At 47.7% G+C, this 57,671-nt stretch carries 45 protein-coding genes (2 of these 45 cut by a window edge); 32 read left to right on the top strand and 13 right to left on the bottom strand.

Features of this window, described 5'->3' with window-relative positions; translation table 11 throughout:
* From MKX68_RS08365 to MKX68_RS08345, 5 genes are all read left to right on the top strand, one after another.
* On the top strand, positions 1–704 hold the 3' portion of the coding sequence (locus MKX68_RS08365; protein ID WP_338590473.1) for a hypothetical protein. It extends 97 nt beyond the left edge of the window; the window shows 704 of its 801 coding nt (coding positions 98–801); its start codon lies beyond the left edge, outside the window; the stop codon is at positions 702–704.
* On the top strand, positions 701–2,167 hold the full coding sequence (locus tag MKX68_RS08360) for a tetratricopeptide repeat protein (RefSeq protein WP_338590475.1): 1,467 nt from the start codon (positions 701–703) through the stop codon (positions 2,165–2,167). Before MKX68_RS08365 ends, MKX68_RS08360 begins: the two co-directional genes overlap by 4 nt.
* The gene (locus MKX68_RS08355; RefSeq protein ID WP_340910749.1) at positions 2,149–3,903 is read left to right on the top strand and encodes an alpha/beta hydrolase family protein; all 1,755 of its coding nucleotides are present in this window, start codon (positions 2,149–2,151) and stop codon (positions 3,901–3,903) included. The genes MKX68_RS08360 and MKX68_RS08355 overlap by 19 nt, the downstream gene beginning before the upstream one ends.
* A 263-nt stretch (positions 3,904–4,166) precedes the next feature.
* Positions 4,167–4,799 carry an NAD(P)-dependent oxidoreductase gene (locus MKX68_RS08350; RefSeq protein ID WP_338590479.1) on the top strand — a complete coding sequence of 211 codons (633 nt, stop codon included), beginning with the start codon at positions 4,167–4,169 and terminating at the stop codon, positions 4,797–4,799.
* 203 nt (positions 4,800–5,002) lie between these two features.
* A complete protein-coding gene (locus tag MKX68_RS08345; protein WP_340910745.1) occupies positions 5,003–6,682 on the top strand; it encodes an NAD(P)H-hydrate dehydratase in 1,680 nt (559 codons plus the stop codon).
* A gap of 1,209 nt (positions 6,683–7,891) precedes the next feature.
* On the opposite strand, the gene MKX68_RS08340 is transcribed toward MKX68_RS08345, so the two are convergent.
* The 4 genes from MKX68_RS08340 to MKX68_RS08325 all read right to left on the bottom strand — a co-directional run bounded on the left by MKX68_RS08340 (position 7,892) and on the right by MKX68_RS08325 (position 13,587).
* Positions 7,892–9,544, bottom strand: a complete 1,653-nt coding sequence (locus tag MKX68_RS08340) for a methyl-accepting chemotaxis protein (RefSeq protein WP_340910742.1) — start codon at positions 9,542–9,544, stop codon at positions 7,892–7,894.
* A 26-nt stretch (positions 9,545–9,570) separates the two neighbouring features.
* Positions 9,571–10,584 carry a BMP family lipoprotein gene (locus MKX68_RS08335; protein ID WP_340910739.1) on the bottom strand — a complete coding sequence of 338 codons (1,014 nt, stop codon included), beginning with the start codon at positions 10,582–10,584 and terminating at the stop codon, positions 9,571–9,573.
* 368 nt (positions 10,585–10,952) lie between these two features.
* Positions 10,953–12,563: a gamma-glutamyltransferase family protein gene (locus MKX68_RS08330; protein ID WP_340915336.1), complete on the bottom strand. Its 1,611-nt coding sequence runs from the start codon at positions 12,561–12,563 to the stop codon at positions 10,953–10,955.
* 124 nt (positions 12,564–12,687) lie between these two features.
* Positions 12,688–13,587, bottom strand: coding sequence for a glucose 1-dehydrogenase (locus tag MKX68_RS08325; RefSeq protein WP_338590487.1), 900 nt, complete (start codon positions 13,585–13,587; stop codon positions 12,688–12,690).
* 155 nt (positions 13,588–13,742) lie between these two features.
* On the opposite strand from MKX68_RS08325, the gene fosB reads away from it, so the two are divergent.
* Positions 13,743–14,162, top strand: a complete 420-nt coding sequence (gene fosB, locus MKX68_RS08320) for a metallothiol transferase FosB (protein ID WP_307415181.1) — start codon at positions 13,743–13,745, stop codon at positions 14,160–14,162.
* 140 nt (positions 14,163–14,302) lie between these two features.
* Positions 14,303–16,114: a S9 family peptidase gene (locus MKX68_RS08315; RefSeq protein WP_340910736.1), complete on the top strand. Its 1,812-nt coding sequence runs from the start codon at positions 14,303–14,305 to the stop codon at positions 16,112–16,114.
* A 184-nt stretch (positions 16,115–16,298) separates the two neighbouring features.
* On the opposite strand, the gene MKX68_RS08310 is transcribed toward MKX68_RS08315, so the two are convergent.
* Positions 16,299–17,333: a phosphotransferase family protein gene (locus MKX68_RS08310; RefSeq protein ID WP_340910734.1), complete on the bottom strand. Its 1,035-nt coding sequence runs from the start codon at positions 17,331–17,333 to the stop codon at positions 16,299–16,301.
* A 21-nt stretch (positions 17,334–17,354) separates the two neighbouring features.
* A complete protein-coding gene (locus MKX68_RS08305) occupies positions 17,355–18,329 on the bottom strand; it encodes an SMI1/KNR4 family protein (protein ID WP_340910732.1) in 975 nt (324 codons plus the stop codon).
* 60 nt (positions 18,330–18,389) lie between these two features.
* Here MKX68_RS08305 and MKX68_RS08300 point away from each other — a divergent pair, with 60 nt between their 5' ends.
* Entirely contained in the window at positions 18,390–19,034 is a 645-nt protein-coding gene (locus MKX68_RS08300) for a hypothetical protein (RefSeq protein ID WP_340910730.1), read from the top strand.
* Positions 19,035–19,354: 320 nt separating this feature from the next.
* Here the strand turns inward: MKX68_RS08300 and MKX68_RS08295 are convergent, their stop codons facing one another.
* Together MKX68_RS08295 and MKX68_RS08290 are read right to left on the bottom strand one after the other, a co-directional pair.
* Complete coding sequence (locus tag MKX68_RS08295; RefSeq protein WP_036607380.1) at positions 19,355–20,386, bottom strand: ribonucleotide-diphosphate reductase subunit beta; 1,032 nt, start codon at positions 20,384–20,386, stop codon at positions 19,355–19,357.
* Positions 20,387–20,595: 209 nt separating this feature from the next.
* Entirely contained in the window at positions 20,596–22,914 is a 2,319-nt protein-coding gene (locus tag MKX68_RS08290; RefSeq protein WP_047840293.1) for a ribonucleoside-diphosphate reductase subunit alpha, read from the bottom strand.
* A gap of 773 nt (positions 22,915–23,687) precedes the next feature.
* Here MKX68_RS08290 and MKX68_RS08285 point away from each other — a divergent pair.
* Positions 23,688–24,014 (top strand): MTH1187 family thiamine-binding protein, encoded by a 327-nt coding sequence (locus MKX68_RS08285; protein WP_339786675.1) that lies wholly within the window; start codon positions 23,688–23,690, stop codon positions 24,012–24,014.
* A gap of 175 nt (positions 24,015–24,189) precedes the next feature.
* Here the strand turns inward: MKX68_RS08285 and MKX68_RS08280 are convergent, their stop codons facing one another.
* Positions 24,190–25,314, bottom strand: a complete 1,125-nt coding sequence (locus tag MKX68_RS08280) for a PsbP-related protein (protein ID WP_338590505.1) — start codon at positions 25,312–25,314, stop codon at positions 24,190–24,192.
* A gap of 343 nt (positions 25,315–25,657) precedes the next feature.
* Here MKX68_RS08280 and MKX68_RS08275 point away from each other — a divergent pair, with 343 nt between their 5' ends.
* The 6 genes from MKX68_RS08275 (at position 25,658) to MKX68_RS08250 (ending at position 30,870) form a co-directional block, all read left to right on the top strand.
* Positions 25,658–25,762, top strand: a complete 105-nt coding sequence (locus MKX68_RS08275) for a hypothetical protein (protein ID WP_017690880.1) — start codon at positions 25,658–25,660, stop codon at positions 25,760–25,762.
* Between the two features lie 43 nt (positions 25,763–25,805).
* Complete coding sequence (locus MKX68_RS08270; protein ID WP_017690879.1) at positions 25,806–25,913, top strand: hypothetical protein; 108 nt, start codon at positions 25,806–25,808, stop codon at positions 25,911–25,913.
* 265 nt (positions 25,914–26,178) lie between these two features.
* The gene (locus MKX68_RS08265; protein ID WP_017690878.1) at positions 26,179–26,490 is read left to right on the top strand and encodes a hypothetical protein; all 312 of its coding nucleotides are present in this window, start codon (positions 26,179–26,181) and stop codon (positions 26,488–26,490) included.
* A gap of 1,100 nt (positions 26,491–27,590) precedes the next feature.
* Complete coding sequence (locus tag MKX68_RS08260; RefSeq protein WP_076215584.1) at positions 27,591–28,187, top strand: RNA polymerase sigma factor; 597 nt, start codon at positions 27,591–27,593, stop codon at positions 28,185–28,187.
* A complete protein-coding gene (locus tag MKX68_RS08255) occupies positions 28,184–29,167 on the top strand; it encodes an anti-sigma factor (protein WP_340910722.1) in 984 nt (327 codons plus the stop codon). Before MKX68_RS08260 ends, MKX68_RS08255 begins: the two co-directional genes overlap by 4 nt.
* Before the next feature lie 191 nt (positions 29,168–29,358).
* Positions 29,359–30,870 (top strand): HD domain-containing phosphohydrolase, encoded by a 1,512-nt coding sequence (locus tag MKX68_RS08250; RefSeq protein WP_340910721.1) that lies wholly within the window; start codon positions 29,359–29,361, stop codon positions 30,868–30,870.
* Between the two features lie 4 nt (positions 30,871–30,874).
* On the opposite strand, the gene MKX68_RS08245 is transcribed toward MKX68_RS08250, so the two are convergent.
* Positions 30,875–31,528 (bottom strand): phosphatase PAP2 family protein, encoded by a 654-nt coding sequence (locus MKX68_RS08245; RefSeq protein ID WP_083657323.1) that lies wholly within the window; start codon positions 31,526–31,528, stop codon positions 30,875–30,877.
* Positions 31,529–32,006: 478 nt separating this feature from the next.
* Between MKX68_RS08245 and MKX68_RS08240 the strand changes: the two genes are divergently transcribed.
* The 4 genes from MKX68_RS08240 (at position 32,007) to MKX68_RS08225 (ending at position 36,105) form a co-directional block, all read left to right on the top strand.
* Positions 32,007–33,422, top strand: coding sequence for a sensor histidine kinase (locus MKX68_RS08240; protein ID WP_338590518.1), 1,416 nt, complete (start codon positions 32,007–32,009; stop codon positions 33,420–33,422).
* A gap of 154 nt (positions 33,423–33,576) precedes the next feature.
* Entirely contained in the window at positions 33,577–34,788 is a 1,212-nt protein-coding gene (locus MKX68_RS08235; protein ID WP_338590519.1) for an MFS transporter, read from the top strand.
* Positions 34,789–34,925: 137 nt separating this feature from the next.
* A complete protein-coding gene (locus MKX68_RS08230; protein WP_445671113.1) occupies positions 34,926–35,582 on the top strand; it encodes an oxidoreductase in 657 nt (218 codons plus the stop codon).
* A gap of 148 nt (positions 35,583–35,730) precedes the next feature.
* Positions 35,731–36,105: a RidA family protein gene (locus MKX68_RS08225; protein ID WP_017690870.1), complete on the top strand. Its 375-nt coding sequence runs from the start codon at positions 35,731–35,733 to the stop codon at positions 36,103–36,105.
* 112 nt (positions 36,106–36,217) lie between these two features.
* On the opposite strand, the gene MKX68_RS08220 is transcribed toward MKX68_RS08225, so the two are convergent.
* Entirely contained in the window at positions 36,218–36,976 is a 759-nt protein-coding gene (locus MKX68_RS08220) for a tryptophan-rich sensory protein (protein WP_340910714.1), read from the bottom strand.
* 227 nt (positions 36,977–37,203) lie between these two features.
* On the opposite strand from MKX68_RS08220, the gene MKX68_RS08215 reads away from it, so the two are divergent.
* Positions 37,204–38,169, top strand: coding sequence for an arsenic resistance protein (locus MKX68_RS08215; RefSeq protein ID WP_340910711.1), 966 nt, complete (start codon positions 37,204–37,206; stop codon positions 38,167–38,169).
* Positions 38,170–38,527: 358 nt separating this feature from the next.
* On the opposite strand, the gene MKX68_RS08210 is transcribed toward MKX68_RS08215, so the two are convergent.
* Together MKX68_RS08210 and MKX68_RS08205 are read right to left on the bottom strand one after the other, a co-directional pair.
* Positions 38,528–40,156 (bottom strand): response regulator transcription factor, encoded by a 1,629-nt coding sequence (locus MKX68_RS08210; RefSeq protein WP_340910709.1) that lies wholly within the window; start codon positions 40,154–40,156, stop codon positions 38,528–38,530.
* Positions 40,157–40,161: 5 nt separating this feature from the next.
* Positions 40,162–41,991: a cache domain-containing sensor histidine kinase gene (locus MKX68_RS08205; protein WP_340910706.1), complete on the bottom strand. Its 1,830-nt coding sequence runs from the start codon at positions 41,989–41,991 to the stop codon at positions 40,162–40,164.
* 143 nt (positions 41,992–42,134) lie between these two features.
* Between MKX68_RS08205 and MKX68_RS08200 the strand changes: the two genes are divergently transcribed.
* The 12 genes from MKX68_RS08200 to MKX68_RS08145 form a co-directional block, all read left to right on the top strand.
* Positions 42,135–43,016 carry a carbohydrate ABC transporter permease gene (locus MKX68_RS08200; protein WP_036607341.1) on the top strand — a complete coding sequence of 294 codons (882 nt, stop codon included), beginning with the start codon at positions 42,135–42,137 and terminating at the stop codon, positions 43,014–43,016.
* Positions 43,016–43,852, top strand: a complete 837-nt coding sequence (locus MKX68_RS08195; protein ID WP_340910704.1) for a carbohydrate ABC transporter permease — start codon at positions 43,016–43,018, stop codon at positions 43,850–43,852. Before MKX68_RS08200 ends, MKX68_RS08195 begins: the two co-directional genes overlap by 1 nt.
* A 967-nt stretch (positions 43,853–44,819) precedes the next feature.
* Positions 44,820–46,118 carry an ABC transporter substrate-binding protein gene (locus MKX68_RS08190; RefSeq protein ID WP_036672088.1) on the top strand — a complete coding sequence of 433 codons (1,299 nt, stop codon included), beginning with the start codon at positions 44,820–44,822 and terminating at the stop codon, positions 46,116–46,118.
* A gap of 314 nt (positions 46,119–46,432) precedes the next feature.
* Positions 46,433–47,656 (top strand): ATP-grasp domain-containing protein, encoded by a 1,224-nt coding sequence (locus tag MKX68_RS08185; protein ID WP_091038299.1) that lies wholly within the window; start codon positions 46,433–46,435, stop codon positions 47,654–47,656.
* A gap of 22 nt (positions 47,657–47,678) precedes the next feature.
* Positions 47,679–48,731: a YqcI/YcgG family protein gene (locus MKX68_RS08180; protein WP_338590538.1), complete on the top strand. Its 1,053-nt coding sequence runs from the start codon at positions 47,679–47,681 to the stop codon at positions 48,729–48,731.
* Positions 48,728–49,996, top strand: coding sequence for an ATP-grasp domain-containing protein (locus MKX68_RS08175; RefSeq protein WP_340910700.1), 1,269 nt, complete (start codon positions 48,728–48,730; stop codon positions 49,994–49,996). The genes MKX68_RS08180 and MKX68_RS08175 overlap by 4 nt, the downstream gene beginning before the upstream one ends.
* Entirely contained in the window at positions 49,993–51,225 is a 1,233-nt protein-coding gene (locus MKX68_RS08170; RefSeq protein WP_339786629.1) for an MFS transporter, read from the top strand. The genes MKX68_RS08175 and MKX68_RS08170 overlap by 4 nt, the downstream gene beginning before the upstream one ends.
* Positions 51,226–51,563: 338 nt before the next feature.
* Complete coding sequence (locus tag MKX68_RS08165) at positions 51,564–52,130, top strand: TetR/AcrR family transcriptional regulator (protein ID WP_340915334.1); 567 nt, start codon at positions 51,564–51,566, stop codon at positions 52,128–52,130.
* Between the two features lie 60 nt (positions 52,131–52,190).
* On the top strand, positions 52,191–54,182 hold the full coding sequence (locus tag MKX68_RS08160; RefSeq protein WP_340910698.1) for an alpha/beta fold hydrolase: 1,992 nt from the start codon (positions 52,191–52,193) through the stop codon (positions 54,180–54,182).
* A gap of 93 nt (positions 54,183–54,275) precedes the next feature.
* A complete protein-coding gene (locus MKX68_RS08155) occupies positions 54,276–55,223 on the top strand; it encodes an aminopeptidase (RefSeq protein WP_340910695.1) in 948 nt (315 codons plus the stop codon).
* A 625-nt stretch (positions 55,224–55,848) separates the two neighbouring features.
* Positions 55,849–56,268 carry a chemotaxis protein CheW gene (locus MKX68_RS08150; RefSeq protein WP_249913036.1) on the top strand — a complete coding sequence of 140 codons (420 nt, stop codon included), beginning with the start codon at positions 55,849–55,851 and terminating at the stop codon, positions 56,266–56,268.
* A gap of 367 nt (positions 56,269–56,635) precedes the next feature.
* Positions 56,636–57,671, top strand: partial view of a DEAD/DEAH box helicase gene (locus MKX68_RS08145; protein ID WP_076215546.1) — the start only. 2,168 nt of this gene lie beyond the right edge of the window; only the first 1,036 of its 3,204 coding nucleotides appear in the window; the start codon lies at positions 56,636–56,638; its stop codon lies off the right edge, out of view.

Genomic DNA, 57,671 nt, shown 5'->3' with positions numbered 1-57,671 from the left:
ATACCCTATCTTCGTTCATGATGATTGATCAGGGTGAGGGGCAGTACACATTGGATTTATGGAGTGAAGCACATTCCAATCCTTATTGGGGAGATCGGATGTCATCCGTTTTGGATAAAATCACATGGTCCTCTCTATATGCAACTGCTCCTGCCTCATTTCCGTGGGAGAAGCTTGGATACCGGGCGGATGTTCTTGCCCATCGGTATCGATTTTTCGGCAAGTTGAAAGACGTTCCCGTGCCGGTTATGCCTAATGAAGACGCGGTTTGGATGTCTGCGGAGGGGCAGGCGGATTCCCTTGCACACTTGCTCCAGGCCAGTGATCCTACCTGTCCAGGTTGGGAAGCTGCTCGTCAAGCTATCGGAGATATTTATCAGGGTGTATATGGCAAGCTGCTGAAAGGTTCCGGGCTTGTGGAACTGGAGGGAAGTAAGATTGGGGGCTGCCTGTTAAGCGATGAGTTTGGGAGTGTACTCCTTGCTCATATATTCACAATACCAGAAGCGAAACGTCAAGGTTGGGCCCGTTGGCTTGCTGCATATGGTCTCCATCGGTACAGTTCAGATCCGGATCAGCGGATTAAAGCTTCACTTGATGCAAACAACCGGGGCAGTTATCAATTGATGACGGCGTTGAATTTACAACAGGTACCTGAACTTATACACGTATGCCGAATCACGAAAGAGAGTGAACTTTCATGATGCCTGTCTCACTGGAAAGTACGGATTATCATGATCTGAGAAGTAAATGGTTTCGTGTGAGTCATGAACCTGGATTGTTTGTTGTTGAAGGGACATCAGATGCGGTGAAGCATGAAGTTCACAAACTGAAAACGCATTGGCAGGATAAGGTTATACAAATTGCGGTTGGTGATCCGTATGCTACTCTCCCGCTGATCTATCAACTAAATCCATTTCAGCCAATAGATGATCTTGTGGCATGTAAAAATGCGTTATTGAGATTCCAAAGATCAGGGTGGACGCCTGGTAATCGGAAATGGGTTCTGGTTGAAGTATCTTCCTACCTTCACCCTGCGGATCTGGGAGCCATCCACTATATCTTGTATCGACAGAAGCTAAGGGGAGTAAGCGTAGTGCTTTTTTTTCATCGCTATCCAACCATGGCGAGTCATCCTGAGGACATACCCAAACTTCCGGTATCCCTTGTCAGGGATACGCCCGATCAGACCCGACGTTTGTTGGAAGAACAGCTACAAATGGTAAGCAAGGATAAAGGGAAGGAAAAAGAGGCAGCATTGGCGCTTTACAATAGGCTGGCCTGGGTTTTGTTATCCAAATCGGCTGATCCGGCCCGCTACAGGTCCTGTTTTCATTTTTTTGACCATAATTCGTTATTTCAACGGTTGTCGGCGACACAACAGGCAGTACTCTGGTTTGAGTTGGGTCAGCTGTTGACCAAAAACGGGAAGCATTATACCGAAGCGCGACACTGTTATTCCAAAGCTCGGGAAACCATTGCCCATGAAGAGTTAACTGAAACGTATCGTACTGGGAAATGGGCTGCACTTGATAATGGTGAAGCATTAATTGAGATGCAGGAGGGCAATGTAGAACGCGCAATTACGTTGGAGCAACAGGCGGGTCAGCGTATACGCCAGCTTCCTGATGGACCCGATCAGCAGGTTTTTCAGATTCAAACGCTACTAAACATTGCGGGCTTGCAGCTCCGAGCGGGTCTTTATGCAGAGGCAGGTAAGACGTTGCTGGCTGCGGAGAAGTTTTGTGTTGATGCGTATGTAGATTGGTTGGGGCATGTACTGCAATTAAAAATGGTATTACATCAACAGCTTGGTGAGCAGGAGCAGGAATATGAACTGTTGATTCAGTTGTTACGCATGAAGACAAACACTATCCATTCCAAACTGCTTGGCCGTGCCGTGGAAATCGCTGGCGCGCTGATTACTCAAGGATCAGAGGAACGGGCATCCCGGGTGTACCGTCTATTGATGATGGGGCTGCCGGTTGCCAGTCTGCCACAGATCAGATTGATTCGGGAAACATTAGGCAGACTGGGGACCGTTACGCCCCTAGATGCATACACGCAGGACCAGTATATTGATAAACTGGAATCGCAATTGGAGGGATGGGAGCAGTTAAAGAGCTGGAATGAGAGGAGGAAATCCGGTTGGGTTATCCATTCTTGACACGAATGAGCGTGAATAAGGAACGAACGAGTATGCTCTTGGGCTATGATGACAATACATGTGAATGGTGCAGTCTTGATGATACAGGCCGCATGGATAGCCGGCAGATCCTTTCTGAACATGGGACAGAGTCAGAGCAGCACACGCAGCATATTCAGTTTATGGGCAGGAACCGTGTTCTGGTGATTACACAGGACAAGACGGGGAAATGGCTTCATATATACGAGGATGAGGAGCAAGCAAGGCTGGTTCAGAGTCTTTTTGTGAAGTTTCCATTTCCTGTGATGCAGGCCGCTTGGCAAGAGGGGCAATTAATTCTGCTATTTTCCATTAGACATCGTTCAGGAGCTGTTCGTATAGGTCTTTACGATCCCGAGAAGGATGAGGCGCGATGGGTTACTCCTGATCTGGACAACCCGCAATTTGTATTCTGGTCTGCATCAACACGAGAGGTTGGTGTAAACGTTGGTGGATTTGGAAGAGTGTACTCGTATTCCGAAGATATCCTTCCATCATCCAAAATACCCTATAAGGAGTATGCCTACCCTGTGATGGATAAGCAGGGGGATCTGATAGCCGTTTCTATTCCTGTGGAAGATGGCTTCCAGCCGGGATGGATCAGGCAGGGAGAGGATCGGGTGCATGAATGTTCAACGGATAGCCAACCCTTCTCTGAACTGATCAGAATGCAACTCGATCTACATCAACAGCTAGTCCTCTGCGAAGGGATAACCTGCGGCAGGTGGCAATATGTTCAATATACATTGGACAGAGAGAAGAGGTATGAGCTGTATGATTATCCGGGAATCTTGACACAGGCTGTGCTCAGCAGGGACAGGCAGGGCTTGATCGGAAAATATGAATCTATTGTAAGTCCTCCGGTGCCGGGGATATACCGGTTTTTGGAACAAACGCGTACGATTACCCGTTTCCCGGTTGAGCGAGATGAGAGAATTGGCAAGCATCCTGACGAGGAACCCGATGTAATCTATGGATGGGTTCGTTATGGACATGAGATGATTCCGTACATGGACATACACCCGGAGGGCGCAGAACAGGTGGTTATCTATCTTCATGGCGGACCTCATAATTGCCTGTTTGACAGCTTTAGTCCGGTCATCAGCGGATTATATCAGGCAGGAGTGCGGGTTATCGGGCTGAACTATCCCGGTAGTTCAGGGTTCGGCACGGATTACAGGATGCGCATTCAGAACGATTGGGGCGGCGTGGATGCAGATGTCATCCAATTCATGCGGGAGCAGATGTTATCTTCCTATTCACACGTATCTCTCTATGGGGTGAGCTATGGGGCTTATCTGGCATTGCTGGTAGCAGGTAAAAGTCCGGCGTTATGGAGTACTGTGGTTGCCTGTGCACCGTTTACGGATCTGGAAGGACTGTACGCAGGCGGAGGAGCGAAGCTGAGATCATTCTTGGAAACTGAAATCGGTGAGCTTTTGCATGATCCATCTGCCCTGCGGGATAGAAGCCCAACAGCTTATGTATCCGGACTCAGTGAGGTGGATATTCAGCTCATTCATGGTCAGGCTGATCAACTGTGTCCCGTAGAACAGACGGAGAGGTTATATCTGGACATCATGGAAAACAAGCAAATGTCTGGTGCTACAGGCAGGATTGAGCTTCATATCGAGGATATGGCGCATGAAGCTTATTCGGAGCGAATCTGGGCGCAGAAGGCTGTTGATTTTCTAACCTGCAGTAGAGTATCCACGTAAGATAAATACGTGATGTTGAAGCCGCAAATGCGGCTTTTTTGGCTATATTTAAGGTAACGATATGGAAAGGAAATGTTGTTGGGGAAGTGTTGTTCGTGGTCTGATGCGTAGCTTGAGAGGTTAAGCGAATGAACATTAACGTTTACAAGATGTCACATCCGGTTTAAGATGGCGTGAGCCGTTTAAGGTATATAACAATAGGATTAAGTATTAAAATAACGGTAAGTTGACAAGATGATATCTACAGAAAAGAGGGAATTCATATGAAAGTAGCCATTTTTGGAGCAACCGGAGCAATTGGCAAGACGATACTGTGGGAGCTGATGGATCGTGGGCATGAAGTGACAGCGGTAGTGCGTGACCCTTCGAAGGTTGAGATGGTGCATGAGCGTTTGCGTGTAGAACAGGGAGATCTGCTTAACCCGGATCAGGTGGCTGACTTTGCAGCGGGTCAGGAAGCGGTTGTGAGTGCATATGGACCGAAGTTTGGTGGAGAAGAAGAGATGCTGGAAGTGACACGTTCGTTGATCGAGGGTGTGCGCCGGGCAAAAGCAGGACGTCTGGTTGTAGTTGGTGGAGCGGGAAGTTTGCTAACCGATTCAGGTGATATGCTGATGGATACGCCGGGATTCCCGGAAGAAGTCAAACCACTGGCAAAAGCACATGCAGAAGCATATGACCTGATTGAAGCATCAGGTATTCACTGGACCTATATGAGCCCTGCTGCAACAATCACAACAGGACGTCGGACTGGCCAGTTCCGAGTTGGTATGACCCGTGTGATTACAGATGATATCGGGGAAAGCTCAATTTCTGTTGGTGATTTTGCAGCGGCTTTGGTGGATGAACTGGACGATCCGCAGTTTATCCAGGCACGGTTTACGGTAGGTTATTAAGCGAAGACGGGCTTTGGAATGGATAATTTAATCTGAAGGTCTCGTACACGGAATCGATAGAGTTTTCGATGATGTATCGATTGGATTGTGGTAACTGGATGAGGTAAGGGGAAATATAGTGATACACATATAAGATGCAGCGTTTAGGTGCAAAGTTGCTACTTTTAAGTATGAGATGAGCTTGTCACGGGGAGGGATGAACGTTGTTTATCGTAACCGCTGAACAAATGAGAGCTGTGGACGAGTATACCATTCATAAGCTGGGTATTCCTGCTGCCAGTCTAATGGAAAATGCAGGCCGCGCCATAGCCGAGGAAGTCATCAAGCTGTGCCGGGAAGGGCAGGCAGCAGGCCGGCTTGTGGATTCAGGGCAGCTTGGCTATAGCAGCAAGACCGATGCGAGGCGGGCACACACCGGGCCCGGTGATTGGCAAGGTTATGGTGGCGACATCATCGCCGATCCGGCGCTGGTGATGGAGCGCCCGGGAGATCAGCAGTGGTACATGCTGATCGGCAAGGGCAATAATGGCGGCGATGGGCTGGTGGCCGCGCGCCATTTGGTTGAAGCAGGGCTTGGCGTAACATTGGTCTACGCCGATGCCCCTGAGGCATTGCGTGGCGAAGCCGCAGTGCAACGGGATGCCGCTGCGAAGCTTGGCATCCCCGCTCTTGTCCACGGGCGCGAAGCCGTGGACTTCAGCCGGTGCACAGGCATCGTGGATGCGCTGCTGGGCACCGGCTCACGGGGGGCGCCGCGCGGAGCTTACGCGGCGCTGATTGAGGCGGCGAACGACAGCGGCAAGCCGGTCGTGTCCGCCGATGTGCCAAGCGGGCTGGACGCCAACACCGGAGAGGTGTACGAGCCCTGCATTCAAGCCCGGGTGACTGTATGCCTCGCGCTGCTCAAGCGCGGGCTGGTGCAGTACCCGGGCGCTTCTGCCGCGGGGCGCATAGTGGTGCGCGCCATCGGCATTCCCGCGCGGCTTGCGCCAGAGCATGGCCCCTCGGTCCGTCTGCTGACGGACGAGGTGCTGCGCGTTGCGCTGCGCGTGGACACAGGCCGTCTCCGGGCACCGGACGGCCACAAGGGCACCTACGGCCACGTGTTGCTGGCCGCAGGAAGTCTGCCGATGAGCGGCGCTGGCCTGCTCTCGGCCAAGGCCGCGCTGCGCGCAGGCTGCGGGCTCGCCACATGGGCGCTGCCCGCGGCACTGCTGCCGCATGTCATCGGCACCGTGCCCGAGCTCATGCTTGCTGCCGCCGCCGATGGAGACAGCGGCGAATGGAACGCGGCTTCCGCCGACGCAGTGCTGCGTCTCGCGGAGAGCCGCGACGTGCTCGCGACCGGCCCCGGCCTCGGCCGCTTCAAGGGCGACACAGACTGGCTTCGCCGTCTGTGGCAACATACGGATCGTCCGCTCGTCATCGACGCGGACGCCCTCAACATGCTGGCAGACGCTGGCCCACATGGGCCTCGCGACTGGGGCCAGCGAAGTGCGGCGACAATCCTGACGCCGCACCCTGGCGAGATGGGTCGACTGCTGGGCATGTCGACCCAAGAGGTGCAGCGTGACCGCATTGGACACGCTGCAAAATACGCCCGCGAGCAGGGCGTGACCCTTGTGCTCAAAGGAGCACGAACGGTCATCGCAACGCCAACCGGCGAGGCGTACATCAACACCACCGGGAACGCCGGCATGGCGACTGGCGGTGCCGGGGACGTATTGACCGGCATCATCGCCGGTCTGCTTGCCCAAGGGCTCAGCGCGGAGCAAGCCGCCACGTTCGGCGTATATCTCCACGGACAGGCCGCCGAACGAGCAGCACTGCTGCGCGTTGACCCATCGTCCCTGCTGGCCGGAGACATCATCGACGCACTGTGAGGATGGGGCAGGTGTGAGACAAGCTCGCGGTTTTGGGTTACTGTCTATGACTAATTATTTCTAAACTGCAAGTGACCCATCGTCCCTGCTGGCCGGAGATATCATCGATGCACTGTGAGGATGGGACAGGTGTGGGACAAACTCGCGGTTTTGGGTTACTGCCTATGATGATTCGTTTTCAAACTGCAAGTGATCCAACGAACCAGCGCACCAAAAGTAGATGAGTGCACGTTGTCCATTGCTCAATGCTAAATGCCCATTGCTCAGTACTCAATGCTCAATACCAATGCCCAGTGCTCGATGCCCTAACGAACCTGATACACCTTATACCGCGGTTTACATCGAGGGTCAAAAGCTAACGAATCTCATCCACGTTATTTCTGTGTATTTCAGAGAAAACACCTGAAAAACCAGGCTAAATTAGGGAATAGAGTGCCTGAGATTCGTTAGATTTTATAATCTGCAATTAATGGCCCAATAAGGTTTGCAGGGTTCGTTAAACGTTTGGATATGAAACGCTGCTGCCCTGTTATCTAATCTATATAAGTTGATCTAAAGAATATTTACACTGGACATTCCGGTGACAGAACAACCTTCCGATCGCTGTTATCCCCAGTTTTTTTTATAAACTAGGAAATCCGGGATAGCGTATGCTTCCGAAGCAGCTTTCTTTCAAAAAGCTCTTAGGCGAAGTGTATGCTTCCGAAGCAGCTTTCTTTCAAAAAGCTCTTAGGCGAAGTGTATGCTTCCGAAGCGGCTTTCTTTCAAAAAGCTCTTAGGCGAAGTGTATGCTTCCGATGCGGCTTTCTTTCAAAAAGCTCTTAGGCGAAGCGTATGCTACCGAAGCAGCTTTGTTTCAAAAAGCTTTTAGGCGAAGCATATGTTTCCGATGCAGCTTCTTTCAGATAGCTTTTAGCTTCGCTTCTTCAGGTTCTTTCTGTCCTCTCTGTTTTGTGTAAATGTTTAGTTCAATTTATATACTTTCATATCTTGAAACGATTAATTTTCAGATGGAACAACGATTAGTTACTGAAAAGGGGAGCCTTGTCATGATTCATGACGGAGGCTCCCCTTTATTTGTTTGTATGTTCACGCTACCTGATCCTGGCTCGGATCTAACCTGCCCATAACTTGCCTAAAATCTGCATCTAAAATGGTATCTAAACTAAATCCGACCTACGTTCGGTCTGAATTCTCCCGGCATCCTGCTTATAGCCGGAATCGCAGCAGTTCCTGATGCATCTCCGCACTGATATCACGCAATGACTTCACCTTGATACTTGCATCAGCGAAGGAGCGTTGTTGTTCCGACGTGGAGGCGGTAATCTCTTCACTGCTGGCAGCTGACTGCTCGGTAATGGCACTGATATTTTCGATGGCCTGTTGCACCTGTGTACTGAGTTCATTGGAGTGTTGCATGTCCTCCGCAAGCTGGTGGATCCCCGTACTAATGCGCTCCACACTTTCACGAATGGCGGAGAAGGATTCACGAGTCTGGCCAGTGGCTTGTTCCTGTTCGCCAAATAGCTGCATGCTCTGTGCTACAGAGTTCTTCACCTTGTCCATGGAGGATGTGATCTCGCCCACAGCCGCATAGATATGCTTGACCGATTGCGCAGATTGTTCGGCGAGTTTGTTCACCTCGCCCGCAACAACAGCGAAGCCACGTCCGGCTTCTCCAGCGCGAGCAGCCTCTATGGAGGCATTTAACGAGAGCATGGTCGTTTGTTTGGCAATCTCCGATACATATGCCGTCATCGTAGTGATTCGAACCGCGCTTTCTTCCAGTTCCCGTACCGTTTGTTCCACCTCTGACATCGCCATGCGATTCACTTCGGCCAGGCGGAGTTGCTCTGCTACAGCCTTATTGCCTTCCTCAACGGTAGTTAATACTTCACGACCATCGATCACCGATTGGGAAGTGGCCTCCAGATTGCTATTGAAGGTAGACTGCATTTTGTCCACAACCATCACCGTTTCACTCAGATCCTCCGCAATCTTTTGACTGCCAATCGACAGTTCCTCCGTGGTGCGGGATACTTGCTGCACAATCGCTTGGGCTGTATCATTGCCACGGTCAATATCTTGCGCCATCAGATCGACACGATGCCCCGCTTCACCAATCGACTGAATAATGCCGCGGATATTATGGGTCATGATCCCGAAGGAGCGACTCAGGTCATCGAGTTCATCTTTGCCCCGAGCTTCCGGTAATTGTCCGGTCAGGTCACCGTCCGCAATTTGTCCCGCGGCGTCTTTGAGTGTTCGAATACGTTTGGCGATCTGACGTGAAGTATACATATTAAACAGCATTACGGCGACGAGCAATACGATGGCTCCTACCAGAGCGGCTTGCCACGTTTGCTGAATGTCATGTTCCAAATCGACGGTATATTGATCATAACGATCCCGAGTCATCTCATCTAACGAATAGATATCATTCTGTATGCCCCGAACCCGAGTGCTGTACCGTTTCGCTTCCGCACTGTTCATTGCGCTCATCGCTTCGGTGGCTCCCTGGTTGAGAGCTTGTAATTTTGTCTCGATGGACTGAATAAGCTGTAACTGCTGATCTGTTTCGAGCAATCCGTCCGTAAGCTCCTGAATCATCGTTTGACCTTCATCCAGCAAGCGAAGTACGGCGTCCTGGTTTCCTGCTGTCATGGAGAACGAATAGACATCCAGCGCTTGCTGGGTTTGAATCTGATTGGCGTTCAGTTCACTCACCTTGAGCATGGCAGGTACCAGATTTTGATTTTTGGCATTCATACCGAGCAATTGCATGATGATATAAGCGACTAGCACAAGGCATAGAAGTAGTGAAATTAGAGCATTAAGTATCAGTTTTCCCTGTAGTTTCATGTGCGTACCTCCTCGTATCCGATGGGTTATTGATCAAGCGTAATTTTGATTTGACCGGAAGAGATCTTTGCCTTCAGATCTTCGAAGGTTTGCTGTTGTTCATCACTGAGCGTGATATTATGTAGAGCAGTCAGACCCACGGCGTTCTCCGCCAGCCCCTCCACGATTTCCTTTTGAGGGAAGGTATGATTGTTTTTAATAAACGTGTTAACGGCATTATAGATAGAGACATCCACATTTTTCAGCATGGACGTAAGGATGGCTTTTTCCGCCAAAAAGAATTGATCGGTATCTACACCGATGGCGTATTTCCCTAATTTCTGAATCTCCGTCAGTGCGCCCACGCCTGTGAGACCGGCAGCTACGTAGATCACGTCAGCGCCCTTTTCCTGAATCATCTGTGCAGCCAGTTGTTCACCGAGCTCGGCATTACCGAAGTCCCCTGCGTAGACCGCATCAACGGTTGCATCCGGCTTGACAGCCAGAACACCTTGCTTAAAACCCTGCTCGAAATTACGAAGGACCGGTATCTCCATCCCACCAAGGAAACCGACATGATCTTCCGTTGTCGCCATGGCGGCAATAACACCTGCCAGATAACTTCCTTCTTCCGCCCGGAATGAAATGGAGGCAATGTTAGGTAGTTCAGACTTACTGTCAATCATGAGGAACTGCTGATCAGGATATTTGGCTGCAACTTTCTCCATATCTGCTTGGACCGTATCACTCAGGCCGATAATCAGATCGAATTTGGCTTCTGCAAACTCCTCAAATGCAGCTTCGGCAGTTAAATTATCGCCCGGTTCACGATAGTCGAAGATAATGCTTTTCTCATTTCTGGCCTGAACCAGTCCATCAAAAGCAGCATCATTAAAAGAACGGTCACCCAGACCCACTTCCGTAAGCACGATCCCGACCTTTGTTCTTGTGTCTGTTGCCGTTGTTGTATTATTGGCTGAACATGCCCCCAGGATCAGTACCGTCAGGATCATCATTATGGTGAGACCTAGACCTGCGCGTCTGTTCTTGTTTGTTTTCATGTGTGGTACCCTCATTTCTGTAGTCGCATTTTTCTTTTTTTGCATGGTTCCTTAGCTCCAGGGAATGACGTGTACATGATGACACGTATGGCGAGGATTTCCCTTTATCTATATCGGTCAGAAAGGCACTGTGATTTATGTTATGTAGTGAAAATTTACGAAAAAATAAATATTTTTCATGAATTATACAGTATTTTTACATTTCTCTGGTTAAAAGGGTACATAAATATCTACAGTATGTTGTTTGCTGATGTTATAAGTCCAAAAAAGGCACAAGAGAGATGAAATGAATCATCTCTCTTGTGCCATAGAATAGCGCCCTATACGGATGATAAGGTGATCATCCTATTATAAAAATGACACGGGTTTTACCAAGCCGCAATTGAGCCATCCGCTCGGGTTTCCGTACCCCCGCATAATACGCCATTGTCCGGGTTGCGCCAGATGATCTGACCGCGTCCAAACTGGGATGGATCAAGCGCCACTTGAATATCATGTCCTTTGCGGGCGAGTGCCTGTGCAATGTGCTGCGGGAAATCCGGTTCCACGAGAATTGTTTTGCCCTTCGTCCACTGCCAGCGTGGAGAATCTAAGGCGGCCTGTGGGTTCAGGTGATAATCAATCGTATTCATGACCACCTGTACATGACCTTGCGGCTGCATGAAACCACCCATGACACCGAATGGCCCGACCGCTTCGCTCCCGCGGGTGAGGAACCCCGGAATGATCGTGTGATACGTCCGTTTACCCGGCTCCAGGGCGTTGGCATGATTCGGGTCCAGTGAGAAATTATGTCCGCGGTTTTGCAGAGCAATGCCTGTCCCCGGAACAACAAGTCCGGACCCAAAGCCCATGTAGTTACTTTGGATAAAGGAGACCATGTTGCCTTCACCATCCGCTGTAGCCAGATAAACCGTTCCACTTGCTCGTGGATCACCTGCCTCAGGTGCACGTGCGGTATCACCAATGAGTTTGCGCCGTTCTTCCGCGTAGGCCTCGGATAGCAATTCCTCCACCGTCACGCCCATTTTGCGTTCTTCGGTAATATATTTCTCCCCATCGGCAAATGCCAGCTTCATGGCTTCGAGCTGCTGATGATACGCCTGAACCGATTCTTTCTCTTCAAATTCATATCCTTTCAGCAGATTAAGCGCCGCCAGAGCAATCAATCCTTGTCCATTCGGCGGAATCTCCCACACATCGTATCCGCGATAGGAGACGGAGATGGGATCAACCCACTCCGGCTGGAAAGCCTTCAAATCTTCGCGAGTCAGATAACCACCGTGCTCTGCCATAAAGGAATGAATGCGTCCTGCCAGTTCTCCTTCGTAAAAGTCTCGCGCTTCGCTCTCGCCAATCTGGCGCAAAGTCGCCGCATGATCCGGCGAGCGCCACATCTCTCCAGCTGCGGGAACACGCCCGCCTGGAGCAAATGTCTCAAACCACGCACGCCCTGCCGTCGCATCACCCTGGCGTGCATAGATCTCGGCTGCCCTTGCCCAGTGGCGGGCCAGCCCAGGCGCAAGCGGGTAACCTTCCTCCGCGTAGCGGATGGCCGGTTCCAGCGCTTCCGCCAGCGTGAGCCGCCCAAAACGGCGGCTCAGCTCAGCCCAGCCCGCCGGTGCGCCAGGCACCGTCACCGGAACAACCCCAAGCTTCGGCATCTCCGTATAGCCTGCCGCTTGAAGCGCCTCAATGGATATGCCCTGAGGCGCAGGGCCGCTGGCATTCAGGCCATGCAGTTTGCCCTCGGTCCAGACGAGGGCAAAAGCATCGCCGCCAATGCCATTGGACGTAGGCTCCAGCACCGTGAGTGCTGCCGCAGTTGCAATGGCGGCATCGATGGCATTGCCGCCTTTTTTCAATACATCCAGGCCGGCTTGTGCAGCCAGTGGCTGTGACGTGGCGACCATGCCTTGCTTGGCATACACAGGCACGCGGTAAGAGGGGTACGGTTGGTAGAGTGGATCGAAGTTCATCAGGTTGTTCAGCTCCTTGTCGCTAGATGTCAGGCTCCGGCATAACCGGATCATACTCCTAACCCTCTTCGCAACCGGACAACCGATATCCTGCCACACCTGCCAAATCCAACCTGACATCAGCCTATGTCGTCACCATATCGCCGCCATTGACATGAATGCATTCACCTGTGACGTAGGATGAATCGCGGGAAGCGAGATAAACGTAGGCTGCCGCCAGTTCGTAAGGCTGACCAGCCCGACCCATAGGCGTCTCCGTTCCAAATACTTGCACATCCTCCGCTGAGAAGCTGGAAGGAATGAGCGGTGTCCAGATCGGGCCGGGGGCGACGGAGTTCACGCGAATTCCCTGTGCAGCAAGCGATTGGGCGAGTACCCGAGTCAGCGATACGACGGCTCCTTTGGTAGAAGAGTAGTCGATCAGTTGGGTATTTCCTTTGTATGCCGTAATGGAAGCCGTATTAATGATAGAGGCACCTTTACACAGATGTGGGAGAGCGGCCTGGATCAGAAAGAAATAGGCGAACACATTTGTTTGAAAGGTGTGGTACAGCTGTTCTTCTGTAATATCAACGATGCTTGGCTGCACATACTGTACGCCATGATTGTTGACCAGAATGTCGATCTTCCCATAGGTTTCCATCGTCGAGCGGATGACGGCTTCGCAGTTTTTCTTTAAGCGGAGGTCAATCTCGATTAAGAGACAGCGCTGTCCCAATTCTTCGATCCGTTCACGAGTCCTTTCGGCATCTGTCCGTTCATATAGATAAGCGATGACGATATCTGCACCTTCCTTGGCAAAAGCGATGGCGGCCGCCCGTCCGATTCCACTATCACCACCCGTAATAATGGCAACTTTGCCTTGGAGTTTGCAGCTGCCGATGTAAGCAGGATCTTCACTAATCGGTTCAGGCACCATCAGGGTTTCCAGACCGGGTTGCTGGTCCTGATGCTGGGGTGGAAATGCCAGCTTTTGCTCCTTGCACACCGTTTTCTCACCATAAAAAGGATAGACAGGATTCATTCGCTTTACATCCTCCTCGAACGTTCATTGATACGGATAACCTATGCATTCGCCCAGAAGAAGGTGCGGGAGGAAGCAGCAGAGCGGTTGTTTTTTGCGCAGAATATACCATAATAAGGATAGATCCTTAAATCGATGGAGGTGTCAGGAGCCACATGAATATTCAAGGAATTAATCATTTGTGCTTTTCCGTATCCAATCTGGAGCGGGCTATTACCTTTTATGAGCAGGCTCTCGGTGCCCGAATTCAGGTGAAAGGACGCAAACTGGCTTATTTTGAGCTTGCCGGTCTGTGGATTGCCCTGAATCAGGAGGATGTTATTCGCAACTATACGGAACGAACCTATACCCATATTGCATTTACCGTTACAGAAGAGGAATTCGACGCGTCTGTACAGCAGCTGCGAGCAGCCGGGGCGGACATTCTTCCTGGAAGGCCCAGAGATCCCCGGGACGCATTATCTGTTTATTTTACTGATCCGGATGGTCATTTGTTTGAACTGCATACAGGTACGATGAAGCAAAGGCTGGATTATTATCGCGAAGACAAAGCGCATATGACCTTTTATCCGTGAGTTCATGTGCAAATCGAGAAAATCTGGAATTATAACTCACATATCTATTGTCTAAACATTGGCATTACCTATAATATGGACAAATGGTACCTTAATTTACCAATGTTAAATTCGTTGGTTCAATTCCAAGGAGGTTTGTCATGATTCAGTTCCCTAAACCGGATGTCGAGCAATATTTTCAGACGTACCGTATTTCGCATTTTGCCGTATCGGCAGACGAGAAACGTCTGTTCATGGACAGTAATCTGAACGGTCAGCCGAATATTTGGGCGATGGATTTGCCAGGAGGATATCCGTATCCTTTAACGTACTTGAATCAGAGCAGTCAATTTATCAAAGCAGACCCGCAAGGACGTCATCTGCTTACCGCGTTTGATCGGGATGGAGATGAGAACTATCATCTGTATGCACTTCCACCCGAGGGTGGTGTTCCACTGCCTGTGGTTCCGGCAGAACCAAATGATCGCTGTTATTTCTCTGAGTTGTCCGAGGATGGACAACGTCTCTATTATGTCACCAGCGCGGGTAATCCGAATTATCTGAATTCACGTCGCATCGATCTGGAGACAGGGGAAGATGAACTGTTATACAGTGGAGAAGAGGTTACGAGCAGTCTGTTTGCAGTAAGTCCTGACGAGAAGAGTTATGTTATTTTAAAAATGTACTCCAATACGTATCAGACGGCGCATCTGTATCGTAATAATGAAGAAATGGTGATTCTGCCAGCTTCAGAACGTCATAGTCAGGTATCCGATCTGATTTTTGCAGATGACAATCGTCTTCTGTTCATTACCAATGATGACTCCGCATACGCCTATGTGGCTGAGTACCGTATCGATACCCGCGAATTCCGTTTATTGTGCAAAATCGAAGGGGAAGATGTGGAGTTTATCCGCTGGCATCAGGCTTCCGAGACCTTATATTTCTGGACACTTACAGGTCCGGAGAATCGTATGTACGTATTGGGCAAAAATGCCGATGAGCCTCGGCGCATAGATATGCCGCTGGATACGATAGAGCAGGTGAACGTTACGAAGGCTGGCAATGTGTATATCCTCGGACGTGGAGCGATCCAACCGCATAACATCTATCGCAAAATGGCAGGTGCTGAGTCCTGGGAGCCGCTGACTGCCAATCGGGTAACCGGACTGGACCCAAGTGATCTCGTGTACCCTGACGTTATTCGGTATAACTCCTACGACGGACTGGAGATCGAAGCTCTTTTGTTCAAAGCAAAGCCAGAGCAAGCCAATGGTTACACCGTATTTTGGCCTCATGGTGGGCCGCAAGCATCCGAAGCAAAGTTTTTTCGGCCGATGTTCCAGATGATGCTCGCTCAGGGCTATCATGTCTTTGCACCGAATTTCCGGGGCAGTACCGGATATGGTGCGGAATTTGTCAAGATGGTTGAGCGTGATTGGGGTGAGGGTCCAAGGCTGGACTGTGTTGCCGGGATCAACTGGTTGTTTGATCAGGGAATCACCTCGCCAGAGCGGTTGTTTGTGGTAGGGGGTAGTTATGGGGGATATATGACCCTGTTACTGGCAGGTCGCCATCCGGAGCTGTTCCGGGCTGCGGTCGATATTTTTGGGCCAAGTAACCTGTTCACATTCCTGGAATCCGTACCGGAAGACTGGAAGCCGATGATGGATAACTGGTTGGGTGATCCGGTCCGTGACCGCGAACGTTTAACGAAGGATTCACCGATTACGTATCTCGATCAGATGGTTAACCCCATGCTGGTCATTCAGGGTGCCAATGATCCAAGGGTCGTGAAGGCCGAATCCGATCAGATCGTGGCTGCGCTCCAGTCGAAGGGACTTGATGTGGAGTACATCGTTCTGAATGATGAGGGTCATGGCTTCTCCAGAAAGACTAACGAGATTCTCGTATACCGCCGGATGCTGGAGTTTTTGCAGAAACATCAGGAGTCACCCGTCGCACAAGCTTAAGTTGAGAGATTCCATCGTTGACTTAAATATAGTGAGATGAGGAAAACCGCCAAAGATCAAGGATGATCTCTGGCGGTTGTATGCGTGCGCCCGCATGTTGGGCGACATATATGGAACGATACATACATTAGTTTGGAAGGCCGCTATCCATTGAGCGACCTGCCCAAATCTAATAACTAATCTACTAATCTAGCAATGTGACAATCGAATGGATGGACTGCTGCGCCCACTGTGCAAAAGGCAGGTCGGCTGCCCACGTCACTTGTCCTGTCGCTTTGGCTTCGCCCCACCACAAGATACGTTGATAGAGCAGATGCATGCTGAGACGTGTGCGGAAGTGCTGGCATTTCTCCTCATCTGCTGCACAGACCAGATCCCGGTAGCAGCGAAGGAACTGTGCGGCAAGCTCTGGTTGACCCTCACGAACATACCTGGTGGATATTTTGGTTAGGTCGGCTGTACCATCTCCGAAATAGGCAGTTGTAAAATCGAACAGACCACTAATCTGCCATCCTGAAGAACGGCCGTCCAGATTTTGAATCAAAATATTTTCGACCTTGAAGTCTCCCATGACAAAAACCGGAACAGCTTTGGAACGAAATGCTGGTTCAGCATTCTTGAATTGCTCGTCCACCCACTGAACATCTTCATCCGTAATCACCGAGTACTGTTCAGCATCATGTAACCAGTGACGACTGGTTCCGTACAACCAGTCCAGATAATCGCCTGCAAAGGAAACAATCTGCTGCGCTACAGGATCATATTCCCCGGCATCAGGCACCTTCCAGCGGTGCAGTTCAGCCAAAGTATGGGCAAACATACAGGCGATCTCTTCCTGATCTTGCTGTGACAGTAAAGCCTGGAATGCTGGATCATACAGGTGATTCCCGGGCAGGCGCGGCATTATGGCATAACTCCAGCCTAGCAGATGGGTATCTTCATGTAATAAATATGGATCAGGGACAGGGATGGACGTATGTTTTGCCAGTTGTTCTACAAAGAACTTTTCTTCCTGTAACTGTCCTGCATATAAAGGATTGCCTTTCAGAATATACTCTCCACGGGAAGAGCGAATGAGCAGTGTCTGACCCATAACACCTTTATCCGTTCGTCGATAATCTTCAAGGGTTCCCAGGTCAAGCTCATTCAGCGCATCCTGCAATGAAACTGCGGCCACTTCGCCAAGTTGATTGGAACCAAAATATATACGGGTTGTCATATGGCCGGACCCTCCTGGGTGTTAGTCCTCATTAACTTCGTCAGACAGGTCATACGTATCCTCATCGACCAATCCACGGATGAAAGCTTCAAAATTCGGCGCAAGATATGTAATCTCATAATCATTTTCCTGATCCACATGAACTACACAGGGTTCACCTTCAGGGCCACAGAAGCGATAATCCAGCATAACAACATCATGACCAGCGGATGGACAATCACAGATTACAATCCCCAGATCGGGGTATCCCCAATCTTCGATCATGAACCGACTTCCCAGCTCACCAGCGAGTGCGTATATTTTATCGTGTCCGATTCCCATAATGCTTGAAATGGCAATGTGATCCTCAGCCCAGGAAGTCGCTTCTTTGGTGGGAAATACAGTGAGCGCAGGGATACCGCCGTTTTGCGTATTCATCAGTTGGATATAGGAAGCGGGCAGCTTGTAACCCAATTCTTTCTCAATAGTCAAAATCTCTTCTTCATCAAAAGGTTCTGATACATGGTTGTCCTGCGCATAATCACTCTGTACCCAGAACGTTGCGGGATCATAAGTCCCTGAAGCGGCTCTTAGATGGTTCTGTGTACCGCTCTGTTCCAATGCTGCGATATTCTCTTCATGACGTTGACGATCCATCCGCATCTTCTCCGCTTGGGGACGAATCTGGCGAAGGAATTCAAGGGTAGATTCATCATGGGGCAGAAGTTCGTCAGCTCTCTCAAAAGCGAGTAGTGCCTGCTCATAGCTCGCGATGTAACAGTATGCGTAACCCAAGCGATATTGCCAGAGCGGGTCGTTTACCCCTTGCTCCTCGACAGACAACAAATGTTGAATAGCTTCGCGGTAACGTGCGTCATTATTATAGGCTCTGGCGAGTTGACCAATCAGATCATAATCCCGTTCTGAGACGGGGATACGTTCAATACGTTCAATAATAAGTCTGAATTGGTCCTGCTCATGCCACAAGTTGATTTGTTCCAGCAGTTCTCTTTCCATGAATAGGCCTCACTTCCGTAGGAGGGGTATGAATCTCTTTCATTATATAATAAGTGTAGGTTGGTTGGAGAATGTATAAATCAACCTCTTCGTAGCCTGGATGAATCTATCTTTGAAAATGCTGATATTTTTAGAGAAAAGTATGTTACGCTTCTCAAACATGCGTTAAGTCAAGCAGTGGATGTACCGACAGGAATTACAGACAGTGGTGTTCCTTCTATTGAAGCTGTACGTTCTTATACTCCTAAAGAATTATCTGTATTTTTTGGAGTAAGTATTACGATTTTCAACTGGATTGATCAAGGCCGTTTTATGGGAGTTCAAAGAGCCGGGGCCAACAAACATAATCTCATTCCAGACGATACTACATATGTGTATGGAGCAGGTAAGAGAACGACGATTAAAGAGATTGTGACTATGTGGAAAAAGGAAGAGGCAGAACGCCAATCAACAATAGGAGTCAGTGACCTGGATTACCACACAGGGCAAATTGCCTTATATGGAGATAAATACAAAGGGGAATTCGAACGGACACTCGGAACTAAATTGAACTTAACACCTGAAGAAGAAACCGATGCACAAGTTTGGAACACCATTTGGGGAGGCAGCGTCTTGGCTTTAAAGATACCGAAAAGTAATTTTCGTTTTATTGAGAATGATTTTTCAGATATTATCTTGAAAAGAAATATCTCTATTAAATTATAATAGTTCAATACTGATATGAGATTGTACATACGAATTAAACAACACTCCCTGAACTTAGGCGTAGTAGCCACAGTTCAGGGAGTGTTGTTTTTATTTATAGTGTATGTGATTAAAACGATATGAATTGAACTAATCATTTACACAACAACGGAGAGGACAGAAAGAACTTGAAAAAGCGAAGCGTTCGCCTTTATCACCGGATTTTCCCTTGAGAAAGGGAATTAAAAAAAATCTGGGGATAACAGCTATTGGAAAGTTGTTCTGTCATCGTAGTGTCAGTGTAAATAATTTTCAGTTTAATTCGATATGAGGAATCTTTATTACAAATCGTCAAATCCGTTATCGTCGCCAACTTTACCGTAGTTACGGGATTTAGCTTCGAAGAAGTCGGTTTTGGTTGCATTCAGTGCTTCATCGGAGAATGGTTTAATCCAAGGCATGCAGTTTACATCCACACCTTCATATGCTTTTTCCATACCCATCAGACGCAGACGTTTGTTGGCGATGTACTTGATGTAATCTTCCAACTCGTTCAGGTCAATACCGCGCACGTTGCTGAGTGTGTAATGTGCCCAGTTGGTTTCAAGCTCAACAGCACGATGGATGGTTGTGTATACGTAGTCCATGTTCTCAGGTGTGTTCAGTTCAGGGAAGTCCACCAGCAACTGTTTGTACACTTCAGCGAAGAAGTAACAGTGTTGGTTTTCATCCCGCTGGATATAGGAGATCATCTGGCTGGTTGCCATCATTTTCTGGTCACGGGCCAGATTGTAGAAGAAGGCAAACGTACTATAGAAGAAGATTCCTTCGAGTACCAGATCGGCTACCATAGCCTGGAAGAACGTCTGTGGAGACGGCTCGTCCCGGAATGTTTGGTAGATGTCTGCGATGAAACGGTTACGGTCAAGCAGGACTGGATCATGTTTCCAGTATTCAAAAATTTCCTTTTGCTCCCGATCCGATACGATCGAAGACAGAACGTAGGAGTACGATTGGTTATGAACGACTTCCTGTTGTCCGATAATGGCCGAGATCGCCTCGAGTGAAGAATCGGTAAAGTAACGTTTTACGTCACCAACAAACATCGTCTGCATGGAATCGAGTACCGCGAGCAGGGAGATGTTGATTTTGAACGTACGTTGCTCTTCCTCATCCAGTTGAGCAAACTGGGAAGCATCTTTGGACATTGGAATCTCGTCTGCGATCCAGTGGTTGAGCAACAGTACTTTGTACAATTTGTACATATGAGGCATGCGAATGTCGTTCCAGTTCAGGATACCGGAGCATTCACCTTCAATTATACGGGTTGATTGGTTAGGGGCTTCGGTGTTGAAAATTTTCTGTACTTGCATGGTTCCGTTCACTCCTTGAAATTTCATAATGTTCTGCCGACAGAACTTTGGGAAATCATCTATATCAACATCTTGCGATGCTGTGATCATGTTTTAGGCAAAAAAGAACCAGGGCAGCGCCATTTTGCAATCAAAACAGGATGCCCTGGTGGTCACCTTGAATCTAGTAAATCTTCTCTATCATGGATGAAACGCAACTTGCGCAAAAATCAAGATTCTTCAATCGTTAATGCCCGGCTACGAACATAATAAGTTGATTTCATGCCGGCTCTCCAGGCGTGCAGATGCAATTCCAGGAATTCTGTTGCTTTAATATCTGGTCGAACGTAGAAGTTGAAACTTTGTCCCTGATCGACGTGGCGCTGACGGGCAGCCGCCATATTAATGGAAGCATGTTGGTCCACCTGGAACGCCGTTTGGTAATAAGGGCTTGTTTTTTCGGACAGATCCGGAGCCGGGTTGGCAATTTTGTATGTTGTTTTCTCTTCATAAGATAACAGCTCATAGAGCGGATCAATACTAGCCGTTGAGCCGGCAATGATGGACGTGGAACCATTGGGTGCAATGGCGAACAACCAAGCATTACGTACACCGTTTTGTCGTACTTCGGCTTGCAGTTCTTTCCACTGTTCGGTTGTCACGAACTCGCCTACGCGCTCACCTGATGTGTACTCGCGTTGGTCGAAGTAGTGACCACTTTCCCAATCGGAACCTTTGAATTTCGGATAATGTCCTTTTTCCTTGGACAGCTCCATACTGGATTTCACGAGCAGATAGTTAATTTTTTCATACAGATTATCGTTATACGTTACCGCTTCTTCAGACTCCCAATGAATGCCTTCGAGAGCAAGCAGGTGGTGAAGTCCAAACGTTCCCAGACCGACTGCGCGATATTGGCTGTTGGTATATTGGGCTTGCAACACTTCAATGTTGTTAATGTCGATAACGTTGTCCAGCATGCGCACTTGAATCGGAACGAGACGCTCCAATACATTATGAGGTATAGCACGTGCCAGATGGATGGAGTTCAGGTTGCAGACAACAAAGTCGCCAGGCACTTTGGAAATCACGATGCGAGTTTGTCCATCCTTGGTTACGAGTTCTTCCTTTTCAATCACAGTGGCAGACTGGTTCTGCATAATTTCGGTACACAGGTTGGAGGAGTATACCATACCGTGTGCACGGTTAGGATTCGAGCGGTTAACCGTATCCCGGTAGAACATGTATGGCGTACCTGTCTCCAGTTGGGATTTCAGTACACGCTTCATGATGTCAATCGCCTGTACTGTAATCCGGGACAGCAGTGGGTGATTTACTGCTTCTTCGTATTTATCACGGAACGCACCTTCGCCAAAGGACTCATCATAGAAATCTTCCAGTCCGAGTGCACGACCATTCTCGTCCTTCCAGCCCATTACTTTCTTTGTTTCGTGCGGACAGAACAGGCTCCATTCGCCGCGAGTGGATACCCGCTCCATGAACAAGTCAGGCAGACAGATGCCGTGGAATACGTCATGCGCACGCATACGCTCGTCACCGTTGTTCAGCTTCAGATCGAGGAAGGCCAGAATGTCTTTGTGGAAAACATCCAGGTAGACGGCAATGGCCCCTTTACGCGTACCGAGCTGGTCTACGCTGACCGCTGTATTATTCAGTTGGCGAATCCAAGGGATTACACCGGAACTTGTATTTTGGTGACCACGGATATCCGAACCACGAGCTCTGACTTTGCCGAGGTAAACGCCGATGCCGCCACCCATTTTGCTCAGACGAGCTACATCCGTGTTGGAATCGAAGATACCTTCGAGTGAGTCGTCCACCGTATCAATGAAGCAGCTGGAGAGCTGACCGGCTACTTTTTTACCTGCATTGGACATCGTAGGAGTAGCTGCGGTCATGTACATGTTGCTCATTGCCCAGTATGCTTCCTTGACGAGATCCATACGTTTCTCGGCAGGCTCTTGGTGCATTAGGAACATGGCGATAACCATATAACGCTCTTGCGGCAATTCCATTACTTTTCCATCAAAATCGTGAGCGAGGTAACGTTCTGCCAATGTGAGCAAGCCGATGTAATCGAAGAGCAGATCGTTGCGGTAGTCAATGCACTCAGCAAGTTCGTCGATCTGTTCTTTGGTGTAACATTCCAGCAATTCTTCGCGGTAGATACCTTTTTTCACGAGATCTACAAGAAGAGGATGGAATGCGCCATAAGGCTCGTCCGGGTAAGACTTGTATCTGCGGTTGGTAGCCGCTTTTTTGTACAGGGAAGTGAGCAGGGAGCGTGCCGCTGCAAATTTCCAATTAGGCTCCTCTTTGGTTACCAGTTCCAGTGCGCTCATGATAAAAGCGTTGCTGATTTCGTCTCCGGTAACTTCATCACGGCGGAGCTTGCTGTTTACCCCACGTACCAGACGTTCCTTGTCCAGCATTTCCAGTCCTTCCAGAGTACGGTCGGCATATACCGAGATGCGCATATCATCAAAGGCAAGCTGGCGGTTGTTCGGCTTGGTCACAACTTGTGGCATGAATATTCCTCGCTTTCGCATGTTTAAGAGATAAATTGGAGAAATTCTTTATATAAAGAATTGAGTGTTGTCTTACGGTGAGAAAAAGGTAAAGGTTGCTTTTGGCAGACTGAAACGGCGGTGACAAGTTCATGTCTTAAATCGCTCAACTTGAGGAGCACAAAACAGCACAATGCAGAACATGCTCATATAAAAAGCATTCTCCCGCCTCGCGGCTGAAAATGCCCATGGATGCTCTGGCTTCCTTACTGTCTTAGAGGTTCAGGATATCGACAGAAAAGGGTGCTTATGTAAGCTTTGGTCTATTGCAGATGTGCCTGTAGTTTGAGGATACCGGATGCAGTCCAAACAGCCCCGTTAACCTCCATGTCAACTCTGTTTCGAGAAAGCGATTTACACCTACAGGGACGTGCCTTTGGAGGTGATTTCATCCTGTTTTTCGCGAGAATGCAGAAGGTGACTAATAGAAGCGGAGAAATCTAGTGTTACTACATTTTGTAGCTGTCAACATACTGTAACCCAACATATTGTGTTTGTAAAGTGGGCCGATACAGTAAAACGTAATTCCGAGTATACCATTTAAGCCAGGAATCCGCAAAGGAAAAGGACTGGAAGATTTGAAGATTTATCAAAAAAAATTTTTGGCCAATTTGAATGACGTCTTCACGTCAGTTTGAATTGTAACGTATTCAACTGGTAGAATAAAAATAGTCAAAAATCGACTAAAATTAGCGGCAGCGGTTGTTCACGGGGCCCAGAGGAGGCGGAGCAAAATGGCAATAGCAGAAGTGACTGTAATTCCGATCGGAACGGGTACAACCAGTCTAAGCAGTTATGTGGCGGACATGCAAAAGGTATTGGAACATCAACGGGGCATTACATATCAGTTAACATCCATGAGCACCATTATTGAGGGACCGCTTAACGAGATCTTTACAGCAATTGCGGCTCTGCATGAAGCACCGTTTTTGTCAGGAGCTCAGCGCGTTTCCACATCCGTCAAAATTGACGACCGTCGTGATAAACCGGATGCCTCAAGTATACAGAAGTTACAATCGGTTCAGGATAAACTTTCGTCACTTCAGGCAAGACCTAATTAATGGTTTAGTATAAACATCCGTAAATACGGTTATTCGCTATGTTATTTAATTAAAGGTTAGATTGTGTCTGTCTGTGTAGTTAACGTGAATTTCTGACATCTATAAACAGAAAAACAAAAAGACCAGCTTAACGTTCATTAAGCTGGTCTTTTTGTATACTCATTTAACATTTTCATTAATCTGCAACTACCAATGAGGCTCCAATCAAAGTGGCGTTGGTGTAACCACCGCCAACATTTTCAAAAGAGAAGTTGGTAATTGGCGCACCGATAACAGTGGCATAATCACCATCAAGCAAATCTCCGGTCGTTGCAGGATATAACGCTATAATATCGTTTCCGTTCTCATCCATGACATGAACGATAGAGAAAGTTGCTCCGAGAGAGCTATCTTCTTCAACGGAAATGACTTCCCCGTTAACTTGTACGAAAGTATTGTAATAGTTGGCTACATTTTTATTCAGATGACGGGTCGTTACATTGGAGTCAACGAGCCCTTGTACCTTTTTGCTTAGTTCTGCCGTAATGGCTGGGAATACATCGTTATGTTTACCAAAGAAATCATAAGATGCCTGCTCCATAAAGGCTGTGTCTTCTGTAATGTACGGAGTTAACTCATTAAAGAAATCGGCAGCTGATGCCGTAACAGATGAATTTCCAGTCGTTGCAGTTGGTGCTGTTTGCTCCAGAGAAGCAGTAATGCTTAGGGAATCAAGGATATCTTTGATCTCATCCTGATTATAAGTATCCTTGGCGTAGGTTAACGTCATGGTATAGAGTTCTGTATTGGTCGGAATCAGATACTGCACAAGGATAACATCTGTACCCGAGGAATGCTTATAGGCTCCTTCCAAGACACCAGCGCTATATTCTTTATAAGGCTTGTTTGTATAGCTGGTTTTTTTATAATCGGAAATGCCGATGCTGGAACCGCTTTGTGTGTAATAATCCACTATATTATTGGCGTATTCTTCAGGATTAATTGAACCGGTTGAACTGGCCTCAATCGTCAGATTCATATTATCTGCAAATGTGACTGATGAAGATTGGTCTGAAAAAGCAGCTTTAATGGATGGAGCATTCATTTGACTTGTATCTACGCTTTTCCAGGATTCAGGATATGCAAAAGAAAATCCTTCTCCACTATATGTAGTGTATTTCGTAGCTTTTGCTTCTGTTGAGACAGTTTCAGTTGCCTTGGATGCTTCGGTCGTGGGGCTATTGGTTGTTGTGTTTGTTTCTGAATTACTACAAGCACTAAGCAATGTGGCTAATGCCAAAATCGTAATAAGTTTCTTCATTATGTCTAATTTCTCCTAATGTGCTTCCCATCGGTTGGGATTTTTTCTAAGGTCATCATTTCGTTTGTAATCTAGTTTAGGTGGTGGGGATAGAAACTCCTTTCTGCTTTTATTAGTAAAATAATAACATAAATAAAAATTTCAGTATTCATAATTACTAAAAAGGTAATTTATCTGTATTTAACAAGTTAAAAGCTAATAATGGACCGTATGGGTATCCATTTTGAACGATAGTACATACATTTGGTTGATATAACCGTGAGCCCATTTTCGACCTGAGCCCGGTCCCATGTGTGATTGGTGCATATAGTGAACTGTACCTCAAATCAAAGGAGGGGTTTACATGAGTGGAGTAGTAGGTGGATACGGCGGCGCATGGACATCGACTGGCGCGATCTTGGTTCTCTTTATCTTGTTGGTCATCATCTCTAAAGCATTCTTGATCTAATAAACCGCTTGGACCCTAATATATTTGTAAAGGAGGGTTCTGCATGAGCAACGTAGTTGAAGGCGTAGGATACGGCGGCTGGACATCGACTGGAGCAATCCTGGTTCTGTTCATTCTTCTCGTAATCATCACTAAATCTTTCTGGGTATAATATGGCGAGCTCTGCCGGGCAACCGGTGGGGTTTTTTTTCTAGAGGACAAGCATGGTGGAGAGCCAGGAAGATAAGATAGCTTCTGGTTGAACGGAAGAATTGGTGGAATTCAAGTAATGGAAGGACGGCGTATGTTTCTCGAAAATGGGAAAGGTACCTAATGGCTAAACGCCCATTTTGTCAAAATGAGGGCGATAGCCCGGTCCAGAAGTAGGCTGAATACATAGCTTAGGGGTGTAGGCAAATGTTAAGGAGGAATGAACAATGAGCGAAGTAAAACCGAATTCACCGAACGGACAGGGACACGTATACGGACATATGGGAGGTTATGAGCATATGCAAGGATACCAATACACAGGTCATGAAATGCATGGGTATGGATATGGTTGTGGAACAATGCCAATGGGATATGGCTATGGATACGGACACCATGCCAATCAGGCTCCAATGATGCACGGTTATCAACAGGGTTGTGGAGTATCCTATGGTCATGGCGGCGGAAGCTGGGGTTCCATGGGTACGATCCTCGTACTGTTCATCTTGCTGGTCATCATCTCCAAAACGATGTTTATCTAAGTATTTGTGAGTGCAAGGAGACTGTACTGATCGTGGATCGTTGCGATAGGTGCTCTAAATAAACTCCGAGTTTGAGTTCCATGTTGGGGCATAACGTACCTATGATTCAGAAAGGGGCAGCGTAGGATTTCATCCTGCGGTGTCCCTTTTTTATTAGAAGTGAAGGAGCGTTGGGATTACTTTCTTTAACGAACTCCACAGATGCTATTTCATGCATTTTTGCCATTTCACAAGTTTAACGAATCGTAGATGTCTTATTTCCTCAATCTGGGCATGTTTGGAGCCTATATTCATGAAGTGACATGGATTAACGTGGCTGAGATTCGTTAGATTTTACATAGCATAGAAATCCTCAATATAAGGTGTGCAGGATTCGTTAGCGTCTGGTGAGCGTATACATTTGCTTTATAAGCCGGAGTTATTTGCACAATTGGAGAAGTAAGGAAGTTAGGAGTGTAGTCAGTGGGAGAATGGAAAAGTTTTAAAAGCAGAGCCGAATTTATCTGGTTAGTCTGATAAGTGAAGGAGGACTTTACTCAATGGTGGGGGCGGCGCTTGTCTGTAGATGTTGCTAAATTGGATATGTAGACATGGATAAACACCCGGAACCCAATTCCGGGTGCTTTGTGTATGTTTTCAATCTTCTCAAGAATAAGTGATATCCAAAACAACAAAAGCCCTACCTCTCTTTTGTCCTTGCGGCTCCGATGACCGCGCCAGTGTGAATGGGAACATCTTGTGAAACTCTGTACTACCGGGTTATTGTGATTCAGGTTCTTCAATCTTCATAGGTTAATTGTGCTTAAAAATTCGCTGCGGTCGCAGCATGAAGAAAATATTCCGGGGTTTAAAGAAGACAGAAATCATATGAGGTTGTTTAATACAACTTTTATAGTATACCACAGGTTGTAATTTTCTGCAATAAAAAGGAAAGCGCGACCAGAGCAACATGTTTTCGGACTGTTTTTATGTTAGAAAGTGAAAGATTGTTTTGAAAAGATACAGAAAATTTTTCAAACTATTTCTTCATAGGGGTAATCCTCTTCAAAAGATTCTGCGTAGGTTATAATAAGAGGGAAGAAACAGAAAGGGGCCCTCGCATGACTGAATCGATGGAGGACAGCAGGTTAATGCGGCAGATCGCGGAACGTGATGCCTCCGCACTGGAGCTTTTATATGACCGTTATGAGCGAGCGGTGTATTCTTTTGCCTATCGGATCGTTGGTGATCCTATGACGGCAGAAGAGACCGTTCAGGAACTTTTTATGCGGGTCTGGAATAATGCTGAACGTTACGATGCCTCACAGGGGAAGCTGACCACATGGATGTTTGCGATTACGCGTAACATTGCAGTGGACATGCTGAGGCGGAAATCAAAAGGGGCAGCGGCTACTTCAGTTGAACACGAGACACTGGCAGCCTATGCCGATGAGCATACGAACACGGAAGAAGAAGTGCAGCGTAAATGGGAAGGTACCCGGATTAAAGAAGCGTTGTCCCAATTGAACGGTGATCAGCAACAAGTTATCGAATCGATATATTATGCGGGATTAACCCAGCAGGAAGTATCCAGCCGATTCGGGATTCCGCTGGGTACAGTAAAGAGCCGTGTCAGGCTTGCCATGCGACAGCTCCAAAAGTTGCTGGCCGATGCTGAATTGCATCCGGACGCGGGAAGGGAGGGCATACATCCATGATAGAACGACATGAGGAGTGGTCTGATCTGGCACCGATGTATGTGCTGGGCGGACTGGAAGCAGAGGAAGTGGCGGCGTTTGAAGCGCATATGGCAACTTGCGAACCTTGCCGCCAGGAGGTGAGGGAATTGCAGGAAGTGACTGGCTTCCTGCCACTTGCGGCGGAACCTGTAGCACCGCCGCCAGGCATGCGAGCACGTGTGCTGGGCAACGTGCTCGGACATGTGCAGGAGAGCGCCGAGGCGAAGCCAGCGGCTGCTCCTGCAGAGCCTGAAGCACCGGTGGTGCTTCAGGAGGATCTTGCGCCGCAGCACAAACGTGCGGCGCAGCCCGGACCAGGCTTGCCGCCGGTAACGGCGGTGCCTGCGGCCCGGGTGGAAGAGGCTGCCCAGGCACAGCCATGGCAGCCACAAGCGCGCGCGCGTGCGCGCAGCAGCAGCGCCTGGCGCATAGCCAGTGCCGGCCTTGCGGCCGCGGCACTGTTGCTGGTCGTGTACACGGCGCAGCTGCGGAGCCAGATCGACTCGCTGACGCAGCAAGCGGCGGGCTCGTCGGCTACGCAAGAGCAACTGGTGCAGGCACAGGCGCAGAATGCGCAGCTGCAAGAGCAGCTGGCATCAGCTCTGGAACCTGCACAGGGCATGCAGACTGGCGAGGCAGTGAAGCTGAATCCTGCAACGCAGGACATTGTAGCTCAGGGTCTCGCAACCATCGTTATTGACAGCAAAGGCACTCACCTGGTTGTACAGGCTGAGAACCTGCCGAACCTGGAAGGCAACGAGGCTTTTCAGGTCTGGTTGATCAAAGGAGATACCCCTCAGAATGCCGGTACGTTCCTTAGTCGTGACGGAACGGGAGCAGTATATTACACATTGGATTCGGCCAACGACTATGATACGGTTGCCATCACGCTTGAACCGGATGCAATGGGAGATGAGCCGCGTGGCACAATGATTCTGGCTGCCAAGATTAAAGGATAAATATAGGATATATCACTAAAGGCTGCTCCGTCGTGGAGCAGCCTTTTTGTGTTTTCCAGTTCTGATGCCCACCCATTGGATTTTATTAATTTTTTTAGTCGAATCAACCGATAAACAAATAGAAGGCAATACCCTTAATCTCCCTGTGTCTCAAGGGAGAACTGGTTGCACATAGAGAGTGAGGGGTTCAGTTGGAAGCATACCGTTCATTTATCTTTCGCCTGATACGCAATTATCTGATCGGTTCACTGGTAGCTGTTTTTGTTGTCGGTACAGTAGTTATGGTATCTACTCTGCAAATACCCAATATTCAATTTGTTCGACTCATCTTCATTGTACTGATTTCACTCTTGTTCATGATGGTTGCAGAATTAATTACGCTGTGGGTGCAGCTTGGCCCCATAAGACAATTTTTCACTTCCGAGCATCATGAGAGAGACGAACTGAACCGCATGTATGAGAAAATTCATCGTTTTCCGGGACAGACCATATATCGGATCATGGGTCCGCACATGCTTGGTTTTTCACTTCCGGCAGCCGGATTAACAATATGGATGATATCCACAGGGTGGCTTGAATTCCCTTACTTGTATATTGTCGTGGCCGCTGCATGTGCCTTTCTGATTGCCATCATGCATGCGCTGATAGAGTATTACCTGACGGTGCGGGCGATTAGACCCCTGTTACTTGAGATTCGTCATCGAGGCAAAGTCCAATACGGGATGGAACCTTCACTGGGAGGACGCATTCTCGTATCGATCCAGCGTAAATTTCAGCTAAGTACGGCACTGATTGGCTTATTTCCTCTATTTCTATTTTTCCTGGCTACATATATCAGACTTCAGTATATGGACAGTGAATTTGCGAAAGAGTACATTCTGTGGGGAATTCTCATCGTTGTTCTGGGCGCGGGGTTTGCGCTGGTAGGAAGCTGGCTGTTGATTCGTGATGTTCGTGATCCAGTTGCTGAACTGACACATGAGATGAACCGAATTCAGGGGGGAGATCTTGGCAGACGAGCTCCGGATCTATATGCGGATGAGTTTTCGGCACTGATCTCCGGCTTCAATATGATGATTAATCGGCTGGAGATGAGACAGGAACGCAATCGACAGCTGTTGCAAAGTTATTTTTCTACACTGGCTGCTGCTTTAGACGCCCGAGATAAGTACACGGCAGGGCATTCCATGCGTGTGGCAGAGTATTCGCTGATGATTGGCAAGCTGAGCGGAATGAATGAGGAACAGGCGGATTTATTGTACAAATCAGCCCTGCTTCATGATATCGGGAAAATCGGCATACCTGATGAGGTACTGTTGAAGGATGGAAAACTAAGCGATGAGGAATTCGCCATTATTCGCACACATCCCGTGCAGGGAGAGAGTATTTTGTTACAGATAGAGCCTATTGATGCCATGGCCGACTTTCTGCCAGGTGTACGATCTCACCATGAGAGATATGATGGCAAAGGATACCCGGATGGGATGGCTGGTGATGATATTCCCCTTTTTGGCCGCATCATTGCAGTAGCCGATGCCTTTGATGCCATGACGTCTGATCGACCATATCGGAATGGGATGAGTCACGAGAAAGCGCTAACGATTTTGGAAGAAGGAAAAGGGACCCAATGGGACCCCTATTTTGCAGGTTTGTTTATTGATGAATGGAGACGACAACATCATCTTCAGAAACCATCGAAGTGAGGGATCAGTTGATCCCCTCTGTCCACTTCGATTCTTTTCTGCGTCTCCGGTGTAGAGCGAGGCCTGTTATGATGGTGAGAACACATTCACCGAGTATGACTGCACCCAAGGCATCATAGATCACATGTTGTTTGATCATTAGCGTGGATACGATAATGGTTGCTGCCCCGGCGGCCACCAAAATCTTGATGGGTTTGCGGATGCTTGGAACCGAGAGAACGGCACGCATAACCAGATAAGAGTGAAGAGAATGAATACTTGGAAAACAATTATAAGGACGATCCTGGCTATAGAGCCATCCGAGAACAGATGCTCCCAGGCCTGTACCCGTCAGTTCCGGGCGCGGTACCATGGTCTGAAAGTTGAAGTAGATCAGATAACATATCCAGACACAGATATTCATGGATAACAAGACACGGTAATACGTCAGGCGATCCTTGGCACATAGGTAAGCGAGCACACCGAATACAAACGGGTACCAGCCCAAATATGGAATGGACATGCCAGGCACGTAGGGAATGATCCGGTCGAGCGGTGAATCAAGAACTACGAACCCGCGTTCCGGACTATTAAGAATATCATAGAAGAGCCCCATGACGGCCAAAGACAGCATTAAACTCAATGACAGCCAATAGGATTTGCTTTTTAACAATTGCACAACACCTTACTCCTTTCATTCATGCTCCCTAGGAGCATGACCCCAGCAAATAACTATATAAGTTGCACTATACATTCATTTACACGAGAACGCAGAGGACAGAAATACCCTGAAGAAGCGGAGCTAAAAGCTTTCTGAAAGAAAGCTGCATCGAAAGCATACGCTTCGCCTTTATCCACGAATTTTCCCTTTCAGAAAAGGGAATCGAAAAAATCTGGGGATAACAGCGATCAGAAGGTTGTTCTGTCAACGGAGTGGCCAGTGTAATTATTCTTTAGTTCAATCTATATAGTAGTTTAAATTTAAACAACAATATATTCTACTACGACCAGCGCACAAATTGAATCCTGATTTGTGTATTTTTGTGTATTTTTTTGACGAAGAAGGAATGCCGAAGTTTCAATGGGCATGATATGATAGAGACACATACGGACGAAGGCGCTTTGGCCAGTAAAGTCGGTACAACAGGAGTGAGTGAATGCAATTTTCAAAAATGTTCGTATTGAATATGGGGATGCTTATTACCATTGCATATCTTGCTAGTGTGTTCTATAAATATGTCGTAATACGTACCTCTTCCCGAGTGAAGCAGATCAGTTCAGTACTTGTCCTTATATTTGCAGGTTGGATCAGTACGGTTTTTGGGTTTCAACTCACCGATGAAGTGGTCTTTGATCTTCGTTATGTTCCTTTAATTGTTGCCGTTCTAACGTATAGACAACCCTATAGCGTAATTATCGTGGGTATTGGGATTGGGCTGTCGAGGCTGACTTTTGGCATCACGGATGCTACATTGGCGGCAGTACTTAACATGTCTGTTTTGGGCGTGATATGTGCAGGTCTGAATATATGGATGAGACGCAGCAACTACAGGCTGATTATTAAAGGAATCCTTGTTACAGTTATCGTCAATGTGGTCAATAGTGTAAACATTGCTATCGTTGGTGTGATCCCGGCTACATACTTCTTTTCACATATTATGCCTTATACACTCCCTACAGGCATTTTGCTAAGCCTTATTTTTGCATTTATTTTACGTGATTTTCAGAATGAACAGAATCGTATTTTGCTGATCCAGAGTACGAACCGGCTATTGTCTGTGCAAAAGGAAGAGTTACAGAAAGCCCAGATTGTACTGGAGGATCGAGCGAAACAATTGATGATTGCCTCACAGTACAAATCGGAATTTCTCGCCAATATGTCCCATGAACTGCGTACACCGCTCAATAGTGTCATTAACTTTGCCCAGATGATCAGCGAGAATGCCGACACGATGGATCAGGAGGATATTGTACGTTTTGCCAATATGATCGACCACTCCGGGCAGGAACTGCTTACGCTCATTAACGATATTCTGGATCTTTCCAAAGTAGAAGCTGGGCGGCTGGATATTGTACTGGAGGATATCAGTGTCGCACAACTTACAGAAGATGCCATGAGCCACTTTCAGCTCGTTGCCGAGAAAAAAGGTATTCAGTTGGTTCTGGATAAGAAACCGGGACTGCCTGATACGCTTTGGTCTGATCCCCAGCGGGTTCAACAGATTTTACGGAATCTGATGTCCAATGCCATCAAGTTCACTCACCGGGGGAAGGTCACGCTGACCGTAAGCACCAAACAGATTAAGAATGCAGGTATTCAGAATCGATGGCTTATTTTCTCCGTTCAGGACACAGGTATTGGCATTTCTGAGGACAAGCATCATTCCATATTTGAAGCATTTCAGCAGGCTGACGGGTCGATTAGTCGAAAATTTGGCGGTACCGGACTAGGCCTGTCGATCAGTCGGGATTTAGCGAGATTACTGGGGGGATCGATTGAACTGGAGAGCACTGAAGGTAAAGGAAGCACCTTCCATCTCCATCTTCCGTTGGACCGTGAAAAAATGAGTTGACAACCTTCGCGCTGTGAGTAGAATTTGGGATGACAACTAGCATCGACCGGCTTTTGAGACCCGGTCTAAGGAGTGTATCCCCATACAGAAGACGGTCAACGTTAACCCTCCCCCGTCAGCAAGCAAACCACGGCGCAAGGGTTCGACACAACGCATGAATTTATCGATTGCAACATGGGAGGGTGTACCGGCAATTATTTTACAGACCTTGCTGGGAGGCCCGTTTTTAACCGGATTTCTGCTGTACCTTGGGGCCGGGTCGAGACATATCGGCTTTGTGCTCGCGATTACAACGTTCGTAAACATTGCCCAGATCGGAGCAGCTTACTGGATGCAGCGTATTCGCAGCCGAAAACGCATGTTGCTACTATTTGTGGGCACACATCGTATCTTGTGGAGTGCGACGGGACTGATCCCGTTTATATTTCCCAAAGAGTGGTGGGTAAGCGTATATATTGGCGTGTATACGGTTGCTTTTATATCAAATACCATCGGCGGCATGATCTGGACTTCACTGATTGGCGATATCGTACCTGCCAAGGTGAGAGGGCGTTATTTTGGAATTCGAAATACGATTCTGAATGCTCTTGGAAGCGTATGCTTATTCGCTGGTGGTATTGTTTTGGACCGTTACCCCGGAGAAATGGGCTTTCTGATCCTGTTTATTCCGGTTTGGATCTGTGCCATTGCCAACACAGTCATTTATTTCTTCTATCCGGACGTTCCATTTGAACGTTCTACCGAAAAGGTTTTCTGGCGCATGTTCATCAAGCCGTTCCAGGACCGTTCTTTTCTGAAAGCAACGCTGTTCCTGGCTGTCTGGTTATTGATCCAGACCTTGATTGTTCCGCTCTATTCCTATGTTATGCTCGATTTATTGAATATTAATTATCAAACTGTATCCCTGATCACGGTAGTCCAGACGCTGGTTATGATGGCCGGTTTCTATGTCTGGGGCAATCTGAATGCCAGATTCAGCAACAAAACGCTCCTATTTTGGACATTGCCAGTCATTGCGCTCTCCTGTCTGTCGTGGGGGTTAATGTCGTTCATGCCTGTATTGATCGCACTATTTTTATCACATATCTTCCTTGGGATTGGTGTAGGTGGATTCAATCAGCTGGCGTTTAACTTTACCATCGGAGACACACCCAAAAGTGAAAGACCGATGTTTGTCGCGGTGTATTCGGCTCTGACCGGAGTAACTTCATTTATTGGGCCGCTGTTGGGCGGCTGGTTGTATGAAAAGATGGGGACTTGGTCCGATGCGCTGGCCTGGATCTCAGCCTATGGATTTCAGGTGGGGGTCGGTGTCGTGATGTTGATTCTTACATTTACCCTTGGACGTCGTGTACTGTTAAAATAGATATTGAATATTTACACTGGCACTTCGATGACAGAACAACCTTGTAAATGTTTAGATTGATCCTATATATCTGGTATGACTTCAAAAAAAGATGGCGAAGTGGAGGGATGTAATTGAATCGTCTCGAACGGAAAGCCATGGTGATTGGAGCCACGGGGCTTGTAGGCGAATTACTGGTTCATAATCTGCTGGAGCACTCGGTATACAGCTTGGTTCGGGTTCTGGTTAGACGTCCGCTTGAGCTGCAACATCCCAAACTGGAACAGCATGTGGTGGACTGGGAACAGCTGGAGAGCCAAGGCCACTTGTTTGATGGAATCGATGACCTTTACTGTTGTTTGGGTACAACGATCAAAAAAGCGGGCAGTCAGGACAATTTCCGTCAGGTGGATTATCATTACCCGGTTCGTGCAGCTACTATGGCGAAGCAACATGGTGTATCACAGATGCTGGTAATCTCCTCCATGGGAGCGAGTGCTGGTTCCAGGGTCTTTTACAGTCGGACCAAAGGGGAAATGGAGGATGCATTGTCCGATATCGGTTTTCCGTCATTGCATATCTTCCGCCCTTCCTTAATTCTGGGAGATCGAAATGAGAAGCGGTTTGGTGAGCAGATGGCTGCCCATGCCATGAAGTTTCTGGATCGCTGGATGAAAGGCAGAGCAGACAAATACCGGGCGGTACACGCCGCAACCATCGCACAGGCCATGACAAATATTGCGTTGGTGCAAGCCAAGGGAAACCATGTGTATTCGAATGAAGTCATTCATGTCCTTGGTGTGGACGGGGGCTAAGAAACCTTTGAACGAGCTGTTTGCTTCATGTGGCTAGTGAGGAGCGTTTCTCGCTTGAGGTAGATCGTGGTATAATAGGCAACAAAAATGAGTTCGAACCCTGACTCCATGCGGCAGCAGGATAACGAACATGAAGGAGAACTCGTCCATGAAAAAACCAATCTCTACCGATCAGGCGCCAGGCGCCATCGGTCCATACAGTCAAGCCGTTGATGCAGGCGATTTCATCTACACTTCCGGACAGCTTGGCCTGAATCCTCAAACGGGTGAATTCGGTGCAGATGTACAGGAGCAGACACGTCTGTCCTTGAGCAATGTGAAGGCTATCCTTGAAGCAGCAGGCACAAGTATGGATAAAATCGTGAAAACGACGGTGTTCCTGAAAGACATGAACGATTTTGTTCCTGTGAATGAAGTGTATAGCACGTTCTTCGAACAGCCGTATCCTGCACGCAGTGCAGTGGAAGTTGCTCGTTTGCCAAAAGATGCACTGGTGGAGATTGAAGTTATTGCCCTGAAATAGGACAACCTTCATCCGCTGCGGTATACATAAAAAGCCGATTTCAGGTCTTAATGACCCGAATCGGCTTTTTGCTATTGGTGTTATATTTAAGCGCTATATCGAAGGAGAGATTTTAATCGCGATCCTGATTACGGGCGAAGAACAGCCATACCGCGTAGATGGCCAGTACGATCGCAATGATGATTGCCGTATAATATACGGAAGTGACATCCTTTTGTTTAAGTGCAATGGCGATATACGCCCATGTGAACACAAGTGGGTATATGCTATCGCGATAACGGAAGCTAACGAGTACAGCCAGAACCATACCCACAATCAGCATAATGATCGTCCAGGTTGGTTCGCTGATACCAAAACCATCCCAGCCTATTTTATATAACAGCACAGCTGCATTGACAATGGTTGCCACGCTAATCCATCCAAGATAAATGCTGAATGGCAGCTTCACAAGCCAGATCTCAGCAGTGGTTGGAACCGTAATGGTACGTGTTTTTACATACAGAACGATCAGAGACAACAGAAGCAGTACAATGATTAGTAAAGCGAGACCGGTCTGCAAGTTTTGAAAAGCAAAAATCCAGGCTACGTTGAAAGCACAGCTTGCCAGAAACCAATACCCGAGACGGGTAATCGAATCCCTTTTCCAAGAAGCGGGCACGAACTGATAGATCACGAACCCTGCTAATAGCAGGTAGATCAGACCCCATATAGAGAAGGCATAGCCAGAAGGTGTGAGCAGCACAGGGTACATATCCGATACTTCCTTATTGGTTCTGCCCCCGATCGGCAGAGCGTTGGAAAGGTAGTTCACGATAATTACAGCGATAAAACCAATGGCGTTTAACCACTTGTACGGATTGTTACGTGACATTGTGTTTCCTCCTTGGTTTAACGAAATGAATGAACCACGGGTCAGTCTACAATGAATATACCCAGTTCTTGCACATTCTAATAACAGCCGCAAAAAATTCACAAGTTGATCTTTCAGATCCTTGCGCTCTGCCGCTATGTTGGAACGGTACTCTGTCCCAATGTACGCGAAACGATGCAGAAATATGTCCATGCCCATGATGTCTCACTAATGAGAGGAGGCAGAGAATGCTTACAAGAGAAACGATGGAGCAACAGCAGACTTGGTTCTATGTAGTTGCATTGTTCTTAGGAGCAGTGATCGGGCTGAGTAATCCGGTATGGGGGAATGCTTTACACTACACCGTGTCCCCGGTTCTTGCCGTTCTGTTATATGGCATGTTTGTACAGATTCCCTTTTTACAGTTAAAAGAGTCCTGGTCGAATCTTCGATTTATGGGGGCGCTATTGGTGGCTAATTTTATCGTTGTACCTGTAGTCGTATGGTTGCTTACACTGGTCTTTCCACAATCACCAGGCGTTCTGATTGGAGTCTATCTGGTACTGCTAACGCCCTGTATTGATTACGTCATTGTGTTCACACAGCTCGGCAGGGGCAATGAGAAATTGATGCTGGCCGCAACCCCCCTTTTATTTGTTATACAAATGATTCTGTTGCCGTTTTATTTATGGGTATTAATGGGTGCTGAGGTGGCGCAGGTCATGCAGGTAGGGCCGTTTGTGGAGGCTTTTCTGTTCCTGATCGTTATTCCACTGCTGCTCGCTGTTGTTACACAAGTTCTCTCCAGAGGTAAAGCGAGCGGCGAACGGGTCATGAATGCGACGGCATGGCTCCCGGTTCCGATGATGGCACTTGCGCTGATCGTGGTTGTCGCTTCCCAGATTGGCAAAGTCTACAATGATATGGCGATCATCGTGAACGTGATTCCGATCTATGTTGCTTTTCTAATCCTTATGCCTTGGATATCTCGGCTTATTGCTACTTGGTTTGGATTGAATCCGGGTGCAGGGCGGGCGTTGATATTCAGTTCAGCCACACGGAATTCGCTGGTCGTTCTGCCACTGGCGCTGGCACTCCCTCCACAATGGGCAAACATAGCCGCAGCTGTTATTGTTACACAGACGATGGTGGAGCTTGCAGGGGAGCTAATCTACATTCGGCTTGTACCTGCGGTGATTTTGCGGGATCGGTGAGCGGACTAGGACGTATCTATGTTATGATTTAATATAATTAATAAAACCATTTTTGGTAAATAAAAGGGAGGTGAGAATCCCTATTTATCGGAAGATTATGTTCTACCTGGATATTGTCCTATTACTGTTCAGCCTCATCTATTTCCCCGTAGTGGCTCATAAGACAGGAAATAATATGGCTTATGGATTTATGGCTGTGATTTTAATCGGGACAATATCTCGGATCGTATCCTATCTGAGAAAATTAAGAATCAACAAATCGCCATGATATAGGCTATTTTCTGTAAAAGAAAAATATAAAGAGTACTTCCGGTGGGTTATGCCGGGAGTACTCTTTTTAATTCGGATCAGGTACTCGTTACGTACCAGCCTCCAATAATATTTTACGATATTCCGCTGGCGTGATGCCCTCCATTTTTTTGAACACTTTGCTGAAATACTTTTCATCCTGGAATCCAACCATCTCCGAGATTTTGGCAACTCGCAGGGAAGGGTTTTGCAGTAGCAGCTTGGCGTTATTGATTCGCAGTTTGCCCAAATATTCCGACCAGTTCAGGCCAAATTGCTGTTTGAATTTACGGGAAATATACTCCCGGCTCAGGTAGAAACGCGCGGCAATCTGCTGCAAGGACAGGTCCTCCTGATAATGGGCGTCCATATAACGTGCAATCTCACTCATGGGATCGGGATTGGCGTGGTGATGAGCGGTGAGCGCCTTTCCTGCGGCAAGAAGCCGTTGTTCCAATAATGAACGAAGCAGGGGGAAGGATAACAGTCCTTCAGCGTCCAAAGGTAACTCGGCAAAGGGAATAGACTGTTCCTCCGTTACTTCTTCCTCTTTGGGTGACGAACCTGCCGTATCATCAAGCCAGCGGCTCAGCATCCATTCCAGCTCGTCGATCCATTGCTGAATCTGCTCAGCACTGACAACTTCAAGATCAGTAATCGGTTCAAGCCACTCGGCGACCGCAGCAGATACACTGGAAGACCGGCAGCTCATGGCTGCCATACGCAGGGGTTCTTCATGGGCGGTTAAACGCCTGATTTTATTCCCATTTGATGATTCCACTGTAGCATGGATTCGCTGTTTGGTTTGCACAGCATTACGTCTCCACAGCCTTGAACTGGCTTCCATATAGGCCGCTGATATTCCGCCAGGGTAGGACTCACAGGTGGAGATGCCATAATGAAGCCGGCGCTGAATCGTCTGCTCCAATCCCTGATTAACCTTGTCCAGAATATGTTCCAATGAAGGGGATGGGCCCCAATGCAGCAGAACAATTTCGTCCGGTTGATCCAACTGCCGAAACATTACGCCATCGTCTGGTGTGGATAACATCTCGGCACAGATATTGAGCACCGAGAACACAAGCAGATCTGGTTGACTGCGGTATTTTGCCAGACAATCTGCATCCAGATGGGACAGGCTGGTGACAGCGATACTACAGACAGGGATAACACTGGGGAGATTCAACTCATCCTGCAATCGCTGCATGTGTGATGAACTGCTGCCTCTGCCGACGGCAAGTTCGGTGAGCAGACGATCCTGGTAGTGGGGGCGCATTCGATTAACGACAATGGATTGCCTGGTGGATTGTATCCGAATGGCGTCTTCCTCTCCCCAAGCTGTAACGGCCTTTAATAGAGAGGCATTCAGCTCATCTGCTTCCACAGGTTTCAGGAGGTAGTCCATGCCACCATGTCTGATTGCATGCCTCACGAGTTCAAAATCATCATATCCACTAATGACCAGCACCTTGCTGTGTGGGGTATGAGTCGATATCCATTCAAGTAATGCCATACCGTCCTTGCCTGGCATACGCATGTCACTGAGTATGATTTGAGGTTGATGTGCCGTGATGGCGGCGATGGCTTCATCCCCGTCTGCCGCTTCGATTAACGTATCAATGCCAAACTCTTCCCAATGACCAAGCAACCTTATGGCATCGCGGACATGTTTTTCGTCATCTACAAGCAGTGCCTTCATGTTGTTCACTCTCCCGCGTATAGTTTAACCCTGATCTTCACACCATTGGGTTCCCGATTGTTGATCTCAAGCCTGGCTGAGTGACCGGGATGTGAGTTCAATTGAAGTCGGCGTATTACATTTCGTAGACCGATGGATTCAGACTCGTCGGATTCTTGTGTGGATAACCCGGTTGCTGTATGACTTTGATGCAGCCATCCGCGGATCTCCAGTAATTTATCTTCAGGTATGGAAGGTCCGTTATTATTCAGTTCTATTTCAATCCAATGATCGTTGATCCGGCGGCTGGATAGGGATATGTGACCTTTGCCAGGCTGAATATCTGCTCCATGTTTAAAGTAGTTCTCAATTAAAGGTTGTAACGTCATTCTTGGCATTTCGACAGATAGCGTATCTTCGGCAAAATTCAAATCCACCTCAAGGCGGTCACCGAACCGCTCCTGTTGCAGTTCCAGATATAACCGGGCATGCTCCGCCTCTTCGCGTAAGGTCACGGAGGTCTGATCCCGCATGCTGTAGCGCAGCATTTTGGACAGGGAAGAGAGTAGTGTATACGCCCGTTGTCCTTGTTGTTGAAGGGCAAGTGTACCGATCGATTGCAGTGTATTATACAGAAAATGCGGATGAATCTGCGCTTGCAACGCTTTGAGCTGATTTGTTTTATTGGCGATTTCGAGTCGATATTCCCGCAAAATAAGATTATTTACCGTATCCATCATATCTCGGAAATGACGAGCGAGCACCCCGAATTCATCTCGGCTGGATAGATGGATATCCACGTGCAGACGCCCGGCTTGGATCTGGTTCATATATCGCATGAGTTGCTTGAGTGGACCGGTGATTCGGATGGAGATGAACAAGGTTGCAACAATGACCAATACAAGTGCCGCAATGGCAATCATCGCGTTATTCCACGTAAGTGTGGTCGCTCTGGCGTATAACGTCTCATTCGGAATCTGTTTGACAATGGTCCAGTCGGCGTACGTGCTGCCAAGCTGCTGGTATACATACATGGAACGATCCTGTTCAAAATGTCCTGCGACATTCTGGGCTGTACCAGCGCCAGTTCGCGCGATATTCAGTTCACTGGCCGTTTCCTCTCGCAGTGCATCCGTATGATTGGCCTCGGAACGTCCCTGGTAAATGATCTGATTCTGACCATCCACAACATAGATCTGTTCCTTAGCCGGATCATACAGTCTGCCACAGATTGCTGCAATGGTATTCATATTCAGATCAATGGCGAGTACACCCAGACGCTCTGTGGACGGAATATCCTTGATCACCCGATGCAGGGTAATGACCGTTCTTTCAGGATCATCGGGGGAGGCAGCCTTGAATCCGTACGTGTGACTCATATGGGCCGATTCCACCCAGATATCCGGGCTGTCACCGCCTGTTTTTCCATGGAGCGAGCCGGAATAGGCCTGTTTGCGTTCCTCCCGCTTCGGAAAGGGATTTGTAATTAAGGTGGATTGATTGGCGGCAAAAGAGTGCAAATACAGCTGGAATACATCCGGCACAGCCGCGCGTATCGTCTGCAAAGTGGTGTACACCTCGGCAACCGCACGATAATCACCAGGAATTTTTGCCAAGTTGCGCAGAAAGTTCGGGTCATTATACACAGCCAGCGATGCTCTGGCCACGTTATCCACATAGTTGTTGAGATTGGTGGACGCTTGGTAGATCAGGCGTTTGTTCTCTTCAACAGCCTGTTCCCGCAAGGCTGTCTTGGTCTGAATAAACGTCATGCTGATCGAAGCGAGCAGTGGAAGTGTGGTAGCGATGAGCATAAAGGCAATCAATTTGGTGCGTATACTGTAGTATTTGGACATCGGAACACCCCTTCTGGTTGCAGGTTAAGAGAGGACAATATTTTACCCCCAACTGTTCACAAGGGTCGGTGTTTCCCTCGGCGATAATGGGGTTTAATAGAAAAAGAGACCAATTTCATCCATCTATAGAAGGGGAGAACGATATGAAGCATCGCAAATCTTCACAGCTGTTACAGCAGCTTGTGTTCGTGGGTCCCTCCATCGTGTTTTTTATTCTCATCATCGTGGTCCCTTTCCTGCTTGGCATGGTGTATTCCTTCACGGACTGGAACGGGGTATCCGAGAACATTAATTGGGTAGGGTTCGATAACTTCGTGCATGTTTTTGCGAATGATCCCAAGTTCCAAACGGCGTTTTGGTTTACGGTGCGCTTCACCGTGGTTGGTGTGGTACTGACCAATGTGATTGGCTTTTTCCTGGCGTATTTCCTGACCAAACCGCTCAAGACGAGAAACATTCTGCGTACGATCTTTTTTATGCCTAACGTGATCGGTGGGTTGTTGCTCGGCTTTATCTGGCAGTTCATATTTGTGAAAGGGTTTTCAGCAGTAGGCGATGTAACCGGCTGGTCCTTCTTCAACCTTCCTTGGCTGGGAGACGAACCAACCGCCTTCTGGGGAATCGTGATTGTGTTTGTATGGCAGACCGCAGGATATCTGATGGTTATCTACATCTCATCTCTGACCAATGTATCCCCTGATCTGCTGGAAGCTGCCGAGATTGATGGCGCAAGCCGCTGGCAGGTACTGCGGAGCATCATTCTTCCGCTCATTATGCCGGGTGTAACGATCTGTCTGTTCCTGGCGATCTCCTGGTCGTTCAAAATGTTCGATCTCAATCTGTCGCTGACCAAAGGTGGACCGTTCGGATCAACAGAGTCGGTTGCACTTAATATTTACAATGAAGCCTTTGTGAATAACAGATATGGCATCGGAACCGCCAAAGCGCTCGTGTTCTTCGTAATCGTTGCCATCATCACCATGATTCAGGTACGTCTGACGAAGAGCAAGGAGGTAGAAGCCTAATGGAGACGACGAAAAATTACCGCTTAAGTACCATTTTAACCGAGATTGTCATGGTACTCCTTGGACTTTTATTCCTGGTTCCGTTTTACTTCCTGTTTGTGAATTCGGTCAAAACCTTCGGTGATCTGCTAACCAATTCGGCTGCATGGCCGGAAGTGTTCCAGTGGGGCAACTATGCGAACGCTTGGGAGAAAATTAACTTCCCGTCCGCGCTGATGAACTCGCTTATCGTTACGGTGGTCAGCAATCTGTTGCTTGTGCTGATCAGTTCCATGGCCGCGTACCGAATGGTCCGCAGCGATACCCGGTTCAACCGGATTTTGTTCGGCATGTTCATTGCCGCCATGGTGATTCCGTTCCAGTCTATCATGATTCCACTCGTTACTGTAACCAGTAATCTGGGATTGATCGACAGCCTTGGCGGACTCATCATCTGTTATCTCGGTTTCGGGGCACCGATGTCGGTCTTCCTGTTCCACGGATTCGTAAAATCCGTCCCACTGGAGATTGAGGAAGCGGCACGGGTAGATGGAAGCTCTGCCTACGGGGTGTTCTTCCGGATCGTATTTCCACTCATGAAACCGATGTATGTAACCGTCATCATTCTGAACACACTCTGGATCTGGAATGATTATCTGCTCCCATCCCTGATCCTGCAAAGCTCCAACCTGCGTACGATCCCGATTGCGACCTTTGCACTCTTCGGTCAATACACGAAGCAATGGGATCTGGCCTTGCCGGCACTTGTGCTCGGCATCATGCCGATCATTATTTTCTTCCTGCTGATGCAGAAGTATATCATTCAGGGGATTACGGCTGGATCAGTTAAAGGGTAAGTGCGAGGGAAGGGTCGCTGGCGGGATCAAGCGTGGAGTGCGAGTGCAGGTCGCTGCGGGATCAAGTTGCGCTTTCGGTCGCTGTTGCTCCTCCGTGGCCTGAATGGATTAGGGCAAGGAAGCCACCGAGTATCAAAGGCGAACGCTCCGCTCCTACATCGCATCCTGATCCCTTTGCTCCCACCTCGCACGTAGGTGTGCAAAGGGGAGTCATGCCCGCATAGCTTGGGCATGACTCCTGGGGAAAAGAGCAATAAGAGAAAAAGACCAATAAAGAGAAAAGACCAAGAAAAAAAGATTTAAAGACCAGGTTCGATAATGCAGAAGGTGAGTGTGTATGGGGAGGTCGCTGCGGGTTCAAGTGGGGAGTGCGAGTACAAGGTCGCTGCGGGATCAAGTTGCGCTTTCGGTCGCTGTTGCTCCTCGGTGGCCTGAATGTATTAGGGCAAGGAAGCCACCGAGGTTCAAAGGCGAACGCTCCGCTCCTACATCGCATCCTGATCCCTTTGCTCCCACCTCGCATGGAGGTGTGCAAAGGGAGTCATGCCCGTATAGCTTGGGCATAACTCCTGGGGAAAAGATTAGTCAAGAGAAAAGACCAAGAAAGACGCTTGTATAGCCAGGAACTTCTTTTACAGAGTGATGGTATGCTCCCTGTTCAAAGCGCTAACGAACCCACCGCATCTTAATAGTTGGATAATCAAGGAATAGGAAATTATAACGAATCTCAGTAACCTTATTCCGGTGAAAAAAGGCGTCAGAGCCTTGAAAATCGACCAAATCGACGAAATAGCGTCTCTGTGATTCGTTAGGCTGGAGATTTGCGCAAATAGGAGCGAATAACGTGCGCTCGGTTCGTTAGAATGAAAACACGCTTTAAGGGAAGGTTTTTCTGTCATCAGAGTGCCAGTGTAAATATGCATTAGTGAAACTGTTATACTGAAACTACTATAGGGAGAGTGTATGTATGAAAAGAATGACAAAGTTGACGTTGCTTATGCTGATTGCTTTTTCGGTAATGCTTGCGGGTTGTGGCAATGGAGACAAGAGTGGCAGTCCGGTCAACACGGATACTCAAGGTGGTGGCGAGGCTGCTGCTGGAGATAAAACTATTAAAATCTTCCAATTCAAAGTCGAAATTGCGGAAGCGCTCAATCGTCTCAAAGCGGAATATGAATCTTCCCATCCAGGCGTCAAACTGGACATTCAAACCGTAGGTGGCGGTAGTGACTACGGCGCTGCATTGAAAGCCAAGTTTGCCGCAGGCGAACAACCGGACATTTTCAACGTAGGTGGTTATCGTGAATTGGATACATGGCTTGAATATTTGGAAGATCTGTCTGGAGAATCATGGGCCAAGGATGCACTCGAAGTAGCCAAAGAGCCAATGACCAAAGACGGCAAGCTCTATGGACAGCCGCTCGCGCTGGAGGGTTATGGTTTCATTTATAACAAAGACCTCTTCCAAAAAGCAGGTATTACCGAAATTCCAACAACACTGGAACAATTGGATCAAGCTGCACAGAAACTTCAAGCCGCAGGCATTACCCCATTCTCGAACGGATATCAGGAGTGGTGGGTGCTGGGCAACCATAATGTAAACGTGGCATTTGCAAATCAGGCAGATCCGGTGAAATTCATCCAAGGACTCAACGAAAGTACGGAGAAGATTCCTGGCAACCAAGTGTTCGCCGACTGGATCAACTTGCTCGACTTAACGTTGAAATACAGCAACAAAAACCCGCTGACAACCGACTATAATACACAAGTTACGTTGTTTGCGAGTGGAGAAGCCGCGATGATGCAGCAAGGGAACTGGACTCAAGTACAGATCGATGGAATCGATCCGGATCTGAATCTGGGTATTCTGCCGATGCCAATTAACAATGAGCCCAATGACAAATTGTTTGTCGGCGTGCCGAACTATTGGGTTGTGAACAAGAATTCCCAAGTGAAACCGGAAGCAAAAGAGTTTTTGGAATGGCTCGTAACTTCGGATATCGGGAAACAATACATGACAAAAGAATTCAAATTCATCCCGGCGTTCAGTTCCATCACAGCATCCGAAGAGGATCTGGGTGACCTCGCCACAGAGATCATGAAGTATAGCCAGGAAAATAAAACACTCAGCTGGAACTTCAACCGCTTCCCTGAGGGGGTTCCACAAGAGTATGGCAGCACAATTCAGGCTTACGTTGCAGGCAAATCGGATAAAGCCGGATTGCTCGACGCATTGCAACAGAACTGGGATAGTCTGAAAAAATAACGGCTTCCCCTTCAATGAATGAAGGTGTGGATAAGTAAAAACATATAAAAAGGTGACTCCAGATTAATTGGAGTCGCCTTTTTATAATGAGAAAATTTCCAGTTAAAAAGTGCAAATATGAACCCAAATATCGACTAATACAGATGGTCGGGTGTTTGTATGGTGTCTACAACCTGTTGTTAGTACACATAATGGCAACAAATAGCCAAACTTTAAATATTTGTAATTTTTAGATTGACAGTTCCAAGTTATATCCATATTATAGAAAAATATAGCAGAAAGTAAAGATATTTGAATCGGAGGTGAAGTTCTTTATGAGGGATATTGTATTCCTGTGTGACAAGCGGATTAACACCAAAACAGGGTTTCTCGAAGCCTTGTCCAAAATTTCGGACACAACCAACATTTTGCTGGTGGAACAGGGCTATGAACAGTTTGCTACATTACCAGAAGGGCTGTTCAGTGCAGTGTTCGAAGTGGGTGATATTACTCGGATTGACCAGGTGGAAGAGGTTTTTGAGCGCATTTTGGATGAATATGATGTGGAGCGCATCATTGCCCCGACTGAAAATGTGGTTGAGACAGGCGGGTATCTCAGAACACGTTTTGGTATCCCTGGTATTCAAAAGAATCAGGCTGAGACGGTACGTAACAAATGGATCATGAAGGAGACATTGCGGCAGGCGGGAATCCACACGTCACAGACACGTATTGCGTCCAATGCAGTACAGATCAGAAAGATTGTCGCAGGCATTGGTTTTCCCATCATTATCAAACCGATTAGTGGGTGGGCGACGATCATGACGTACAAGCTCAATAATCAAGAGGAGCTTGAGCAGTATATCAACCATTCCTGGAATCGGGAATCAGTGCTCATTGAGGAATTTATTACGGGTAGGGAGTTTCATATTGACTCCATCGTTTCAGAAGGTGAGCTTGTATTTTCCTCCGTCTCTGAATATTTGTTTAATTGTCTTGAGATTGTCCAAAATGATCGCCCTTCCGGTACGATCTGTTATCCCACTAATACACATTATGAATATGTAGAACGGATGCAGTCGTTTAATGAAGAGATCATACGGACACTGGGGATACGTAACAGTGTGTTCCATGCAGAGGTATTTCTTTTGCCGAATGGGGAGATCTGTTTTGGAGAGATTGGAGCAAGAATTGGAGGGATTGTCATCATTCCACCTATGGTGTTGAATTCCCATCAGGTTAACTTGTTTGATGCAGCCATTCAAACGGAACTTGGAATATATGAAGCGCCAACTTCGGTTAATACAGGCAAGTACACCGGTGCGGTTAATTTTCCATCTGCTGTAGGCAAGATCGAAAGCATCTCATCCGCAGAAGATTTCAAATCGATGGAAGGACTCATTGATATTCGAATTAACTATACATCAGGCCAGTCCATTTCAGGTGGTCGAGATACGATGTCCAGATCCGGATTTGCCATTGTGGAAGGCCCGGATATTGAATTCGTTAGAAAACAACTTCTAGAATTACATGACAAGTTTGTCCTGGTTCACCATTAAACCATTCTAGGAGGGCTTTGGGTTGTTGCTAGATAACGCTGATGTGAAGAGATTGGATAGTCATGATTGGAGAAAGCAGGAATTTGAGCATTTTGAAAAGGATATGACCAGTGACAGCCCTCGGTTTCCCTGCATTTTCGGTTCCATGGGGCTTAACCGCAATGAGCTGCGGTTCTCCTTTTTGGATGATGTAGAAGACCATTCCATAGAAGAGCTTGCAAAGGCATTGAGAGAATATGTGGAACAGGCAAGGAGCTTCGGAAACTACACCTCCATGGTTACATTTTTTAATATTGATAAGGATCTATCCATCCATGAATATCAGCATACGTTTTGGTCCATCCTGACCCGGCTGCACACCATCGACTTGAAAGAATGGCCAGAATTCATACCGAATGAAGAGAATGATCCTTTGTGGGAATTTTGCTTTCATGGGGAACCCATTTTTGTCGTTTGTAATACACCAGCACATGAGGTGAGAAGGAGCAGACATGCCAATACATACATGATTACCTTTCAACCACGATGGGTCTTTGAATCGATTGGCTTGGGAACACCAAAAGGAGATAAATCCAAGGATTTGGTGCGAAGCTTGCTTCGGCAATACGATGCCATTGATCCATTCCCGCATCTAGGGATCTATGGGAATCCGAATAATCGAGAGTGGCTGCAATATTTTATTCCAGATACCAATGAAGTTTCTGCTACAGCGCAATGCCCATTTCATCATATGAGGAGGAATAGTATGAGTTCAGTTCAATATATTAAAGGGTCTGACATAACACTTGAAGAAGCTGTAATGCAGTTGCTGCCTGTAACCGGTTCGGTAGAGGTTCAAAGAGATACACCATTCAGGGAGCACAAATCTCACACCCATCCTACAGACGAGACACTTCTGATTATCAATGGAGATATTACCTTCTTCACAGAAGAAGGAGAACTGCATTGCACGCCAGGTGACCGCATTTTGCTTCCGGCTAATACGGTGCACTCCTCCAAAGCCGGGGAGAAGGGAACGTTGTATATTATCGCTTTGGAGTTTGTGGAGCAGCCGAAAGAAGAGGTTCTGGCATGACTCGTTCCTCCGTTGGTTTGCTCATGAGAAAAGGCTTATCCCTGCACGGGGATCATATTGAAGCTCTGGGAAGAATTTTCGAAGAGGTCCATTTATGGACCTCTGTTTCTGGATATGAACAAGATCCGCGCTTTCGTTCTGTTCAGCATATTCCCAAGAATGAGAATGTGGAAGAAATGATCGTGCAGGCGAGACAAATAGGCGTTCCGTTTTTCATTACCTGGCAGGAGACGGATATTGTACTAAATGCGAGATTAAATGAAGGATTGGGAAGACAGGATATTCCTGTCCAAGCGGCCGAAATTGCCAGAGACAAGTCCAGACAGCGTCAGTTCCTGAAGCAAGAGAACGTGGCCTGTCCTGAATTTCATGCCGTAAATACGTTGGATGAGGCTGTTACAGCCGCAGCAAGTGTAGGCTATCCGGTGATTATTAAACCCACACTGGCCGCATCCAGTAGCCATGTTGCGCTCGTTCATTCGCTTGCCGAATTGAAGGAGGCCTTCGATAGCATATCGCAACTGGCCATTTCGCAATCCGGGCTATATTTTGACGAGGAATGTCCTGCAATAGCGCTGATTGAAGAGTTCTTGCCGGGGGAAGAGATTACGCTGGATGGAGTAGTTGTGAATGGCCGGTTTTATCTGGGAGGAGTACATAACAAGCTCAGAATGCCAGGTCCTTACTTTGAAGAGGATGAATATACGCTACCTTTTCAGGGAGAATCCAATGTAGAACAAGAACTTTGCGAGATGGCTCAGCAAATATGTACAGGTCTGAAACTTGAAAATGGTCTGTTTAACGTTGAAGCCAGGCAAAACGCCAACGATGAGTATAAAGTGGTGGAGTTCAGCTGTCGTATCAGTGGTGGGCATGTCTATCGCAATATACGTGATGTGTATGGGACTGATCTGGTGACCGCTCATGCTTATGGTCTTCAGGGCGAGGAAACGTTGGCTGTCCATTTTGCGAAAAGAACAGCTCCCAAGTGTGCTACCTGTATCAAATTTGTATACCGTGATGGCAAGGTGTTGAATAATGCCAGCGGTGAGGCAGCAGATGATGTCAGGTACCGGGCTTATTATCCAGTGGCTGCCAAAGGTAGAGTGGTCCATTCTGCTCCGAAAGGATTCGATATTACTGGTCTGCTGTCTGTGCGTACCCAATATGAGGGACCTGAGGACATCGAGTCGGTAAAACAAGCCGCAAGATCTCTGGAACAAAAGCTGGATTTGCAAGTTGCTGAGGTGAGACAGCTTCAATGATACAGACTATTTTGTTCATACTATTTCTGTCGATTACCCTATGTGGAGATACGATTCTAAATATTACTCTGATCTGGTCTGTACTGGAGCAGGGCGGATCTATTACTCATCTGAGTATTATTATTACGATCATGAGTTTGGTACCTATTTTATTGCAAAAATATAGCTTTTTTCTCAAAACTGCGCTTAAAGAACGACCCTTGCTGATTTTCAGCTTGGCACGCATCTTGGGCATTGTGTTTCTGCTTGTGTTTTTAATTCAATTTGCGGGCAACACCAATGTGTATGGCTTATATCTGATTGGTGGCGTATTCTCCGTGATTCTGTTTTTGACCAATCAGAGCCTGGAAATCTACATGTCCCAGATGGTGCTGGATGGGAAAATCAAATCACACAAGGCCTCACATGACTTGCAGACTGCGATTCAAATTGGTGCCTTTGGAGGAAGCGCAATAACCGGAGTTCTACTCAGTATAGGCGGATTGCCAATGATCTCAACGGTACTGATGGTGACACTGGCTGTGGGCATGATGGCTCCATGGCTCATTCCGATTCTGTCTCGATCTGGTCAGGCTGAGCAGAACATACAGAAAGAAAAAACGGAGGCTCCGCAGATTACATACTCCGACGCCGTGCGAAAAAAAGTACTGAACATGACCATATTGGCGGTAGTTGTATTAACCGTGCAATTGGGAGCAATTAATTTTATCGTACCGATTTTGTTCCACGATATCTTCAATTGGGACTCATCCCGTTACGGGGCCATCGGAGCAGCGATGGGGTTAGGTGCCTTTCTTGCAACGCTGATTCGTAAGTGGGAACACCGAATTCCAATGTATCTATTTATACTGATCGGCGTGATCGATATCATCATTGGCACGGTACAGGTGTTTGCGGTGTCGTTAATCTGTGGATTCATGCTTGGGTTTGTGTTTAACCGGACTCGTATTATGCAAAGGTCTGTCATGTTTGATAACTTACGCAGCCGCGAAGAGACCATGAAGTGGTCGGGGAGATCAACGTTCGCCACTCAATTTACAAGATCAGTTGTCCCATTGGTGCTGGCACTTCCGTTGTCCCTGATGGGGCAGGAGAATACAGGCGTACTGTTAGGAACACTCGGTGTTACGGTGACGATAATCCTGTTTGTCGCCATCCGATTGGAGAACAGATTGCCGCTTCAAGGTACCGAACCGATTATTGCTGGGGACAGTAAACCTTCGGTTTAAAGCAGGGAAACAAAAGTAACAGTTGGAAAATGAATTGTACGAAGGGTCAGCCGGGTGCGTTCTGGTTGGCCTTTTTTTGTTTTATTCACTGGAATACATGTGGATAACCCAAAAGCAGTTTAACGATCTCATGACGTATTTAACACAGAGTTAATACTATATGTGGATATCCTGTGTGTATAACACTCTAAATGTGGACAAGTAGGGAGTAGTTGGAGTAGGAAATCCTCTTTTGTTAACAGAAATACTTGTTTTCAACTTAATAGTACTGTATAGTTCTAAATATGACAAATCAAAAAATGAACATGAGACCTGCCAAATCCAAAAGTTCCAATCCGGTGAACCGGACCAAGGCGGTTGAAGTGGCGGCACAATTATTTCTGCGTCAGGGGTACAGCTACGTCAGCATGGATGAAGTCGTGCGAGTGAGTGGGGTATCAAAGTCGAATATTTATTATCATTTTAAAAACAAGGAGGAACTGCTCCAGGCCGTGGTACAATACTGGATTGCCCAGTATGAGTCGGAGCTGTATCTGCTGCTCAGTCAGCGTGAGCGAGGAGTGGAGGAGCGTATCTACTCATTTATGGCATTACTGTCGGCAGGTATTGAGGGCCGAAATTACGAAGGGAGCTGTCCTTTTGTTACGTTATATATGCAGACACCTGACAGTGCACCCCAAGTGAAGGAAAGCATATCCAGATTCTTTCGTGAGCTTAGACCTATGGTGGAGAAGTTGTTTCAGCAAGGTGTGGATCGCGGTGAATTTCGCAAAGTAATCGAACCAGGACCGGCTGCGTTGTTGTTTATTGCAGCACTGGAAGGTTCACTAATCCTCGCGGGAACTGCTCGTGATGTTGGGATTATAGAACAATCGGCGCGTACTTTTTGTCAGATGCTTCGTTAATCGAAGCTCTTTTTTTGAATATAACTAGTACTATATAGTACTAAAAGGGGCCGTAACAGAATGATTGTACATACTAACCGTGTATCCAATGAAGTAAACACAGCAGCAAATTCAACAAACATGAATCAGGTAATAAGCAAGTCTGATATTGCAGCCACAACCATTTTTATGACAGGAAGCACAGGTTTTATCGGCAAAGAAACGGTCAAACAGCTCACGCAAGGAGAAGCTCAATTACTCTTGCTGGTTCGTTCGGAACAGCGAGCCAGAACTGTGCTGAAGGCTTATGGAGTGAAGGATTTCGACCGAATTACCTTTATTACAGGTGATTTGTCCATGTCGGGTCTTGGGCTTACCGCAACGGACCGGGAGCGTGCTCTTGAAGCAAATGTGATCATTCATGCGGGTGGAACGATGGACGTCACTTTGGAACGAAAAGTAGCCGAGCAGATATTCATGAACGGGGCCAGAGAAGTGGCACAGCTAGCACAGGAAATCCACCGTACTCATGGATTGAGACACTTTATCCACGTTGTTGGTTATATGAGTCCTTATGGAGAGCGGAATGAACAGGGGAATTATCTACAGGTTGAGCATGTGGATAACAATGAAAGTGCATATGAAGAGATGAAGTTCCATGCCGATCTGCACATTCGCGAGCATGCAGAACAGCATCACTATCCCTTATCCGTTGTAAATCCGAGTACAGTGGTTGGACCACGTCCCACAGGTGAAACCGAGCAAACGGGTGGGATTGGACTGCTCATTCAGGCGATTCAGAAAGGGCTTATGCCGGTAGTGCCGGGAGGTTCATCCTATTGGTTACCGCTTGTGGAGAATGACATTGTTGCACAGACGCTTGTTTTTCTATCCAGGGAAGCTGCTCCAGTCGGAGGAACTTATCCACTGTTGGCGCGGAAGGAGGACAGTCCCAATATGAAGGAACTGCTGCAACTCTTGGCGCAGCAATTGGACGTACCCAAGCCCAAAGGGGCTGTGCCACTACCATGGATTCAATGGATCATGAAATCAGGTGGTTCACGCATCAGTGGTGTTCCAGCGGAGTCGGTTGCTTTTATTACCAACAGGTCATTCCCGGTTGAAGAGACGGAGGCTCTGTTCACACGTATGGGGCAATCGTGGCCGGACATCCGGGAACAGCTTCCGCTGGTTACAGCTGATCTGGACTATCGTCTGCGGTATACGCCGTTACCTGAGGGTTTTCCGACAGATTATATTCGGTCACGGAGCGGAAATATGGCTATGCTTGGTTGGGAGGGTGAGGGAGAGCCTTGGATTATTGTACATGGTCTGCTTCAATCTGCGGATGAGATGTTACCGTTAGGAAAACAGCTTAGGGACCGGACCGGGAACCCGGTATGGTTAATCGATCTCGCTGGATTCGGACGGTCCCCGGTGCATCAGGGGGATGAAGCATTTGAAGGTCAGGTGGATGCACTGCTTACGGCTCTTGGTGAGTTTGAAGGTCCGGTGAAGCTGGTGGGCCATTCAATAGGGGCTGCTATTGCAGCTGCGGCACAGATGCGTAGCGGGCGGACAGACATTCGGTTAGGTTTGCTTCAGCCAGTTGCCAACAATTCGAATCCGAATGTGCTAAGATGGGTTTCCCGTTTGCCAAGAGGGGTGATGCGCTCCCTGCTGCGTGGACGATCGGAGAAAAGTTGGAATCAAATGTTCAGTTCACATAGCGGCGTAGGCGACAGCAGTGTTATGGCCCATACCATGGGCAAGAGAATACGTTCTAGTCTCCAATCCCCTCGCATTGAAGGAGCACATGCAGACTTGTTGCGCTGGATTCACTCGGGTCAGAGGAAAGGCGCCAGATCAACGTTGTGGGCGAAAATGGAAAGTCAGCATTATGCCAAGAATGCATTAGTTGTATGGGCCAATCAAGATCGGGAATATCACTATCCCCAGGATATGAACTCACAGGTCAAACGGATAGATGTACCCTATGGACATTACTTTCCGACGTTTCAGTATAAGGAAACAGCCGCAATCCTCGCCGAATGGGCCGATACCTTGAGGTGAGTTCAGGTTTGGACATGCAGGAATCCCGTGCCAATTGTCGAAAGGGTCAAGTCGACTTTTGAGAGCTGAACCAAAGACAGGAGAGATGAATGTATGAGCAAGCAACGTGTGGAAATCAGTAAAAATGTGCTAACGGAATGTCTCGGACTGCGCAGCGGAGAGAATCTGGTGGTTGTCGCAGACGATATGAAACGGGATCTGGCTGAATCCATCTATGAGGCAGGCAAAGCACTTGGTGCTGAGTCGGTCCTGTTAATTATGGAGGAACGCAGCAGATCTGGAGAAGAGCCACCTGCGCCGATTGCAGAGGCCATGATTCGAGCAGATGTAGCCGTGTGTGTAACGCGATATTCATTAACACATACCCAGGCACGCAAAAAAGCCGCTGCTTCAGGGACCCGAGTGGCAACCATGCCTGGCATGACAGAGGATATGTTTATGAACGGAGCCATTACAGCTGAATATTCGCAAGTAAAGGCGTTGACAGAGAAGGTAACGGCTCTATTAACCGCAGGTCGCCATGTGCGAATAGAGAAGCAGGGCCATAGTCTTTCCTTTTCGATTGAAGATCGTGACGGTGTACCAAGCACAGGTATGTATTTGAACCCTGGTGAATCGGGCAACTTGCCGTCAGGAGAAGCCTATATTGCTCCCGTTGAGGGCAAGGGCGAGGGCAGTATTGTTGTAGATGGTTCCGTTGCTGGAATTGGGGCACTCCGTGAACCGATGCTATTGACCGTTAATGAAGGACGGTTGGTGTCAGCTGAAGGACCAGATGGGGCTCAATTACTGGAAACGCTTGGTGAGGGCGATGGTCGTTTTCTCGGCGAATTCGGAATTGGTACCAATAACAAGGCACGAATCACGGGTGTAGTGCTGGAAGATGAGAAGGTGTATGGCACAATTCATGTAGCCTTTGGCAGCAATAACACATTTGGTGGAACGATTGCCGCGGGTGTTCATATTGATGCAGTTGTACAAAAGCCGGACGTGTACATCGATGACAAGCTGATCATGCGTCAGGGTGAATTGGTCGAATAACTACAGTGAAGGAAATTGGGCATGTCCACAACGTGTCCACAGTAAGGGATAACTGAAGCGGAAATTCAGATTTTACGTTAGATTTACAAACAAATACACAACATGTCCACATTAAATTAATGAATATCCACATGAAACGCCAAAGATATCCACAGCATGTGTGCAATATGTGCACAACTTATCCACAAATCAGGTATAACTCGTGTTTTCATCCGATAAAACAGTCGTTTTGGAGTAATGAAACAAGTTATCCACAGGAATATCGCTTTTTTGTTCCAAGTATTTGAAAACATAGAAACAGATCCATAATATATGGGGATAAAAAAGACCAAAAATCGGCATAAAGCTGATCTTTGGTCTTTTTTTTGAATATAATTTTTCAATCCAATGTCAGGTTACTTACGCTCACTACTAAAACGACTGACTTCCACCACCCCCCACAACAGGGCAAATGAGCAGAGCCGAGACAGCAACCGTAATGCAACGTCTGTTGAAGTTGGCAAAATTGATCTGAAGCCTAAACATTTGATCAAAAATAACCGATACACCAAAGTAACATCTAATAGGACGAAAGTAGTCTGATTATACGGAATGAGAGGGTATGGGGATAACTATGGACGAGGGAATGCAATATATTAATTTTTCGGTAGGAGACCAGATTTTTGCACTACGAATTGATGAAGTTCATGAGATCATCAGAATGGTGCAGGTGACTACGGTCCCGTTTGGAAGTCCGGAGATCAGAGGTTTTGCTTCGTTGTACGGTAAGGTCGTTTCGGTAGTGAGTCTTCGAGTATTGTTAGGCATGCCGGACCAGGAGGATACCTCTTCTACACGTATTATTGTGGTGCCTTACAAAGGAGGATTTGTACCTCTAATCGTCGATATGGTTGATTCTGTCGTAAGTTACGATCGTTTCGAGGAACCTGCTGAGGAACACCGCCGTTTCATGCTTGGCGTTTTTGACAAAATCGGGTTCTGTGCAGATCACCGTGCAGGCATTTTGAACCTGGATGTATTACTGGGCAGCTTGATCAGATCATAGTAGTATAACGATCCGTTATTCTTTCAATTTTCAGTATTATCCTTCGGTTTACCCAAATGTTCCTCATCCGCTTTTCGGGAGAAGGGACATTTTTTTGTGCTGCTAGGGCGTGTCTGAAAACTCCGAAGGAAGCAGATTTTGCCGAATTTTCGTTCCAAGCAAGAAAGTTTTCCGCAGGCGTGCCGGGGCACGTCAAGGGAAAGTGACGCAGCAGGGGGCGAAAAGGGGGTGAAAGATGCACTTCAGCGAGTTTTGAGACACGCCCTAACCATCGAAATAACCACTTTTTATGGGCAAAGGTTTTTAAATCCGGTCATTTTCGTATATGATGGAGAGTAACAATGCGAAGGGATGACGGGAGACTTTAATGATGCAATCGCTGTATGGAGTATGGCTTGGTGACGTATTTTTTTGTTTTTCCGGTGAAACATCGGAACCACGTGTGGATGCATGGAGCCACGTGGTAAGAAGGTTGAATTTTGGCGACGGGGGTCGTCTGTTTCAGCCTGCCGCTCTGCGTCTTGCGGAGCTGCGCTGGCCGAATCCGCTGAGGAACACGGCTGAAGCCAAGAACACGAAGCGGCGTCAACTGCTGGGACGCACATTGGAAGGATTGGCAGTCTCGCCTAAGGATGCCTTCAGGTTGCTGCTGCAATGGGATGACCGTTTGTTAAATGCAGCCGGAATTCAGGTTGGAGAAGAGATGCGTTACTGGATCAAGGCAGCGCAGTTCACACAGGAGCTGCTGTTGCGGGGAGCAATTGCTCCATCGGCTGAATTCGCAGCAAAGACCGGAGCACGGCGACGGACCGGGCAAGAGACATTAACAGGCGTATGGCGGCCACGCTTGCAGCAGGAGGAGGACATTGAACGCTTCCGCGATCTTGCTGAAGCGATGCCTCCGATTGGATTGGCTGCTCCTGGAGCTTATGCTTCATTGGAACCGGAAACGCGTGAAGAAGCAGGGGCTGCGGTATTATTTTCATTCATGAGTGGCATGATTCATGCTGTAGTGACAAGTGAACTGGAGGGCATGGACAGTGAACTGTCCCGTTACCGCACCCCATATCGACGCGGATCTTCGCCAGTAGCCGAACTCTGGTGGAACAGTCTGATCTCGATGTTCCGTCCTGTGACGGTGCAAGGGCCGACGGACGATATGACAGCGTTTATTCATACGCTGCAAGAAGTTGGTGGAACGTCAATGCCAATCGTGGGAGCAGAAGAGATGGCGCCTGCTGAAGGCCAATTGAAGCTGGTGCTCCGCTTGGAGCCTCCACTGGGCGAACATGAAACGATCTGGGGAATAAGCTTTTGGGTGGACAGTGAGCAGGAACCAAGCCTGAGGTTGCCTGCACGGACCATCTGGGCACATCCGGAGCGAGATCTGGACCGAGGTAAGG

The sequence above is a fragment of the Paenibacillus sp. FSL M8-0212 genome, from assembly GCF_038004645.1.
Classification (GTDB): domain Bacteria; phylum Bacillota; class Bacilli; order Paenibacillales; family Paenibacillaceae; genus Paenibacillus.
The sequence above is the reverse complement of the archived record's forward strand: the minus strand, read 5'-3'. Positions and strand labels throughout refer to the sequence as shown.

Bases quoted from the DNA above. Each gene is read 5' to 3' on its own strand.
- MKX68_RS08340 (WP_340910742.1), bottom strand. From the start codon at position 9,544: ATGAAACTACAGGGAAAACTGATACTTAATGCTCTAATTTCACTACTT.
- MKX68_RS08215 (WP_340910711.1), top strand. From the start codon at position 37,204: ATGCTTACAAGAGAAACGATGGAGCAACAGCAGACTTGGTTCTATGTA.
- MKX68_RS08270 (WP_017690879.1), top strand. From the start codon at position 25,806: ATGAGCAACGTAGTTGAAGGCGTAGGATACGGCGGCTGGACATCGACT.
- MKX68_RS08255 (WP_340910722.1), top strand. From the start codon at position 28,184: ATGATAGAACGACATGAGGAGTGGTCTGATCTGGCACCGATGTATGTG.
- MKX68_RS08280 (WP_338590505.1), bottom strand. From the start codon at position 25,314: ATGAAGAAACTTATTACGATTTTGGCATTAGCCACATTGCTTAGTGCT.
- MKX68_RS08290 (WP_047840293.1), bottom strand. From the start codon at position 22,914: ATGCCACAAGTTGTGACCAAGCCGAACAACCGCCAGCTTGCCTTTGAT.
- MKX68_RS08190 (WP_036672088.1), top strand. From the start codon at position 44,820: ATGAAAAGAATGACAAAGTTGACGTTGCTTATGCTGATTGCTTTTTCG.
- MKX68_RS08325 (WP_338590487.1), bottom strand. From the start codon at position 13,587: ATGAATCCTGTCTATCCTTTTTATGGTGAGAAAACGGTGTGCAAGGAG.
- MKX68_RS08240 (WP_338590518.1), top strand. From the start codon at position 32,007: ATGCAATTTTCAAAAATGTTCGTATTGAATATGGGGATGCTTATTACC.
- MKX68_RS08330 (WP_340915336.1), bottom strand. From the start codon at position 12,563: ATGAACTTCGATCCACTCTACCAACCGTACCCCTCTTACCGCGTGCCT.
- MKX68_RS08260 (WP_076215584.1), top strand. From the start codon at position 27,591: ATGACTGAATCGATGGAGGACAGCAGGTTAATGCGGCAGATCGCGGAA.
- MKX68_RS08275 (WP_017690880.1), top strand. From the start codon at position 25,658: ATGAGTGGAGTAGTAGGTGGATACGGCGGCGCATGGACATCGACTGGC.
- MKX68_RS08225 (WP_017690870.1), top strand. From the start codon at position 35,731: ATGAAAAAACCAATCTCTACCGATCAGGCGCCAGGCGCCATCGGTCCA.
- fosB (WP_307415181.1), top strand. From the start codon at position 13,743: ATGAATATTCAAGGAATTAATCATTTGTGCTTTTCCGTATCCAATCTG.
- MKX68_RS08265 (WP_017690878.1), top strand. From the start codon at position 26,179: ATGAGCGAAGTAAAACCGAATTCACCGAACGGACAGGGACACGTATAC.
- MKX68_RS08150 (WP_249913036.1), top strand. From the start codon at position 55,849: ATGCAATATATTAATTTTTCGGTAGGAGACCAGATTTTTGCACTACGA.
- MKX68_RS08175 (WP_340910700.1), top strand. From the start codon at position 48,728: ATGACTCGTTCCTCCGTTGGTTTGCTCATGAGAAAAGGCTTATCCCTG.
- MKX68_RS08205 (WP_340910706.1), bottom strand. From the start codon at position 41,991: ATGTCCAAATACTACAGTATACGCACCAAATTGATTGCCTTTATGCTC.
- MKX68_RS08170 (WP_339786629.1), top strand. From the start codon at position 49,993: ATGATACAGACTATTTTGTTCATACTATTTCTGTCGATTACCCTATGT.
- MKX68_RS08295 (WP_036607380.1), bottom strand. From the start codon at position 20,386: ATGCAAGTACAGAAAATTTTCAACACCGAAGCCCCTAACCAATCAACC.
- MKX68_RS08200 (WP_036607341.1), top strand. From the start codon at position 42,135: ATGAAGCATCGCAAATCTTCACAGCTGTTACAGCAGCTTGTGTTCGTG.
- MKX68_RS08220 (WP_340910714.1), bottom strand. From the start codon at position 36,976: ATGTCACGTAACAATCCGTACAAGTGGTTAAACGCCATTGGTTTTATC.
- MKX68_RS08160 (WP_340910698.1), top strand. From the start codon at position 52,191: ATGATTGTACATACTAACCGTGTATCCAATGAAGTAAACACAGCAGCA.
- MKX68_RS08185 (WP_091038299.1), top strand. From the start codon at position 46,433: ATGAGGGATATTGTATTCCTGTGTGACAAGCGGATTAACACCAAAACA.
- MKX68_RS08230 (WP_445671113.1), top strand. From the start codon at position 34,926: ATGGTGATTGGAGCCACGGGGCTTGTAGGCGAATTACTGGTTCATAAT.
- MKX68_RS08195 (WP_340910704.1), top strand. From the start codon at position 43,016: ATGGAGACGACGAAAAATTACCGCTTAAGTACCATTTTAACCGAGATT.
- MKX68_RS08210 (WP_340910709.1), bottom strand. From the start codon at position 40,156: ATGAAGGCACTGCTTGTAGATGACGAAAAACATGTCCGCGATGCCATA.
- MKX68_RS08310 (WP_340910734.1), bottom strand. From the start codon at position 17,333: ATGACAACCCGTATATATTTTGGTTCCAATCAACTTGGCGAAGTGGCC.
- MKX68_RS08360 (WP_338590475.1), top strand. From the start codon at position 701: ATGATGCCTGTCTCACTGGAAAGTACGGATTATCATGATCTGAGAAGT.
- MKX68_RS08155 (WP_340910695.1), top strand. From the start codon at position 54,276: ATGAGCAAGCAACGTGTGGAAATCAGTAAAAATGTGCTAACGGAATGT.
- MKX68_RS08335 (WP_340910739.1), bottom strand. From the start codon at position 10,584: ATGAAAACAAACAAGAACAGACGCGCAGGTCTAGGTCTCACCATAATG.
- MKX68_RS08350 (WP_338590479.1), top strand. From the start codon at position 4,167: ATGAAAGTAGCCATTTTTGGAGCAACCGGAGCAATTGGCAAGACGATA.
- MKX68_RS08235 (WP_338590519.1), top strand. From the start codon at position 33,577: ATGAATTTATCGATTGCAACATGGGAGGGTGTACCGGCAATTATTTTA.
- MKX68_RS08305 (WP_340910732.1), bottom strand. From the start codon at position 18,329: ATGGAAAGAGAACTGCTGGAACAAATCAACTTGTGGCATGAGCAGGAC.
- MKX68_RS08315 (WP_340910736.1), top strand. From the start codon at position 14,303: ATGATTCAGTTCCCTAAACCGGATGTCGAGCAATATTTTCAGACGTAC.
- MKX68_RS08285 (WP_339786675.1), top strand. From the start codon at position 23,688: ATGGCAATAGCAGAAGTGACTGTAATTCCGATCGGAACGGGTACAACC.